The sequence below is a fragment of the Herbidospora solisilvae genome, assembly GCF_009901565.1.
Lineage (GTDB): Bacteria > Actinomycetota > Actinomycetes > Streptosporangiales > Streptosporangiaceae > Herbidospora > Herbidospora solisilvae.
Genome location: NZ_WXEW01000004.1, coordinates 676,918 through 734,246 on the forward strand (window position 1 = coordinate 676,918; position 57,329 = coordinate 734,246).

Annotated in this window: 51 protein-coding genes (2 of these 51 only partly in view); 21 read left to right on the forward strand and 30 right to left on the reverse strand. The window is 70.7% G+C overall.

Going from position 1 to position 57,329, the window contains the following annotated elements:
- Positions 1–464, forward strand: partial view of an SDR family oxidoreductase gene (locus GT755_RS16470; RefSeq protein WP_161480558.1) — the 3' portion only. The gene continues 298 nt to the left of window position 1, outside the view; the window shows 464 of its 762 coding nt (coding positions 299–762); its start codon lies off the left edge, out of view; its stop codon occupies positions 462–464.
- On the opposite strand, the gene GT755_RS16475 is transcribed toward GT755_RS16470, so the two are convergent.
- The 5 genes from GT755_RS16475 to GT755_RS16495 all read right to left on the reverse strand — a co-directional run bounded on the left by GT755_RS16475 (position 461) and on the right by GT755_RS16495 (position 4,983).
- Positions 461–1,273 carry an ATP-grasp domain-containing protein gene (locus GT755_RS16475; RefSeq protein WP_235966705.1) on the reverse strand — a complete coding sequence of 271 codons (813 nt, stop codon included), beginning with the start codon at positions 1,271–1,273 and terminating at the stop codon, positions 461–463. The two genes, GT755_RS16470 and GT755_RS16475, sit on opposite strands and share 4 nt — an antisense overlap.
- A 112-nt stretch (positions 1,274–1,385) precedes the next feature.
- On the reverse strand, positions 1,386–1,646 hold the full coding sequence (locus tag GT755_RS16480) for a hypothetical protein (RefSeq protein ID WP_030450923.1): 261 nt from the start codon (positions 1,644–1,646) through the stop codon (positions 1,386–1,388).
- Positions 1,647–1,692: 46 nt separating this feature from the next.
- Positions 1,693–1,950: a hypothetical protein gene (locus tag GT755_RS16485; RefSeq protein ID WP_030450924.1), complete on the reverse strand. Its 258-nt coding sequence runs from the start codon at positions 1,948–1,950 to the stop codon at positions 1,693–1,695.
- A gap of 170 nt (positions 1,951–2,120) precedes the next feature.
- Positions 2,121–3,608, reverse strand: a complete 1,488-nt coding sequence (locus tag GT755_RS16490; protein WP_161480560.1) for a glycoside hydrolase family 3 protein — start codon at positions 3,606–3,608, stop codon at positions 2,121–2,123.
- Positions 3,609–3,681: 73 nt separating this feature from the next.
- Positions 3,682–4,983, reverse strand: a complete 1,302-nt coding sequence (locus tag GT755_RS16495; protein WP_161480561.1) for an alkaline phosphatase D family protein — start codon at positions 4,981–4,983, stop codon at positions 3,682–3,684.
- A 64-nt stretch (positions 4,984–5,047) separates the two neighbouring features.
- Between GT755_RS16495 and GT755_RS16500 the strand changes: the two genes are divergently transcribed.
- Together GT755_RS16500 and GT755_RS16505 are read left to right on the forward strand one after the other, a co-directional pair.
- Positions 5,048–5,701: a TetR/AcrR family transcriptional regulator gene (locus tag GT755_RS16500; RefSeq protein WP_328794368.1), complete on the forward strand. Its 654-nt coding sequence runs from the start codon at positions 5,048–5,050 to the stop codon at positions 5,699–5,701.
- Positions 5,698–6,381, forward strand: a complete 684-nt coding sequence (locus tag GT755_RS16505) for a DNA alkylation repair protein (RefSeq protein WP_161480562.1) — start codon at positions 5,698–5,700, stop codon at positions 6,379–6,381. The genes GT755_RS16500 and GT755_RS16505 overlap by 4 nt, the downstream gene beginning before the upstream one ends.
- Positions 6,382–6,431: 50 nt before the next feature.
- On the opposite strand, the gene GT755_RS16510 is transcribed toward GT755_RS16505, so the two are convergent.
- The 5 genes from GT755_RS16510 to GT755_RS16530 form a co-directional block, all read right to left on the reverse strand.
- The gene (locus GT755_RS16510; RefSeq protein WP_328794369.1) at positions 6,432–7,844 is read right to left on the reverse strand and encodes a cellulose binding domain-containing protein; all 1,413 of its coding nucleotides are present in this window, start codon (positions 7,842–7,844) and stop codon (positions 6,432–6,434) included.
- A gap of 13 nt (positions 7,845–7,857) precedes the next feature.
- Entirely contained in the window at positions 7,858–9,129 is a 1,272-nt protein-coding gene (locus GT755_RS16515; protein ID WP_161480563.1) for a beta-N-acetylhexosaminidase, read from the reverse strand.
- A gap of 15 nt (positions 9,130–9,144) precedes the next feature.
- Entirely contained in the window at positions 9,145–9,966 is an 822-nt protein-coding gene (locus tag GT755_RS16520; protein ID WP_328794370.1) for a carbohydrate ABC transporter permease, read from the reverse strand.
- The gene (locus tag GT755_RS16525; RefSeq protein ID WP_328794371.1) at positions 9,963–10,919 is read right to left on the reverse strand and encodes a carbohydrate ABC transporter permease; all 957 of its coding nucleotides are present in this window, start codon (positions 10,917–10,919) and stop codon (positions 9,963–9,965) included. Before GT755_RS16525 ends, GT755_RS16520 begins: the two co-directional genes overlap by 4 nt.
- A 114-nt stretch (positions 10,920–11,033) precedes the next feature.
- On the reverse strand, positions 11,034–12,299 hold the full coding sequence (locus GT755_RS16530) for an extracellular solute-binding protein (RefSeq protein ID WP_161480564.1): 1,266 nt from the start codon (positions 12,297–12,299) through the stop codon (positions 11,034–11,036).
- Between the two features lie 136 nt (positions 12,300–12,435).
- Between GT755_RS16530 and GT755_RS16535 the strand changes: the two genes are divergently transcribed.
- Positions 12,436–13,170, forward strand: coding sequence for a GntR family transcriptional regulator (locus tag GT755_RS16535; RefSeq protein WP_246060191.1), 735 nt, complete (start codon positions 12,436–12,438; stop codon positions 13,168–13,170).
- Here GT755_RS16535 and GT755_RS16540 read toward each other — a convergent pair.
- Genes GT755_RS16540 through GT755_RS16550 form a run of 3 tightly spaced genes read right to left on the reverse strand, consistent with a single transcriptional unit; the run spans position 13,146 to position 16,782 of the window.
- Positions 13,146–13,994 (reverse strand): alpha/beta fold hydrolase, encoded by an 849-nt coding sequence (locus tag GT755_RS16540; RefSeq protein WP_161480565.1) that lies wholly within the window; start codon positions 13,992–13,994, stop codon positions 13,146–13,148. The genes GT755_RS16535 and GT755_RS16540 overlap by 25 nt on opposite strands.
- A 17-nt stretch (positions 13,995–14,011) precedes the next feature.
- Positions 14,012–15,403, reverse strand: coding sequence for an aminobutyraldehyde dehydrogenase (locus tag GT755_RS16545; protein WP_161480566.1), 1,392 nt, complete (start codon positions 15,401–15,403; stop codon positions 14,012–14,014).
- A gap of 11 nt (positions 15,404–15,414) precedes the next feature.
- Entirely contained in the window at positions 15,415–16,782 is a 1,368-nt protein-coding gene (locus GT755_RS16550) for an NAD(P)/FAD-dependent oxidoreductase (protein WP_328794372.1), read from the reverse strand.
- A 108-nt stretch (positions 16,783–16,890) separates the two neighbouring features.
- Here GT755_RS16550 and GT755_RS16555 point away from each other — a divergent pair, with 108 nt between their 5' ends.
- Positions 16,891–17,595, forward strand: a complete 705-nt coding sequence (locus GT755_RS16555) for a TetR/AcrR family transcriptional regulator (protein ID WP_161480567.1) — start codon at positions 16,891–16,893, stop codon at positions 17,593–17,595.
- Positions 17,596–17,724: 129 nt separating this feature from the next.
- Here GT755_RS16555 and GT755_RS16560 read toward each other — a convergent pair whose 3' ends face one another.
- From GT755_RS16560 to GT755_RS16570, 3 genes are read right to left on the reverse strand one after another with little or no spacing between them, the layout of a single operon-like run.
- The gene (locus tag GT755_RS16560; RefSeq protein ID WP_161480568.1) at positions 17,725–18,759 is read right to left on the reverse strand and encodes an ABC transporter ATP-binding protein; all 1,035 of its coding nucleotides are present in this window, start codon (positions 18,757–18,759) and stop codon (positions 17,725–17,727) included.
- Positions 18,756–19,535, reverse strand: coding sequence for an ABC transporter permease (locus tag GT755_RS16565; protein WP_328794373.1), 780 nt, complete (start codon positions 19,533–19,535; stop codon positions 18,756–18,758). Before GT755_RS16565 ends, GT755_RS16560 begins: the two co-directional genes overlap by 4 nt.
- Positions 19,528–20,349 carry an ABC transporter permease gene (locus GT755_RS16570; RefSeq protein ID WP_231515310.1) on the reverse strand — a complete coding sequence of 274 codons (822 nt, stop codon included), beginning with the start codon at positions 20,347–20,349 and terminating at the stop codon, positions 19,528–19,530. Before GT755_RS16570 ends, GT755_RS16565 begins: the two co-directional genes overlap by 8 nt.
- A gap of 155 nt (positions 20,350–20,504) precedes the next feature.
- On the opposite strand from GT755_RS16570, the gene GT755_RS16575 reads away from it, so the two are divergent.
- From GT755_RS16575 to GT755_RS16590, 4 genes are all read left to right on the forward strand, one after another.
- Positions 20,505–21,593 carry an aminoglycoside phosphotransferase gene (locus GT755_RS16575; protein ID WP_161480569.1) on the forward strand — a complete coding sequence of 363 codons (1,089 nt, stop codon included), beginning with the start codon at positions 20,505–20,507 and terminating at the stop codon, positions 21,591–21,593.
- Between the two features lie 12 nt (positions 21,594–21,605).
- On the forward strand, positions 21,606–22,547 hold the full coding sequence (locus GT755_RS16580; RefSeq protein ID WP_161480570.1) for an SIS domain-containing protein: 942 nt from the start codon (positions 21,606–21,608) through the stop codon (positions 22,545–22,547).
- 211 nt (positions 22,548–22,758) lie between these two features.
- On the forward strand, positions 22,759–23,577 hold the full coding sequence (locus GT755_RS16585; RefSeq protein ID WP_161480571.1) for an SAM-dependent methyltransferase: 819 nt from the start codon (positions 22,759–22,761) through the stop codon (positions 23,575–23,577).
- Between the two features lie 10 nt (positions 23,578–23,587).
- A complete protein-coding gene (locus tag GT755_RS16590; RefSeq protein WP_161480572.1) occupies positions 23,588–24,235 on the forward strand; it encodes a MerR family transcriptional regulator in 648 nt (215 codons plus the stop codon).
- On the opposite strand, the gene GT755_RS16595 is transcribed toward GT755_RS16590, so the two are convergent.
- Positions 24,203–24,877: a ThuA domain-containing protein gene (locus GT755_RS16595; protein WP_161480573.1), complete on the reverse strand. Its 675-nt coding sequence runs from the start codon at positions 24,875–24,877 to the stop codon at positions 24,203–24,205. The genes GT755_RS16590 and GT755_RS16595 overlap by 33 nt on opposite strands.
- Before the next feature lie 36 nt (positions 24,878–24,913).
- On the opposite strand from GT755_RS16595, the gene GT755_RS16600 reads away from it, so the two are divergent.
- On the forward strand, positions 24,914–28,033 hold the full coding sequence (locus tag GT755_RS16600; protein ID WP_161480574.1) for an NACHT domain-containing protein: 3,120 nt from the start codon (positions 24,914–24,916) through the stop codon (positions 28,031–28,033).
- Here GT755_RS16600 and GT755_RS16605 read toward each other — a convergent pair.
- Genes GT755_RS16605 through GT755_RS16615 form a run of 3 tightly spaced genes read right to left on the reverse strand, consistent with a single transcriptional unit; the run spans position 27,996 to position 30,259 of the window.
- Positions 27,996–29,204 carry an alpha/beta fold hydrolase gene (locus tag GT755_RS16605; RefSeq protein ID WP_161480575.1) on the reverse strand — a complete coding sequence of 403 codons (1,209 nt, stop codon included), beginning with the start codon at positions 29,202–29,204 and terminating at the stop codon, positions 27,996–27,998. The two genes, GT755_RS16600 and GT755_RS16605, sit on opposite strands and share 38 nt — an antisense overlap.
- A 4-nt stretch (positions 29,205–29,208) precedes the next feature.
- Positions 29,209–29,610 carry a hypothetical protein gene (locus GT755_RS16610; RefSeq protein ID WP_161480576.1) on the reverse strand — a complete coding sequence of 134 codons (402 nt, stop codon included), beginning with the start codon at positions 29,608–29,610 and terminating at the stop codon, positions 29,209–29,211.
- Between the two features lie 40 nt (positions 29,611–29,650).
- Positions 29,651–30,259 carry a LuxR C-terminal-related transcriptional regulator gene (locus GT755_RS16615; protein WP_161480577.1) on the reverse strand — a complete coding sequence of 203 codons (609 nt, stop codon included), beginning with the start codon at positions 30,257–30,259 and terminating at the stop codon, positions 29,651–29,653.
- 358 nt (positions 30,260–30,617) lie between these two features.
- On the opposite strand from GT755_RS16615, the gene GT755_RS16620 reads away from it, so the two are divergent.
- Positions 30,618–32,879 (forward strand): serine/threonine-protein kinase, encoded by a 2,262-nt coding sequence (locus GT755_RS16620; RefSeq protein WP_202610060.1) that lies wholly within the window; start codon positions 30,618–30,620, stop codon positions 32,877–32,879.
- 134 nt (positions 32,880–33,013) lie between these two features.
- Entirely contained in the window at positions 33,014–34,705 is a 1,692-nt protein-coding gene (locus tag GT755_RS16625; protein WP_161480579.1) for a CHAP domain-containing protein, read from the forward strand.
- On the opposite strand, the gene GT755_RS16630 is transcribed toward GT755_RS16625, so the two are convergent.
- The gene (locus tag GT755_RS16630) at positions 34,693–35,568 is read right to left on the reverse strand and encodes a hypothetical protein (protein ID WP_161480580.1); all 876 of its coding nucleotides are present in this window, start codon (positions 35,566–35,568) and stop codon (positions 34,693–34,695) included. The two genes, GT755_RS16625 and GT755_RS16630, sit on opposite strands and share 13 nt — an antisense overlap.
- A gap of 210 nt (positions 35,569–35,778) precedes the next feature.
- Between GT755_RS16630 and GT755_RS41570 the strand changes: the two genes are divergently transcribed.
- From GT755_RS41570 to GT755_RS16650, 4 genes are read left to right on the forward strand one after another with little or no spacing between them, the layout of a single operon-like run.
- Positions 35,779–38,376: an AAA family ATPase gene (locus GT755_RS41570; protein ID WP_268903326.1), complete on the forward strand. Its 2,598-nt coding sequence runs from the start codon at positions 35,779–35,781 to the stop codon at positions 38,374–38,376.
- Positions 38,377–38,424: 48 nt separating this feature from the next.
- Positions 38,425–39,741 (forward strand): alkyl sulfatase dimerization domain-containing protein, encoded by a 1,317-nt coding sequence (locus GT755_RS16640; protein WP_161480582.1) that lies wholly within the window; start codon positions 38,425–38,427, stop codon positions 39,739–39,741.
- Positions 39,742–39,765: 24 nt separating this feature from the next.
- A complete protein-coding gene (locus GT755_RS16645; protein ID WP_161480583.1) occupies positions 39,766–40,524 on the forward strand; it encodes a HipA family kinase in 759 nt (252 codons plus the stop codon).
- Positions 40,521–40,907, forward strand: a complete 387-nt coding sequence (locus tag GT755_RS16650) for a DUF3037 domain-containing protein (RefSeq protein ID WP_161480584.1) — start codon at positions 40,521–40,523, stop codon at positions 40,905–40,907. Before GT755_RS16645 ends, GT755_RS16650 begins: the two co-directional genes overlap by 4 nt.
- On the opposite strand, the gene GT755_RS16655 is transcribed toward GT755_RS16650, so the two are convergent.
- The 3 genes from GT755_RS16655 to ispG form a co-directional block, all read right to left on the reverse strand.
- Entirely contained in the window at positions 40,888–41,730 is an 843-nt protein-coding gene (locus tag GT755_RS16655; protein WP_161480663.1) for a GNAT family N-acetyltransferase, read from the reverse strand. The genes GT755_RS16650 and GT755_RS16655 overlap by 20 nt on opposite strands.
- 34 nt (positions 41,731–41,764) lie before the next feature.
- Complete coding sequence (locus GT755_RS16660) at positions 41,765–43,456, reverse strand: alpha/beta hydrolase (RefSeq protein ID WP_328794376.1); 1,692 nt, start codon at positions 43,454–43,456, stop codon at positions 41,765–41,767.
- A 90-nt stretch (positions 43,457–43,546) separates the two neighbouring features.
- Positions 43,547–44,710: a flavodoxin-dependent (E)-4-hydroxy-3-methylbut-2-enyl-diphosphate synthase gene (gene ispG, locus GT755_RS16665; protein WP_161480585.1), complete on the reverse strand. Its 1,164-nt coding sequence runs from the start codon at positions 44,708–44,710 to the stop codon at positions 43,547–43,549.
- Between the two features lie 271 nt (positions 44,711–44,981).
- On the opposite strand from ispG, the gene GT755_RS16670 reads away from it, so the two are divergent.
- The gene (locus tag GT755_RS16670; RefSeq protein WP_328794377.1) at positions 44,982–46,121 is read left to right on the forward strand and encodes a lytic polysaccharide monooxygenase auxiliary activity family 9 protein; all 1,140 of its coding nucleotides are present in this window, start codon (positions 44,982–44,984) and stop codon (positions 46,119–46,121) included.
- 54 nt (positions 46,122–46,175) lie between these two features.
- On the opposite strand, the gene dxr is transcribed toward GT755_RS16670, so the two are convergent.
- Positions 46,176–47,321 (reverse strand): 1-deoxy-D-xylulose-5-phosphate reductoisomerase, encoded by a 1,146-nt coding sequence (dxr, locus tag GT755_RS16675; RefSeq protein ID WP_161480666.1) that lies wholly within the window; start codon positions 47,319–47,321, stop codon positions 46,176–46,178.
- A gap of 190 nt (positions 47,322–47,511) precedes the next feature.
- Between dxr and GT755_RS16680 the strand changes: the two genes are divergently transcribed.
- Together GT755_RS16680 and GT755_RS16685 are read left to right on the forward strand one after the other, a co-directional pair.
- Positions 47,512–48,558 (forward strand): trypsin-like serine peptidase, encoded by a 1,047-nt coding sequence (locus tag GT755_RS16680; protein ID WP_161480586.1) that lies wholly within the window; start codon positions 47,512–47,514, stop codon positions 48,556–48,558.
- 51 nt (positions 48,559–48,609) lie between these two features.
- Entirely contained in the window at positions 48,610–49,572 is a 963-nt protein-coding gene (locus GT755_RS16685) for a trypsin-like serine peptidase (protein ID WP_161480587.1), read from the forward strand.
- On the opposite strand, the gene ppk2 is transcribed toward GT755_RS16685, so the two are convergent.
- Positions 49,569–50,492: a polyphosphate kinase 2 gene (ppk2, locus tag GT755_RS16690; protein ID WP_051759253.1), complete on the reverse strand. Its 924-nt coding sequence runs from the start codon at positions 50,490–50,492 to the stop codon at positions 49,569–49,571. The genes GT755_RS16685 and ppk2 overlap by 4 nt on opposite strands.
- Positions 50,493–50,558: 66 nt before the next feature.
- Positions 50,559–51,989, reverse strand: coding sequence for an aldehyde dehydrogenase family protein (locus GT755_RS16695; protein WP_161480588.1), 1,431 nt, complete (start codon positions 51,987–51,989; stop codon positions 50,559–50,561).
- Between the two features lie 193 nt (positions 51,990–52,182).
- On the opposite strand from GT755_RS16695, the gene GT755_RS16700 reads away from it, so the two are divergent.
- Positions 52,183–52,848 (forward strand): TetR/AcrR family transcriptional regulator, encoded by a 666-nt coding sequence (locus GT755_RS16700; RefSeq protein ID WP_235966706.1) that lies wholly within the window; start codon positions 52,183–52,185, stop codon positions 52,846–52,848.
- Here the strand turns inward: GT755_RS16700 and GT755_RS16705 are convergent.
- Positions 52,817–54,202, reverse strand: coding sequence for a PucR family transcriptional regulator (locus GT755_RS16705; RefSeq protein WP_328794378.1), 1,386 nt, complete (start codon positions 54,200–54,202; stop codon positions 52,817–52,819). The genes GT755_RS16700 and GT755_RS16705 overlap by 32 nt on opposite strands.
- Before the next feature lie 99 nt (positions 54,203–54,301).
- Between GT755_RS16705 and gabT the strand changes: the two genes are divergently transcribed.
- Complete coding sequence (gene gabT, locus GT755_RS16710) at positions 54,302–55,648, forward strand: 4-aminobutyrate--2-oxoglutarate transaminase (protein ID WP_161480589.1); 1,347 nt, start codon at positions 54,302–54,304, stop codon at positions 55,646–55,648.
- Between the two features lie 354 nt (positions 55,649–56,002).
- Here the strand turns inward: gabT and GT755_RS16715 are convergent, their stop codons facing one another.
- Together GT755_RS16715 and GT755_RS16720 are read right to left on the reverse strand one after the other, a co-directional pair.
- Positions 56,003–57,205 (reverse strand): saccharopine dehydrogenase family protein, encoded by a 1,203-nt coding sequence (locus GT755_RS16715; protein ID WP_030450972.1) that lies wholly within the window; start codon positions 57,203–57,205, stop codon positions 56,003–56,005.
- A gap of 84 nt (positions 57,206–57,289) precedes the next feature.
- Positions 57,290–57,329, reverse strand: the final stretch of a protein-coding gene (locus GT755_RS16720; RefSeq protein WP_161480590.1) for a type 2 periplasmic-binding domain-containing protein. 1,130 nt of this gene lie beyond the right edge of the window; 40 of the gene's 1,170 nt are visible here — the last part of the coding sequence; the start codon falls outside the window, past its right edge — the gene reads right to left on this strand; its stop codon occupies positions 57,290–57,292.

Sequence of the window (57,329 nt, forward strand, 5' to 3'; positions counted from 1 at the left end):
CCGAGTCGGCCTTCGACAAGCTCTGGAACATCAACGTCAAGGGCGTCTTCGCGCTGACGCAGCGGTTCCTGCCCCTGCTCAGGAAGGCCGCGACCCCCGACGACCCGGCCCGGGTCATCAACATCGGCTCGGTCGACGGCCTGCGCACCCCGGCGATGGAGAGCTACGCCTACTCGGCCACCAAGTCGGCCGTGCACATGCTGACCCGGCACCTGGCCGACCGCCTGGCGAAGGAGTCGATCACCGTCAACGCCATCGCCCCCGGGCCGTTCGACTCGAAGATGATGTCGTTCGTGCTCGACGACCCGCAGGCCCGCCGGATGGTCGCCGACAGCGTCCCGCTCGGCCGGATCGGCCGTCCCGACGACATGGCCGGGACGGCGATCTTCCTGGCCTCACGGGCCGGTTCCTACCTCACGGGGACCGTCATCCCCGTGGACGGCGGCATCACCGCCCACGGTTAGGCGAGCATCTCCTTCAGCGCGCGGGCGAAGAAACCCGGCGCGTCCAGCTCGGTGTCGAGGTAGAGGAACGGCTCGGTCAGCTCCAGCTCGATCAGCACCGGCTCACCGTTCGGCATCCGGACGAGGTCGATCCGGGCGTAGAGGAGCGGCTCGGCCACCTTGCCGAGGATCTCTTCGGCCAGGTCGAACTGGTCGTCGTCGGGGTCGCGGAGGGTCGCCTTGGCACCGGCGTCGTCGAGGTCGCCGATGCCGGCGATCAGCAGCGGGGTGCGCCGGACGGCGTGGCTGAACTGGCCGTTGAAGTAGTGGAGCGACATTTCGCCCTCGTGCTCGACGCTCTCGACGTAGGGCTGCACCATGATCGGGCGGCCCTGCGCCTCGAGGGAGGCGGCGAACGCCGCGGCCTCCTCGGCGGAGGCGGTGCGGATGGTGTCGCGGGCGCCGGCGGAGACGGTCGGCTTGACGACGTATTCCGGCCAGTCGGGCAGCGCGAGCGAGCTCCAGTGGGTCGGCACGGTCGGCACGCCCAGGTGCTTCAGGTAGGTCTTGTCGGTGTTCCACGCCAGCACCGACGCCGGGTTGAGCAGCCGGGTGTGCTGTTCGGCCCGCCAGGCCCAGTCGATGAACTCGTCGCGCCGGCCGACGTAGTCCCACGGTGAGCGGACCACGGCCGCGTCGAACTCCGACCAGTCGGCCTCGGGGTCGTCCCACCGGACGGGTGCGCCCTCGATCCCCTCGGCGAGCCACGCCGAGAGCACGGTCTCGCGTTCCGGATCAGGGCCGTCCCAGGTGACATACGCGGCCTTCATCGATGTTTCCCCTTGCATGTGCGGCAGACGTACAGAAACCCATCATGGCCGCAACGCGCGACGGCGCGCGCCGGGCCCGGAAGGAGAGCCCGGCGCGCGCCGGAGTCGACGACTAGTCGTCGAAGCGGTAGGCGAGGCCCGCCACGCTGTTGCGGGCGGTGACCGAGACACCGTTGATGGTGTTCGAGTTGGTCGAGGAACCGCCGCCGATGTTGGTGGCGGCCACGTTGCCGAACACGTTGCCCGACTGGGCGGAGCCGCGGTTCACGCTGCCGTTGCTGATCCAGGTGTCGGCGTGGGCGGGCGCGGCGATCAGGCTCGCGCCACAGGCGGCGGCGAGGACGGCACCGGTCATGGCAAGCTTCTTGAACATGATCTCTCCTTCGGGTGGGGTGAGTGCTGGGGACGTGACCGGCGGTCTACTTGAAGATGTAGACCACGGTCACGCTGCCGCCGGTGGCGGTAGCGGAGATGCCGTTGATGGTGTTGACGTTGGTCGAACGGCCGGAGCCGGCGTTGCGCGCCGCGACCCAGCCGAAGTTGTTGCCCGACTGAGCCGAACCGATGTTCGCGCTCCAGTTGTCGGACCACGTGTCGGCGTGGGCCGGGGTGGCGATGAGGCTCGCACCGGCGGCGGCCGCGAGCATCGCACTGGTCACGCAGATCTTCTTGATCACTACGGCTCCTTCTCGCGCTTTCCTTGACGGTCTGTTTGACTGGCCGGTCAAAGCACTGCCGAGCATATAGCTCTGCGTAGTCGATTGATAGCACTCTGTGATCAGAATTTTGGTCTGGAAATGGAAACGGCCCCGCGGCTGCGCCCGCGAGGCCGTTGCTTATGGGGATTTCACGGCAAACGGCCGGTCAACGTCTCGGCCGCCGCCTGGCCGCAGACCCGCGACGCGCCATGTGTCGCGATGTGCACGGAGCCCAGGTCGGTGCGTCCCGGCAGGCCCATCTCGACCACCACGCCGTCGGGCCGGGCGGCGAGCATGTGGCCGAGGGCGTCCATCTGCCAGGCGTGGCGGTGGGCGTCGCGCACGACCACGACCAGCGGCCGGTCGGCGGCCCGGTCGAGGAGGTCGGCGGGCACGCCGTCGGCCAGTTCGGCCTCGCCGAGGCGGGTGACCGTGGTGCCCGGGAGGAGCGCTCCCAACGGGTCGGCGACGCCCCACGGCTGGTGCTTGTCGATGGCCAGGTTGGTGTCCGGCGCGAGCTCGACGACGTGCGGGGCCGCGCTGAGCGGCAGGCGGGCGCCGTCGTGGTGGCTGACCCTGATCGCGCGGCGCGCGGCGGCCAGGCCGACCGGGACGCCGTTGAGCACGCGGTCGCCGGGCGTGAAGCGCCAGGCGGCCAGCTTGGCCACCCGGGCGCACGCCTCGTGCAGCCTGGCCTCCGGCAACTGCCCGTTCGCGACGGCGTCGGCGATCGACTCGCGGATGTGGTCGAAGGTCGCCTCGTCGGCGTGCTCGCCGCCGACGCAGACGGAGTCGGCCCCGGCCGCGACCGCGCGGGCGGCGGCGCCGCCGATGCCGTAGACCGCCGCGACAGCGGCCATCTCGATGGCGTCGGTGATCACCACGCCGTCGAAGCCGAGCTCGCCCCGCAGCAGGTCGGTGAGGATGCGCGAGCTCAGGGTGGCCGGCATCGTCTCGTCGTACGCCGGCACGACCAGATGCCCCGTCATGATCGCCCGCACGCCCTCCTGGATGGCGGCGCGGAACGGCCACAACTCCACCTCGTGGAGCTCCTCGCGGCTGACCTGGACGACCGGGAGGCCGTGGTGGGAGTCGACGGCGGTGTCGCCGTGTCCCGGGAAGTGCTTGGCGCAGGCCGCCACGCCGGCCGACTGCAACCCCCTGATCCACGCCGCCGTGTGGCGGGCGACCAGGCCCGGATCGGCGCCGAAGGAGCGCAGCCCGATCACCGGGTTGTCGGGGTTGGAGTTGACGTCGGCGGCGGGCGCGAAGTTGATCGTCACCCCGGCGGCGGCCAGGTCGTGTCCGACGTCTCTGGCCACCTCCTCGGTGAGATGCACGTCGTCGACCACGCCGAGGGCGTAGTTCCCGGGGCGGGAGCTGCCCGTACGGGCCTCCAGCCGGGTGACGTCGCCCGCCTCCTCGTCGATGCCGACCAGGAGCGCGGGGTTCTCCGCGCGCAGCGCGGCCGTGAGGGCCGCGAGCTGGTCCGGCGTGTCGACGTTCCGGGAGAACAAGACCACCCCGGCGAGTCCGTCGGCGAGACGCCGGCGGAGCCAGTCGGGGGGCGAGGTCCCGATGAAGCCGGGGAGGATGACCGAATCAGCCAGACGCAGCAGCTCCGTGCTTCGCGTCATGCGGCACCGCACTTGGGCATGCCCGAAATCTAATAGGAAAGTTTCCTATTCGCTAGAGGTCTTACCTGCAATTTCACAAGTCGATTCGTTCGAGCTTGTTACCGACGGCACGGAAGGAGGCTGCCGTGGAGACCGGGGCGCCGGGGCGGTCGACGTACGCGACGGCCCGGTAGTCGGCCGTGAACTCCTCCATCGAGACGTTGGCGACCAGGTAGCCGCGCCGTCCGTCGAAGAACGCGAGGTGCGGGTTGCGCTCCAGGACGTCGTCGCGCACGGCGGGCGGCGCGCTGCTGATCGCGGTCGCGACGAATTCCACGCCCCTGTCAAGGCGGGCCGCCCAGGCGTTGTGGACGTCGCCGCTCAGCACCACGAAGTTCTCCGGCGCGGCGTCGAGGACCTTCCGGCGGCTCTGCGGATAGGCGTCCCAGGCGTCGGTGCTCGGCGGGTTGCGGGGCGCGAAGAACAGCGCCTGGGCGAGCACGGTCCAGCGGGCGGTGGAGGCCTTGAGCCGGTCGAGCAGCCACGTCGTCTGGGCCGGGCCGAGGATGTCGCCCGCCACGCGGTACTGCCGCGCGTCGGCCACCAGCAGGTCGAGCACCTTGCCGAAGGGACGCCACCGGTAGTACTGCATCGTGTCGCCGGACGGCTTGACCCGATAGGGCAGATGCTCGGCGTTGGCCTGGTAGGCGGCCTTCCTCCGCTTCGGGTCGCCGGTGCGGCCCCCGTAGTTGTTCACCACCTCGTGGTCGTCGGGGATGGTGATCCACGGCGCGGCGGCGTGGGCGGCCTGCAGGTCGGGGTCGAGGCGGTAGAGGGCGTACCGCTCGCGGTAGGCGTTGAGGGTGGTGCAGGCGGCGGTCGAGTCCTTCAGCGGCCGCACATAACGGCCCGGCTCGGGGACCGCGGGTTTGCCGTACTCGTAGATGTAGTCGCCGAGATGAAGGATGACGTCGGGCTCGTCGGCGACCAGGTGCCGGTAGGCGGTGAAGTGGCCGTGCTCGTAGCGCTGGCAGCTCGCCACCGCGATGCGCAGCGGCGCCGTCGAGGCGGGGGCGGGCGCGGTCTTGGTACGGCCCACGCGCGAGGTGTGGCCGTCGGCGCGGAACCGGTAGAAGTAGACCGACGCCGGGCGTAAGCCGGTGACCTTGACGTGCACGCTGTGCGCGCCGGAGGGCTGCGCCCTGGCCGTGCCCGACGCCGTGAGCTTCGCGAACGTGTCGTCCTCGGCCACCTCCCACCGCACGTCGAACGTGCTCGCGGGCATGCCGCCGCCGTTCAGGGGGTCGGGGGCGAGCCGGGTCCAGATGATGACGCCGTCGGGCGCGGGCTCCCCCGAGGCGACGCCCAGTGTGAACGGGAATTTGATTTTCGCCATCCTCGATCATCGCCGATTCCGCGCTCTGAATGGCCCGTCGGCGCCAACAGCCCATAATGGGTGGGTGAACCAGCGCAAGAGCACCGCGACGGCGCGCAGAAACCATGGGGTGACCGCCTCGGAGCGCCGCGACCACCTGGTCAAACTGGCGGCTGAACTGTTCGCGCGCAAGGGCTTTCAGGCCACCACCGTCCGGAACATCGCCGACGAGGCCGGGATCCTGTCCGGCAGCCTCTACCACCACTTCGACTCCAAGGAGTCGATCGTCGACGAGGTCCTGCGTACCTTCCTCGACGACCTGACCGCGCGCTACCGGGTCATCCTCGACTCCGGGAAGGGCCCGGCCGAGGTGCTCGCCCAGATGGTCCGCACCGGCTTCGCCACGCTCGAACCCCACCGGGCCGCGATCACCGTCATGCAGAACGACTGGAACTACCTGCGCTCGCTGGAGCACCACCGCTTCGACTACCTCGTGAAGGCCGAAGAGGAGATCGAGCGCATGTGGATGGAGCAGATCAAGAAGGGCCAGGCCTCCGGTGAGCTGCGGGCCGACGTCGACCCCAAGCTGACCTACCGCATGCTCCGCGACTCGATCTGGGTGGCGGTGCGCTGGTTCCGTCCGGGCGGGCGGCTCAACACCACCGCGCTCGCCGACCACTACATCACGGTCCTGTTCGACGGCCTGGCGACCGGAGAGCGGACCAGCCAGCCGAAATGAGCCTCGTCGACGCGGTGCGGGCCGCTCTGGGCGACCTCGCCGACCCCGAGAAGGCGCCGGTGATGCGGGCTTACATGAAGTCCGAGATGCCGTTCCTGGGCGTGCAGAGCGGGCCGCGGCGGCTGGCGCTGAAGAAGGTGTTCGCCGACCACCGGCTCGACTCCGCGCCGGTGTGGCGCCGGGCCGTGCTCGAACTGTGGCGCGAGGCGAAGTACCGCGAGGAGCGCTACGCGGCGGTCGACCTGACGGGCTTCCGCTTCTACCGCCCGTGGCAGACCCTCTACACCCTGCCCATGTACGAGGAGATGATCGTCACCGGCGCCTGGTGGGACCTGGTCGACGAACTGGCCGTCCACCGGGTGGGCGGCCTGCTGCGCCAGTTCCCCGAGACGATGCGCCCGACGATGCTCGACTGGGCCCACAGTCCCGACCTGTGGAAACGCCGCACCGCGATCCTGTCGCAGAACACCTTCAAGGAACACACCGACAGCGCGCTCCTCTACGCCTGCATCGAGCCGAGCCTGTCCGACACCGACTTCTTCGCCCGCAAGGCCATCGGCTGGGCGCTGCGCGAATACGCCAAGACCGACCCGCGCGAGGTCGTGCGCTACGTCGAGCACCAGGGGCTCAGCGGGTTGTCGCGGCGCGAGGCCCTGAAGAACGTGCCCGGAGGCGGCTGAACGGCTCGCGCGCCCCGAATGCGCGCGAGCCGCCGGTCAGTCTGCGAGCGTCAGCTCGCCGGGACGGTGTCGACCCAGCTCGTGCCCGCGGTGCGGTAGTTGTTCACGCGCTGGATGACGGTGGCGGGCGCGACCACCTCGTTCTTGGCGTGGTAGAACCAGTCGACCTGCTGGATCCACTGACGCTGGGTGCTGCTGCCGACGAGGCCGCCGCTGATGAACCACAGGTTGAAGTTCACCGACTGCACGGTCTCGGGGTAGTAGTCGCCGCCGTGGGTGGCGAACAGCTGGCCGTCGATGTAGTACTTGATCTCGCCGCCGGAGACCTGGAGAACCAGGTCGTGCCAGCCCGCGTAGCTGATGCGGTTGGCGGTGTGGGTGTTGACCGCCAGCCACGGCTCGTTGCGGTAGGTCTCCCACGAGGTGGCGTACATGATGTTCGCGGGCTCGCCCCAGCCGCCGTTGGGCAGGTACTCGAAGTCCTGCTCGCTGTAGTTGGGGTCGAGGTCCTGGTTGAGCGGGGTGATCGTGAAGAAGGTCTGCACGATGTGGTCGCCGTCGGGGCCGGTCGTCGGGGTGTCGGTGAAGAAGACCCGCGCGGCGTAGGTGCCCTCCAGGAACTTGCGCTGGTGCAGCACCTCCGACTGCTGGGTGCCGGCCGAGGTGCCGTCGGTGACCGACTTGAGCTGGAGGGCCTTGTTGGCGCCGCTCACGGTCGGGAAGGTGATGTTGGACGCGGGCCAGGTCGCGCCGGGGATGCCGGGGCCGCCCTGGTTGGTGCGGATCGTCCAGTTGTGCGCGTTGATGTTCGGGTCGGTGTGCGAGGTGTAGCTGAAGTCGTCGAACACGACGCCGTTGTTGCCGCCGGGGTTGTTCGGCGAGCCCGACGGGCTGGGCGAGGGCGACGGGGACGGGCTGGGGTTGCCGCCGGCCGGGGCGTTGCCCCACAACAGGGCGCCCGACTGGTAGACGGTGATCTTGTTCCAGTCGGCGTACGAGGTCTGCGCGCCGAACGAGTAGTCGTCGCTCTGCGTGATGCGCTGCCAGTCGGCCCGGTAGAACCGCAGCTGCATGTCGCTGGTGGAGGCGCCCGGGGCGAGCGAGCCGCCGGTGAAGCCGATCTCCAGGTAGCGGTCGGCGGTGGCCGTGCCGGGCGAGATCGTGCCGAAGGTGCCGGTGATCGTCGAACAGCCGACGACCGCCCACGAGCAGGCGAAGCGGTACTGCTGCGACGCCGAGTCGGCCTTGAAGTAGTAGCGGATCTTGACGGTGTTGAGCGCCACGGCGGTGGTGCCGGTGTTGACCAGGTTCAGCCAGGGCTCGACCTGATCGGCCTGGGCCCCGGAGGCGCTGGTCTTGTACTGGACCTTGACGGCGGTCGCGGCCTCGGCCGGCAGCGCCACCAGTCCGATGGCGGCGAGGGCGGACATCAGTCCGCCGGCTAACCACTTCTTGCTGGACACATCGTTCCTTTCTTTATGGGATGAGCGGACCCACCGAGACGCCCTGTGCGGCCAGACGGGTCAGATGGGGGTCGAGACGGCGCAGGAAGTCGGAGTAGTCGCCCGCCGAACCCCAGGCGACCTCGGCGAAGGCCAGCAGCCGGGGGAAGGCCTGACGTTCGACGTCGGCCGGGGTCGGCATGTACTCGGTCCAGAGCTGGGCCTGGACGCCGATGATCCCCGGCGCCGACGGGGGCGTGAAGTGGTAGGTGTTCGACAACGACAGGACCCGGTCGGGGAAGAACGGACCGGCCTCCTGCTCGGGCGGGTAGTCGAGGTAGGTCCGCAGGTGGGGGGCCAGCACGACGTCGCGGCCCTCAAGGGCGGCCAGCTCGCCGCTCTCCTCATCGAGCCAGGTCATGGTGGTGGCGCCGGGGGGACCGTCGGGCTTCTCGTACCAATAGACGAGTTTCCGGTCCTTCTTCGCCAGGTGCTCGGCCATCCGGGCGGTGATCCAGGCCCGGCACGCGTGCGCGCCGGGCAGGCCGAGCTCGCGGATGCGCTCCTGGGCGCGCGGGGTCCGCTCCCACTCGGTGTTGCGGCACTCGTCGCCGCCGACGTGGACGTACTCGCCGGGGAACAGCTCGCACACCTCGTCGAGCACGTGGTGGAAGAAGGTGATGGTCTCCTCTTCCAGGTTGAGGGTGTGGTCGCTGATGCCCCAGTCGGCCCAGACCTCGTAGGTCCGGGACGGGTCGTTGCCCAGCTCCGGGTAGGCCGCCAGCGCCGCCTGCACGTGCCCCGGCAGGCCGATCTCCGGGACGACGCGGACGAACCGCTCCTGCGCGTACCGGACGATCTCCCGGATGTCCTCCTGGGTGTAGTGGTCGCCCGAAACCTCGGTGAGACGCGGGTAGCGCCGGATCTCCAGCCGCCAGCCCTGGTCGTCGGTGAGGTGCAGGTGCAGCACGTTCAGCTTCAGCTCGGCGATCAGGTCGATCAGCCGCAGGATGAACGCCTTCGGCATGAAGTGCCGCGCCACGTCGAGCATCACCCCGCGCCACCCGAACCGGGGCGCGTCCTCGATCACCCCCTCCGGGAGCCGCTCGCCGAGCTGGCGGAGCGTCTGCCGCCCGTAGTAGGCCCCGGCGGGCCCCCCGGACGCCAGCTCGATGCCGCCCTCGCCGACGGTCAGGCGGTAGCCCTCCTCCGGCAGGCCCGGGTCGGGTCGGTGCCGGACGAGATCCTCGGAGAACGTGACGGAGCCCCCGAGGACGGCCAGGTCACGTGGCCGCGGAATGATCACGTTGGGTTTCCTTTCTCAGCCCTTGACCGCGCCGGCGATGATCCCGGAGGTCACCCGGCGCTGGAGGATCAGGAAGATCAGCAGAACCGGCAGCATGAAGAGCGTGGCGGCGGCCATGGTGGCGCCCCAGTCGGTGCCGAAGACGTTGGAGAAGGACGAGAGCCAGACGGGCAGCGTGCGGTCGTCCTGGTTCTTGATGATGAGCGCGTTGGCGAACGCGAACTCGTTCCACGCGGTGATGAACCCGAACAGCGACGTCGACATCAGCCCCGGCGCCAGCAGCGGGAGCACGACCTTCCGGAACGCGGCGGCCCGGCCGGCGCCGTCCATCTGGGCGGCCTCCTCCAGCTCCTCCGGGATCGCCGCCAGGAACCCGCGCAGGGTGACGATCGTGAAGGGCAGCGTGCTCATGAAGTAGATGAGCGTCAGCATGGAGAGCTTGTCGAGCATGCCGGTGTCGCGGGCGATGATGAACATCGGGATCAGCAGCGCCTCCCACGGGGCCATCTGCGCGATGAACACCATGAGGATGAACGCCTTACGCCCCCGCCACCGCATCCGGGCGACCGCGAACGCGGCCAGCAGCGCCACGACCAGGCTGAGCAGGACCGCCCCGAGCGACACCAGCAGCGAGTTGCGCCAGAACAGCACGAAGCCCTCGGCGTTGACGGCGGTCTGGAAGTGTTCGAGCGTGGGGTGGAGCGGGAGGAACTGGGGGGTGTCGGCCTGGATGTCGCGGGTGGGCTTGAACGCGGTGACGACCATCCAGTAGACGGGGAACACCGAGACGACCAGCACCGACAGGGCGGCCAGCGTGATGGGCAGGCGCTTGATCACCGGTCGGCTCCCTCGTGCTTGTACATGCGGCGCAGGTGCGGGACCAGCACGACCAGGAGGATCAGCACGGTCAGGGTGGAGATGGCCGAGCCGAGGTCGTATTTGTGCAGCGACTGGGCGACCTGGTAGGCGTACACCGGCAGGGTCGTGGTCGCGCCGTCCGGGCCGCCCTGGCTGATCGCCCAGATCTGGGCGAAACACTTGAAGACCCAGATGATCTCCAGCGACGTGATCAGCCCGAACAGCGGCCGGAGCATGGGGAAGGTGACGTCGCGGAACACCTGCCAGGCGGTCGCGCCGTCGATGCGGGCCGCCTCGAACAGCTCCTGCGGGATGGTGGTCAGGCCGGCGTACAGGGTCAGCGCCGCGAACGGCACCGACTGCCAGACGACGAGCAGCACCATGATGGCGAACGTGGCGGTGCCGTCGGCGAACCACGTGTAGCCGTCGAACCGGGTGAGACCGACGCTGGTGAGCAGCCAGTTCACGACGCCGAGCTTCGACTGGAACAGCCACTGGAAGATCGTGGTCGCCGCCAGGACCGGCGTGGCCCAGGTCAGCACCAGCCCGAGCAGGACCGCGAGCCGCAGCCTCTTCCCTAGCCGGGCGACCATCAGGGCGATCAGCGTGGAGATGACCATGATCAGGACGACGTTGATCCCCGTCCAGGCCAGCGTCCGGCGCACCACCGCCCAGAACTCCGCCGAGCCCAGCGCCTCGTGGTAGTTCTCCAGCCCCACGAACGCGGCCCCGCCCCTGATGAGCTCACCGGTCCTGAAGTGCTGGAACGAGATGATCACACTGCGGATCAGCGGATAGAACAGCAGGTAGGCGGTGCCCGCGACGGTCGGGATCACCAGCAGGTACGGCCACAGGGCCGGGAGGCCGCGCCGCCGCCTCGGTGGAGGCGGCGCCGCCGCGGCGACGGGCCGCTCGGGAGCCTGCGTGACCACAGAAGTCCTTCCTTGTGTGTACGAACCGGGCTGTGGGGACGGGCCCGTCCGCGCGGCCCCGGGGATTGGGAGACGCGGCCGACGCGGACGGGTCCGGGACCGGATGGTGTTCCGTCAGGACTTGGTGTTGAGGATGTCGGCGATGACCTGGGAGGCCTTGGCCGCCTCGGCGGGGCCGTCGGTGCCGGTCAGGTAGGTCGTCATGTATTCCTTGATGACGTTCTTGGCCTCGACCGCCGCCCAGTTCGGCGAGTTCGGCGTCGCGTGGCCGTTGGCGGCGCCCTTGGCCATCGCGGCCGCGCCCTCGCTGGTCAGCACGCCGCCGAGCGAGACCCGGTTCGGCACGTAGGACATCTCCTTGGCCATCTGCGTCTGGAACTTCTCCCCGGCGAGGGCCTTGATGACCTCGTACGCGAGATCGGGGTTCTTCGACGCCTCGGGGATGATCAGGTCGCTGCCACCGGTGAAGACGGCGCCGGGCTTGTCGGCGGTCTTGCCGGGGATCGGGAAGAAGCCGAGCTTGCCGGCCAGGTCGGGGTTGGCCTTCTCGATGGCCACCGAACCGCCCGGCGACGAGATGAGCTGCGCCACGTTGCCCTTGGCGAACACGTCGGCCTGCGGCGGGTTGGCCTCGTCGGAGTCCTTCGGCCCCTCGCCCAGCGCCTGGAGCTTCTTGTAGAAGTCGATGCCGGCCAGCGCCTGCGGGCTGTCGAGGCCGCCCTTCCAGGTGCCGCCCTCGTTGACGGCCAGATCGCCGCCCTCGTCCCAGATGAACCCGGCCAGGGTGTACCAGTTCTGGCCCGGCAGGTAGATGCCCTGGTTGCCGTCGGCGTTGAGCTTGGTGGTCACGTCGATCCACTCGTCCCGCGTCGTGGGCGGGGCCGTCACGCCGGCCTTCTCGAACAGGTCCTTGTTGTAGATGACGACGCGGTTGGCGGCGTACCAGGGAATGCCGAACTGCTTCCCGTCGATCTTGCCCGGGTCGGCCAGACCGGGCAGCCAGTCGGCGCCCTGGAGCTCGGTCACCTTGTCGGTGAGGTCCTTCACGCCGCCGCTGGCGGCGTACTCGGCGACCTGGGTGTTGCCCACCTCGATGACGTCGGGGGCGTCGTTGCTCGCCAGGGCGCTGGTGACCTTCTGGCCGATGCCGTCCCACTCTTGGATCTGGATGTCGAGGGTGACCCCTTGGTGCGCGGCCTCGAAGTCGCGCTCGAAGGTGCTGAGCAGGGTGTCGGACATGCTGTCGCGCATGATCCAGACGGTGAGCGCGGTCGCGGCGGGCGCTTCCGGAGTGGTGCTTTCTGTGGGCGAAGAGCCGCAAGCGGTGAGCCCGGCGGCGAGCGCCAGAACCGCGGCCGCGGCGAGGAACCGGGGGGCCATGGGTACTCCCAGTGGTCAGATATTGGTAAGCAATCTGCCTGCTGGCGCTAGAGTGGTCTTAACCAGTAGACCCGTCAAGACCCGTTATTCAGTGTTTACATTCGACAACTGGTAAGACGCTGGTAAGGTCGGGGACGTGACTGTCAACATGCGGGCGGGGCTGAAGCGCGACCGGGTACGCGACTTCCTGCTCGACTACGTGGCCGACAAGAAACCCGGCGAGGCCATCCCGTCGGAACGCGACCTGTGCAAGGAACTGGGCGTCTCCCGCCCGACACTGCGCGCGGCCATAGACGACCTGGTGCGCTCGGGCGTCCTGGTCCGCGAACACGGCCGCGGCACCTTCACGGGCCCCCAGCGTGTCACCCAGGCGCTGTCGGCGACCCAGACTGGATCGTTCTACGCGCCGCCGGCCGAGGGAAAATGGCTGAGCGCGATCCTGGAGTTCGCCTCCTCCCCCGCCGGCCCCCAGCTGACCAGCCGCCTGCAACTGGCCCCCGCGACCCCAGTTCTCCGGGTGGTCAGGCTCCGGGTCGTCGACGACGCGCCGATGGCGATCGAACGCCTCCACCTGCCGCACGAGCTGGTGGCCGGGCTGCAACCGGCCGACATGGAGACGGGGTCGTTCTACAAGGTTCTGCGGGAACGGTTCGGGGTCGACGTGCGCAGCGCGGTGCAGACCATCGAGGCGACGGTCACCGACGAGACGGAGGCGGAACTGCTGGGGGTGCCGGAACACTTTCCGGCGCTGCTGGTGGAGCGCACGACACGTGACGTGAACGGGCGGATCGTGGAGTTCACGCGGTCGATCTACCGGGGGGACCGCTATCGGGTGACGTCGGAGCTCTACTTCGACGCCGAGTCGGGCTGAGCCAGCCACGACGAGACGGTCGCGACGAACGTGCGGGGGTCGTCGAGCCAGGGGTAGTGCCCGGCCCCCGGCTGCACGACGCACTCGGCGGCCGGGAACAGCGCGGCGAACGCCTCGACCTTGGCCGGGACGCTGTTGACGTCGTACTCCCCGCCGACGAGCAGCACCCGGGCCGCCAGTTCGCCGAGCGCCGCGCGGGTCCCGGCCGGGTCGTAGGCGCCGTCGGAACCGAAGATCCGGGCCGCCTCCGCGTTGCGCGCGGGTCCCTCGACCGCCGCCTTGGCCGCCGCGTCGTAGCGGCCGTGGAAGAACGGCGTGACCGCCCGGAAGTCGGCCTCGGCCCCGCCGACGAGCAGTTCCAGGGCCTCGATCGCCTCGGGATACCAGGGCTCGCCGGCACGCAGGCGGGCGACGGCGAGCCGTTCCTCCCCCGTGACGTCGAGACCGACGGCGAACAGGCTCGGGGTGACCAGCACCAGGCGGCCTACCGCGCCGGGGTGTGCGGCGGCGTACAGGACCGCGAGATTCGCGCCCGCGGAGTGGCCCAGCACGTCGATCCGGTCGAGGCCCAGGTGGAGTCGGAGCGCCTCCACGTCGGCGACCTGGCGATCGCATCGATACGTCGCGGGATCGGCCGGGGTCGCCGAGCCTCCGGTGCCGCGCGGATCGAGGATCACCAGCCGGCGGTGGGCCGGCAGGCCGCCGAGGTCGCCCAGGTAGGCGGCGTCCTGCATCGGCCCGCCGGGCAGCACGACCAGGGGGTCGCCCTGGCCCGTGACCCGGTAGGACAGGACGGTGCCGTCGAATGTAGCGAATGTAGGCATTCGACGAATTCTGCCATTCAGGCCGGGCGGAAGGAGTCCCTGGCCGCCGGGGCGGCGTGTTTGATCATCAGGTGTCTCGTCACCGAGTACTCCCCGACCGCCTCCTGGCTCATGTCCTTGCCGAACCCGCTCCCCTTCACCCCGCCATGCGGCGCCTCCGACGCGATCGGCAGGTGGTCGTTGACCCAGGTCACCCCCACGTCGAGCCGGTGCGACACCCGCAGCGCCCGCGCCACGTCGGTCGACCACACCGAGGACGCCAGACCGTAGGGCGTGTCGTTGGCCAGCCGCACCGCCTCGTCCTCCCCGTCGAACGGCAGCGCGACCAGGACCGGCCCGAACACCTCGCCCTGCACGATCTCGGAGGACTGGTCCGCGTCGGCGACGAGGGTCGGCGTGTAGTAGTAGCCGGGAGCGTCGAGCGGGTCGCCCCCACGGACGACCCGGCCCGACGCCCGCGCGACGAAGCCGTGCACCCTGTCCCGGTGCTCGGCGGAGATGAGCGGACCGATGTCGGTCCCCTCGGCCCAGGGATCGCCCGGCCGCACTTTCTCCAGCGCGGCCGCAAGGGCGTCCACGGCCTCGGCGTAGCGTGATCGCTCCACGTAGACCCTGGTCGCCGCTGTGCAGTCCTGTCCTGTGTTGTACGTGGCCCCCATGGTCACGCCGAAGGCCATGGCCTCCAGGTCGGCGTCGGCGAACACCAGGGCCGGAGCCTTGCCGCCGAGTTCGAGGTGGACGCGCTTGAGGCCGTCGACGGCGCCGCGCATCACGGCCTTGCCGGTCGCGGTCGAGCCGGTCACGCTCACCATGTCGACGCCCGGGTCGGTCACGAGGGCCTGGCCCACGTCGCCGCCGCCGGTCACCACGCCCAGCAGGCCCTCGGGGGCGCCCGCCTCGGCCATCAGCTCGGCCAGGCGCAGCGTGGTGCGCGGGGTGCGCGGGGCGGGCTTGATGACCACGCCGTTGCCGGCCGCGATCGCCGGGCCGATCTTCCAGACGGCCATGATGAACGGGAAGTTCCACGGCGCGATCGAGCCGACCACGCCGACGGGCCGCCGGATCAGCATCGACGTGTACCCGGCGCTGAGCACGCCCGCGCCCGTCCCGTCGAGCGAGCGGGCCGCGCCGGCGAAGAAGCGCAGGTTGTCGGCGGCGAAGGGGAGCTCGCCGTCGCGGAAGACGGCCGCGGGCTTGCCGGTCTCCTCGACCTCCAGGCGGGTCAGTTCGTCGGCGTCGCGTTCGACCAGGTCGGCCAGGCGCAGCAGCACCCGCGCCCGCTCCGAGGGGGTGGCCTCGCGCCACTGCTCGAAGGCCGCCCGCGCCCGCGCCACCTTCGCCGGGACGTCGGCGCTGTCGGGGATCTCCTCGATGACCTGGCCGGTCGCGGGGTTGATCAGAGTCGTCATGTGCACGTCTTCTAACTGTCGAAACCGATGCCGAAGCGGTCGAGCACGCGGAGCCACGGCCCGCGTCTGCCCTCGTTCGCGTCGGCGCGGGCCAGCGCCCGGCGGGTGAACTCGACCACCGGCCACCTGATGGGCTCGGGCGGGAACGGCACCGGGCGGCGGCGCACCATCTTCAGCCGGGTACGCCGGGTCTCCCGGCGCGCCAGCAGGTCGAGCCCGGCGAGAGCGCCGAAGCGCGAGGCGCCCACGCCGAGCCCGGTGTAACCGAGGGCGTAGGCCACCCGGCCGCCGAGTGCGGTGCCGAAGAACGGGGTGAAGCGGCTGGTCGAGTCGATCAGGCCGCCCCAGCGGTGGGTCGCCCGCACGCCTTCCAGCTGCGGGAAGGTCTCCAGCAGGTGGCGGGCGAGCAGGGCGTGGGATTCGGGGCGCTGGTCGGTGCCGCCGCCCGCGAAGTTGTAGACGGCGTCGTACCCGCCGAACAGGAGCCGGTCGTCGGCGGTCAGCCGGTAGTAGTGGAACTGGTTGCCGGAGTCGGTGATGCCCTGCGCCTCTGCCCAGCCGAGCGAGGCCCGCCGTTCCGCGTCGAGCGGCTCGGTGACCAGCACGTAGTCCCACACCGGCAGGACGTAGTTGCGCAGCCGCCGCAGCGGCGACGGGAACGCGTTGGTCGCGATGAGCACCTGGCGGGCGTCGAACACGCCCTGGGGCGTGGGGAGGCGTACCGACGAACCGGAGCGTTCCATGCCGGCCACCGGCGTGTGCTCGTAGATCCGCACGCCGAGGTTCTCGGCGACCCGGCGCAGACCCCAGGCCAGTTTCACCGGGTCGACGAGCCCGCCGGTGCCGCGCAGCCGCAGTCCGCCCAGGTAGGTCGGCGAGTGTACGTCGGCCCGCATGTCGTCGGCGTCCAGGAATGTGGCGTCTTCGCCATGGTCCCGATGGCGCTTTTCGGCGGCCCGCAATTCCGCCACGTGGTGGGGCGCGACGGCGACCGACGTCTTGCCGATCAGCCGCAGGTCGGCGTCGATGTCGTGGTCGGCCACGAAATCGGCGATGGCGGCCAGGTTCTCCCGGCCGATCGCCAGCAGCAGATCGATCTCCCCAGGCCAGCGGTGCGCGCCGTGCGTCAGGCCGTGGGTGATCGAGTCAGCGATGAAACCCCCGTTGCGGCCGGTGGCGCCGAACGCGATACGTTCGGCTTCGACCAGAACGACGTCGCACGCGGGGTTTTCTTGTTTGGCCAGCACAGCAGCCCAGAGGCCGGTGAAGCCGCCGCCCACGACCAGCAGGTCGGCCGTCGTGGCGCCCGTCAGCGGCGGGTACGCGGCCGGACCGGGCCGGTCGGTCCAGAAGACCCGCGGCAGTGCGTCCGTAATCACGATCCCCTCCGACCGATATTTGTTGAATCGTGATTCAAATACTTATCGAGCAACCACGTCAAGAGCTGCGACACTAGTTGTGAGATCCTCCATACGGGGCGGGGTGCGATGACTCAGCGCAAGAGCAGGGCAGACCGGCGGGTCGAGCTGATCGACGCGGCCAGGCGGGCGATGATCCAGCACGGTGCCGAGGGCGTCCATCTGAACCAGATCGCAGAAGAGGCGGGTCTCACGTCGGGCGCGGTGCTCTACCACTACCCCGATCTGCGCGACCTGCTGATCGAGGCCCACCACGCCGGCATGGAACGCTTCTACGAGCAGCGGGTCAAGAAGATCAGCGGCATCGCCGACCCGGCCCAGAAGCTCATCACGACGATCCGCTCGGGCCTGCCCGAGGGGCCCGACGACGCGGGCGTGCGCCTGCTGTGCGAACTGGGCGGCGCGGCCGGCCGCAACCGCGTCTACGGCACCCTGCTGACCACGCTCTACGACCGCCAGGTGGCGATGTACCAGACCATCCTGGAGATCGGCGCGGCCCAGGGCGTCTTCAAGCTGGCCGGCGACTCCGAGCAGATCGCCCGCAACCTGGTCGCCCTCGAAGACGCCTACGGCTACCGCATCATCGCCCGCCACCACTCGATCGGCCCCGACGAGGCCGTGGGCCTCATCCTCGACTTCGCCCGCATGTCGACCGGCCACCCGCTGAAGGAGACCCCGGCGGCCCGCCCGAAGACGACCCGGACTCCCCGCCCCAGAAACGGCGGCCCGGCCCGAGGCGCCACCACCACCCCGCCCCCCAAGGACGCCTCCTGAAACCGGTGGCACACCCTGCCGCGCCGCCGTGAACCGCCGCAGAACGTGACGTAAGGCGTGCACGGCCGGAAAAGAACCGCCGCGTCCCGGCACGAGCGGAACGCGGCGGTGGTGGAGCTGAAGCCGTCGTCAGTTCGCGATGAGGACCGCGTCCTCCGGACGCCACGTCACGCCCACGACGGTCCCGGGGGTGATGCGGGCCGAGCCCTGCGTCGCCGCCAGGACCTTGCGGCCCAGGCCCGTGACCTCGACCGCGATGTGGGAGACGCCGCCGTAGAAGCTCACGTCGACGACCACGCCCTGCACCATGCCGGGGGTGGGCTCGGTCAGCCGCACCCGCTCCGGGCGGATCGCCAGGGCCGCCGAGCCGTCGGCCGTGGTCGCCTTGGACGGCAGCGGGCCGAGGCCCTCGGCCGAGAAGACGCCGCCGCGGATCGCGCCGGTGAACAGGTTGTTCGCGCCGATGAAGTCGGCCACGAAGTAGGTGCGGGGGCGGTCGTAGAGGGTCACGGGGGCGTCGACCTGCTCGACCCGGCCCTGGTCCATGACCGCGATGCGGTCGGCCAGCGACATGGCCTCCTCCTGGTCGTGGGTGACCACGACGAAGGTGATGCCGACCTCGTGCTGGAGGCGCTTGAGTTCGAGTTGCATCTCGGCGCGGACCTTCTTGTCCAGGGCCGAGAGGGGCTCGTCCAGGAGCAGCAGGCGGGGGCGCTTCACGATGGCGCGGGCCAGCGCCACACGCTGCTGCTGGCCGCCCGAGAGCTGGGCCGGACGCCGGTTCGCCATCGGCTCCAGGCCGACCTTCTCCAGCACCTCGCCCACCCGGGCCTTGATCTCGGCCCTGGGAAGGTTCTCGCGCTCCAGCCCGTACGCGACGTTCTTGGCCACCGTCATGTGGGGGAACAGCGCGTAGGACTGGAACATCAGGTTGACCGGGCGCTTGTGCGGGGCCAGTTTGAGCAGGTCGGCGCCATCGAGGCGGACGCCACCGCGGTCGGGCGTCTCGAACCCGGCCAGGATGCGCAGCAGCGTCGTCTTGCCGCAGCCCGACGGGCCGAGCAGCGCGAAGAACTCCCCCTGCTGGATGTCGATCGAGACGTCCGAGAGGGCCGTGACATTCCCGAACTTCCGGGATACCCCCTCGATGGAAAGCAGTGTCATTTGAGGGACTCCGTGATTCGGGTCATGCGCTGGACGGCGAGCACCGCGACGACGCTGACGGTCAGCAGGAGGGTGGCCAGGGCGTTGATGTCGGGGGTCACGCCGAACCTGACCATCGAGTAGATCACGATGGGCAGCGTCGGGTCGGTCGGGCCGGCCGAGAAGAAGGCCAGCACGAACTCGTCGAGCGAGAACGTGAACGCCAGCAGGGCGCCGGCCGCGATGCCGGGGGCCAGGCCGGGCAGGGTGATGCGGAAGAACGTCTGGAGCGGGCTCGCGCCGAGGTCGGTCGAGGCCTCCTCCAGCGAGGTGTCCATCGAGGCCAGCCGCACCCTGACGACCACGGCGACGAGCGGGATGCCGAAGGTCAGGTGGGCCAGCAGGATCGACGTCAGGCCCAGCGTGAAGTCGATCGCGGTGTAGAAGATGAGCAGGCCGATGGCCAGCATCAGCTCCGGCAGGATGGCCGGCATCGTGGCGATGGCCTCGATCACCTTCGAGCGGGTGTGCCGGGCCAGGCCGACGGCGAGGAGTGTGCCGACGACCGTCGAGACCAGGCAGGTGCCGACCGCGACGATGAGGGTGTTGCCGAGCCCCTGGAGGATGGTCTCGTCCCCGGCGAGCTTGCCGTACCAGTCGAGGCTGAAGCCCTTGAAGACGTAGGGGTTGTCGCCCGCGTTGAACGACATGAAGACCACGACCGCGATGGGCACGTAGAAGAACAGGTAGACCAGCCACAGGGGCAGGAAGACGATACGCGACGGCTTCTTACGCACTGCGCGTCCTCCGCGAGACGACCGCCTGGGCCAGCAGCAGGATCACCGTGACCACGACCATGACCAGCGCGATCGTGGCGCCGAAGGGCCAGTCGCGGGCCTTGAGGAACTGGTCGCGGATCAGGTTGCCCACCATGATCGCCTTTCCGCCGCCGAGGATCTCCGGCACGACGAAGTTCCCGAAGCTGGGCACGAACACGAGCACGGCCCCGATCAGCGCGGACGGCAGCGTCAACGGCAGCGTGACGCTGAAGAACGTGCGGACCGGAGAGGCGCCCAGGTTGGCGCTGGCCTCCCGCAGGCGCGGGTCGAGCCGCTCGACCGCCGAGTAGATCGGCAGGATCATCAGCGACAGATAGCCGTAGAGCAGGCCGACGACCACGGTGCCCCGGTTGTAGAGCAGTTCGAGCGGTTTGTCGATCAGGCCGATGCCGGTGAGCGCCTCGTTGACCAGGCCGGGACCGCTGAGCAGGATCGTCCAGGCGTACATGCGGATCAGGAAGTTCGTCCAGAACGGCAACATGATGGCCAGCAGCGCGATCGTCTTCCACTTCGGCGGAAGCTGCGCGATGGCGTAGGCCGTCGGATAGCCGATCAGCAGCGCCAGCACCGTCACCAGGCCCGCGACGACCAGGCTGTCCTGGATCACGTTCAGGTAGAGCGGCTGGAACAGCCTGCTGAAGTTGGCGGTGGTGAACTCGTAGACCACCCCGCCGAAGCGACCGCGCTGGAAGAACATGGTGCTGAGCATGAGCAGCATCGGCACCACGGCCAGCAGCGTCAACATGATCAGCCCAGGTCCGAGGAAGATCAACCGCGCGAGGTTCGAACCTCGCCCACGCGACATACCGGGCCCCCCTTCTGATGTTTGGCGAGTGTTGCAGGAGACATCAAATTAGACAAGACTGTGCCGCGCGGGGTGAGCTCTGAGTTTGTGCTTCCAGTTGAACCGACATTCAGGAGATCGCGGTGGAGTCCGCAGACTGGGCGTTGCCGGGGAACGTCGTGCTGCGCCTCGGCGAGGAGCTTGAGGCGGGTCCCGGGGTGACCGAGCAGGTCCTCAGGAACCTGGGCGCCGCGCCGGCGCCCTTCAGGGTGCGCGAGATGCGCCCGCTGCCGGACTTCCCGGCGGGAGAACGCGCGATCACCGTCGACCAGACCCACCGGTCGGTGGTGGTGGGCGAGAAGGTGATCGTGAAGTGGTTCCCCCGTCCGTCGGAGGGCCCGCATCCCGGCCTGGAGATGCTGACCCATCTGGCGGACACGGGGTTCACGCGCACGGCCGAGCCGTACGCGGCGATCTTCTGCGGGGCGGCGCTGGCCGGGCTGGCCACGGCGTACCTGCCGGGGGCGCGCGACGGCTGGGAGTGGTGCGCCGAGCAGGCCGCCGCCGGACGGACCGCCTTCGCGGCCGAGATCGGCGCCCTGGCCGCCGACCTCCACCTGGCCATGGCCACGCCGTCGGAGGTCGTGCCCGAGCCGGTGCGCCTGATGCCGGCCACCGACGGCTGGGCGGAGCGGGCCGGGCGCGCGCTCGACGAGGCGCTGGCCCTGACGACCGACGAGACCGACGGGCGCTGGCTCGCCGACCACGTCGCCGACCTGCGGCGGGAGCTCGCGCCGTTGCAGGTGGCCGGGGAGACGCAGGTGATGCGCGTCCACGGGGATCTGCACGTGGGCCAGATCCTCGAATGGGAGGGCGGCTTCTCGCTGATCGACTTCGACGGCAACCCGACCGTGCCGGACGCCTCCCCCTACCAGCCCGCCGCCCGCGACCTGGCCCAGCTCGTGATCAGCGTCGAGAACGCCGGGCAGGTCGCGATCAAGCGGCGCGGTGCCGATCCCCAGGCGGTCTCGGCCTGGGTGTGGGGCGCGCGGGAGGGGCTGGAGAACGCGTACACGAGACGGCTTGAGGAGGCCGGGCGGGGCGACCTGCTCGACCGTTCGCTGCTGCGGCCGTTCGAGGCCGAACAGCTCTGCCGGGAGCTCATCTACGCGGGCCGGTTCCTGGAGCGCTGGCGCTACGCCCCCATGGGCGTGCTGCGGACCTGGTTCTGAGAGGCTGACGAGATGGACGCCGGCAAGTTCCTCGACGACCTGCTGAAGAAGCCCGAGTCGCTCGACCGGCTGGCCACCGCGCTCGACGCGGGCGGCCTGTTCGACGGCCTGCCCGCCGACCCTCGGCGGGTGCTGTTCCTGGGCATGGGCAGTTCCCGGTACGCCGCCCGCGTCGCCGCCCTGCGCCTGCGCGCCCTCGGGATCGACGCCGCCGCCGACTACGCCTCGACGACCCTGGGCTACCCGCCCGACCCGGCGACCCTGGTCGTGGCGATCTCCGCCACCGGCGGCAGCCGCGAGACCCTCGCCGCGGTGGCCCGCCACCAGGGCGTGTCGTTCGTGACCGCGCTGACCAACAAGGACGGGTCGCCGATCACCGAGGGCGCCGACCACGTCGTCCCGATGCTGGCCGGCCCGGAGGAGGGCGGGGTGGCGTGCCGGACCTTCCAGCACACCCTCGCCCTGCTGCTCGCCCTGACCGACCGCACCATGGACGGTTCCCTGGTCAGACGGGCCGCCGAGGCGACGCAGGATCTGCTCGACCGGCGGGCCGACTGGCTGCCGGGGGTGCTGGAGCTGCTCGACGGCCCCCACGGCGTCTACACGATCGCCCCCGCCGAGCGCCTGTCGTCGGCCGACCAGTCGGCGCTGATGGTGCGCGAGGGGCCGCGCCGCCAGGCCACCGCGTGCGAGACCGGCGACTGGGCCCATGTCGACGTCTACCTCACCAAGACCTACGACTACCGCGCCCTGCTGTTCCCCGGTTCCCCCTATGACGACCAGGCGATGGAGTGGGTCAGGGAGCGCGGCTCGACGGTCGTCGCCGTCGGCGGCGAGGTGGCCGGGCAGGCCGGGAGCGTGCGTTACCGGCATGACGACGATCCCGGCGTCGCGCTCCTCACGGAGACGCTCGTGGCCGAGCTGGTCGCCGCGTCGTGGTGGGCGCACGGGTAGGAAAGCTACCGGTGTTCCGGCCCCGCCCGGACCCTAAGTGGCTCAATAGTGACATTCCACACCAATTCATAGGGGCCCACCGGGGCGGGGCGCGATCCGTCCCGGCGGGCCCAAATCACGCTAATCCCGGACGATTTCCCACTCAAGTGCCGGTTGACGTGATGCGATATTTCGCCATACCAGTGAGTCTGATGCGGTTTAGGATCGCGGCGTGACCCTCGAAAAGGCACCCCCCGGCGTCGACCCCCTCACGCCGAGTGTGGCCCGGATGTACGACTACTTCCTGGGCGGCAAGGACCATTTCGCGGTCGACCGCGAGGCCGCGGAGGCGATCAACGCCATCTCCCCCGACGCGAGGGACCTGGCGCGGGCCAACCGCCGGTTCCTCGGCCGGGCCGTCCGCCACCTGGTCGACCAGGGCGTGCGGCAGTTCCTCGACGTCGGCGCGGGCCTGCCCACCCGCGACAACGTGCACGAGGTGGCCCTGCGGCACGCGCCCGACTGCAGGGTCGTGTACGTCGACAACGACCCCATGGTGCTGGTGCACGCCCGCGCGATCCTCGCCGACAACCCGCACACCATCGTGGCCGAGGGCGACCTGCGCGAGCCCGACTGGATCGTCGGCCACCCCGGCGTGCGCGCCCACCTCGACTTCTCCCGGCCGGTCGCGGTGCTGATGGTCGCGGTGCTCCACTTCGTCACCGACGACGAGGAGGCCCGGCGGCACGTCGCCGGGTTCCGCGACGCCCTGGCCCCCGGAAGCCACCTGGTGATCTCCCACATGAGCCCCGGCACGGCCGGCGGCGACGACCTGGCGGCGGGCCGCGAGATCTACGCGAGGAGCACGGCCGGCGGCCTCGCCTTCCGCACCCACGACGAGGTCCTGTCGCTGTTCGACGGCTTCACCCTCGTCGAGCCGGGGCTGGTCGAGGTCGCCGACTGGCGCCCCGACGACCCGGCGGCCCGGACGCCGGCGACGCCGTCCAGCGGCGCGATCGGGCTCGCCGGAGTGGGCCGCTTGGATAGCTAACATATCCAGCGTGCGGATCTCCCAGCTCAGCGAAACGACCGGCGTGCCCATCCCGACCATCAAGTACTACCTGCGGGAAGGGCTCCTGCCGCCGGGCGAACAGGTCTCCGCGACCCGTTCGGTGTACGGCGCCCCGCATGTGCGGCGGCTCCGCCTGATCAGAGCCCTCCTCGAAGTGGGCAAACTGCCCATCTCCGCCATCAGGGCCGTGATCGAGGCCGTGGAGGACGAGACGATGGGCGTGCACGAGATGCTCGGCACCGCCCACTACGCGCTGTCCCCGAAGACCGAACCCGAGGACACCGAGGAGTGGGAGGCCGCGCGGGCCATGGTCGACGAGCTCATCCGCGAACGCGGCTGGCGGGTCGAACCGGCCGCCCCCGGCCGGGCCGAACTCGCCCAGACCATCGTGACCCTCCGCCGCCTCGGCCAGGAGGTCACCCTGCCCGACCTGCGCCCCTACGCCGCCGCGGTCGGCGGCCTGGTGCGCGACCACGAGATGGCCCGCATCCCCTTCGACGGCCCCCGCGAGACGGCGGTCGAAGCCCACGTGATCGGCACCGTGCTCTACGGCCGGGTCCTGGACGTCGTGCGCCGGCTGGCCGAGGAGTCGGAGTCGGCCCGGCTACTCGCAGATGCCGACGGGCTGGCGAAGTAGCCACTGGGCCGCACGGCACAGCAGGGTGCGGTGGACCGGCGAGTCGTAGGAACGCGTGTCGTGGCCGAGGGCGTCGTACACGAGCCGCCCCCTTCTGACGTTCCGCGCCCACAGGACGGGCTGGCCCATCGACGTGGCCAGCGGCGTGACGTCGGGGAGGACGTCGAGGTCGCTGTAGACCTCGTCGACGACGTCGAAGTCGCGCAGCCCGTCGGTGATGACGTGGTCGCGATTGACGTGGACGGTGGTCCAGCCGATCGGCGGGTGGTGCGACTTGCCCCACTTCCACGAGGCGCCCAGCACCCGCGGCCAGCCCTGCCAGTCGTCGAAGCAGATGGAGGCGGTGTGCATGGCGAGCAGGCCGCCGCCCTTGTTCAGGTGGTCGAGCAGGACCGCGCGGGCGTCCTGGCCGAGCGACAGGTGCCACTGGTCGCGCTGGTCCTCGAAGTGACCACGCTGGTTACACCAGCGCATGGCGTTGAGGGTGATGAGGTCGACCTGCGGGGGTTCGGAGAGGGCGCCCGCGATGTCGTCGGTGATCTCCGACTCGACGCCCGCTTCGAGGAGGACCTCGGCCAACGTCCGGGACGTGGCCGCGAAGTCGTGGGCCACACCTCCGGAAAGAATGAGATTTCGCGCCATACCCGCAACTGCATCACACGTCCCTAGGATCGGGGAATGGCCAAGCGGGTGACCTACGCCGACGCGGTTGAGTTACTGGGCGGCGATTCGAAGGTGATCAGAGCCCTCGACAACGCGCTGGGGGTGGCCCTGTTCGCGGGCGGCCCACTGACACTCAGCCTGTTCGACGCCAAGACGGAGGCCGTCCGGCTGGCCAACCAACTGCTGGGGAGCCTGCGCGACAAGCTGGGCCGGGCACCCCGCGCGACCCGGACCGAACGACTGGTCGCCGCCCACGAGATCATCATCACGACGGCCTTCTTCGAGGCCTTGGACGAGGTCGTCGAACCGCACTTCCCGCTGGAACGACTGCGGATCGACGGTCCGGCACTCGACGATGTCAGGCAACTACGTTCCTTCCTGATCGAACGTGACCCGACGACCCCGACGTCGATGCATTTGGACGATCTGCGGATGACCTACGGGCTCGCGTCGATCGGGCTGCAGACGTTCATCGAGAACGACCCGGGCATCGTCGCCCGCGACCGCTGGGACGCCCTGATGCGGGAGCTGCCCGACGCCGCGACGCGCCGTTACGAGGACCTCTATCACCGGCTCGCCTCCGACTTCCCCGAGTTCGCCTTCTGGGCCGAGATGCGGGCCCACGAGTCGACCCAGACGGCGCTGGCCGGGCTGGAGAAGATGCTGATGGAGGTGACGGCCGGGCGGACGCCGTCGGCGAAGGTGCGGAGCATCCACGCGCTCAACGCCGGGGCGCTGATCCGGCCGATCACCCGAAGCGACGAGCAGGTCGGCGACCTGCGCATCCCCAGCCTGGGCGAGGGCTACGTCGTGCCGCTCTTCCGGCGGGTGGGCGACCCGAGCGGCAGCGACCTGAGCCTGGAGTCGACGTGGGAGCAGGAGGAGGTCCGCGGCGACCTGGGCCGGTTGCTGGCCGGGCACCTCACCTCGTTCGAGGCGTTGCGGGCACCCATGCTCGTGCTCGGCCAGCCCGGCGCGGGCAAGTCGGTGCTGACGCAGATGCTCGCGGCCCGGCTGCCACCGAGCGACTTCCTGCCGATCCGGGTGCCGCTGCGGCAGGTGCCCGCCGACGCGGGCATCCAGGAGCAGATCGAGGCGGGCGTCCACGTGACGACCGGCGAGACGATCTCGTGGCCCGAGCTGGCCCGGTCGGCGGAGGGCGCTTTGCCGGTGGTGCTGCTCGACGGCCTCGACGAACTGCTCCAGGCGACCGGCGTCAACCGGGCCGACTACCTGCGGCAGGCCATGGAGTTCCAGGACCGCGAAGCGTCGCTGGGCCGTCCGCTCGCGGTGATCGTGACGACCCGGACCGCCGTCGCCGACCGGTGCCGGGTGCCCCGGGAGTCGGTGGCGCTCCGGCTGGAGCCCTTCTCGGACGAGCAGGTCGGAACGTGGGTGGATTCGTGGAACCGCGGCACGGGCGCGAACCTGTCGCTCCAGAACGTGCTCCGCTATCCGGATCTGGCCCGCCAACCGCTGCTGCTGCTGATGCTCGCCCTCTACGACGCCGACGGCGCCGCCCTCACCGGCCGGCTGCGCCAGTCTGAGCTGTACGAACGTCTCCTGCGACGGTTCGCCGCGCGGGAGATCCGCAAACACGAGCAGGACCTCGACGACCAAGGCCTGGCCGAATCGGTCGAGTTCGAGTTGCTGCGGTTGTCGGTCGCCGCGTTCGCGATGTTCAACCGGGGCCAGCAGTGGGTCACCCACGACGACCTGAACCGCGACCTGTCCGCGCTCATGCCGCAGGGCACGGTCGCGACGACCGGGTTCCAGCGGTCACTGACCGCCGCGCAGAAAGTGCTCGGGCGGTTCTTCTTCGTCCACCAGGCACAGGCACAGCAGGACACCGGCGCCTTCAGCACCTACGAGTTCCTGCACGCCACTTTCGGCGAATACCTCATCGCCCGCCTGATCAGAAGTCAGGTCACGGAGGAGGCCGAGCAGGAGGGACGCCGCAGGGCCTTCCAGCAGAGGTCACACACGATTCTGGCGGATCTCCTGTCGTTTGCCGTCCTCGCCGTCCGGGCGCCGATTCTGCGTTTTCTCGGCGAGATGCGCACGGACGATCCCCGTGAACGGCTTCTCCTTCTGCGCCTGTTCCGGGACGCCTATTTCGACGGCTCGGTGACGGTCGGCGACTACCGGCCGAGCCCTGTCTCCGCGGCGCAGAACGTGGCCCGCCGCACGGCCAACCTCGTGTTGCTCCTCATCGTCCTTTGCGGGCCGACTCGGACCGGGGAGTTGTTCGGGGCGCAACCGGAGCGCATCCACCAGTGGCAGAACCTCGTCGATCTGTGGCGGGCGGGCATGGCAGGAGAGGAGTGGCAGGCACTCAACGACTGGCTCAACCTCGCCCGGACGTGGGAGGAGGGAAACGAACGCGAGATCACCGTGATGGCGGGCCTACCGCTTTTCGGTGCGACCACAGCCGACGAGATCGCCAGATGGACCCATCAGATATCTCCGGACAACCAAGAGGCGGCCTGGTTGGTGCGACCGGCACGGACATCTCTGGACACCGGAAGCGGACGCCACCCGATAAACGCCCTCGCGAACACGGTGATCCGCCACAAGCCGGAGCTTGCGACGTACTTCGTGAGCACTTCCACCCAATCCGCGAACTCGCTAATGGGTGCGCTGCTCGACGCGTGGCTCAGCGCCTTTCCAGACGAACGTCAATTTCACATTCCCGCCCTGGACGATCCTTGGATGAATCGTCGTCTGGTGCAACTCGCTCACGGAGAGCGCCATCGCCTGCCTGTCGACTTCATCGCCACGATCTGCGACAGATACTCGATTTTCGGCTACTCGGCTGAGCTTCTCGACTGTGCGCTGTACGTGATCGCCCACGACAGAAGGCATCTCGACCTCGTCGACCAGGTGCTACGACAACGTCAGGCCACGCCGTCGGGCACCTTGCTGGCCGCCGTGACGTTGATGGAGCTCGACGTCGACCCTTCGGAGGTTCCCGTGGTGGCCTTCGACTGGGTTCGCCGGATGACTCCCGAGGACTTCGAGGAGATCGCGCAGTCCGACCCGCACCTGTTCGCCCGTGCCCGCCGCGTCATCCGCGCCGAAGGCGGTCGCTACCGCCTCATCTGGCCGGGACCAAGCCCATCACCCTCTGGATGACCGTCTCCCCCGACACCCGCAACCCGTCGTGCTCGAACTCGTTCGTCACCCACGTCGTCACGTTCGCGACCTCGCGGGCCGTCTGTGCCGACAGGCCCTCGTCCACGTACATGTCGTCGTAGTACACGACCGCGCCGACCGGGACCTCGTTCGCCGCCAGGCGGGCCGGGTCGTAGAGGGCAGGCCAGGTCATCCGGGCCAGGCATGCGGCCGTCTCCCGGAACGGGCGCAGCGCCCGGATCTCGTCGAACATCCAGGGATAGATCATCTCCCCGGTCAGGGGCAGGTCGGGGGCCAGGCGGGCCGCCGACCAGTTCGTGGGGGCGCCCTGGGAGTAGATGGACTCGTGCATGACGGCGTACAGGGGATTGCCGGCGAAGGACGTCTCGGCCATCACCTGGTAGAGGAACTCGTCGGACAGTTCGCCGCCGACCCATGCCTCGGTCAGGAGCCAGTGCAGGGACTCGGCGCCGCTCGCGGTGCCCAGTTCCATGCCGAGGAACTTGAGGCGGTGGGGGGTGAGGCGGTCGCCGTCCGGGAGGCGGACGTCGTTGGCCGCCAGGTGGGCGAGCAGGCCGTCGAGGGCGGGCCGGTCGTCGGGGTAGCGGGTGAAGTAGCGGCGGAGTTTGTCTTCGACGCGGCGGTAGGTGCGGCTGTAGACCTCGTCGGCGTCGGCGTGCAGGCCCGCAAGGCCGCCCGTCACGTAGCAGGCCGACAGGGAGCCGGGGGCCTTGGACAGGTAGGTCAGCGTCACGAAGCCGCCGTACGACTGGCCCAGGGTCGACCACCGTTCGACGCCCAGTGCGCGCCGGATGTGCTCGGCGTCGTCCACGATCGCGTCGGCGCGGAAGTGGCGCAGGTAGGCGGCCAGTTCGGGGCCGTCGGGGGCGGGGAGGGACTTCGCCGTCACAGGGGTGCTGCGGCCGGTCCCGCGCTGGTCGAGCAGGAGCACACGGTGGGTCCGCAGCGCGTGTTCGAGCCAGGCGTCTCCCGGCATCGGGCGGGGGGCCTTGCCGCCGGGGCCGCCCTGGAGGAACAGCAACCACGGCAGGTCGTCGGCGGCGCGCCGGGAGTCGGCCGCCTCCCGGGCGAACACCTCGATCGAGCCTCGGGAGGGGTCGGAGTGGTCCAGCGGGACGGTGAAGAGGTGGTCTGTCAGGGAAACGGTCACCGCGTCACGATAGCGACTCGGCCTCGGCGGCCGCCGCGTCGGCTTCGGCGGGCCGGCCGGCCGCGCGGAGCACCCGCGACAGGGTCGCCAGGGAGACGATCAGCGACGGGCCGCCGAGGCCGCGGGCCAGGGTGACGGCCTCTTCGGCCAGGGGCAACGCCATCGCGGGGCGGCGGATCAGGGTGTCGGCGCCCGACCGGAGGGCGCGTACCAGCGTGCCCTCGTGTTCCTCGGCGTCGTGTTCGCAGAGCAGCCGGGCCGCGCGGACCGCGCCGTCGACCGAGGCGGGGGAACGGGCGACCCGGGCGTGCGCGAGGAGAGCGTCGACGACCTCCGGGCCGGCCGCTCTTCGGGCTATCGCCGCGAGGTGCAGGCGGATCTGCTCCTCGTACTCGTTCGGTTCCACTCGGCCCAGCGTCTTCCCGACGCCGAGCCACACGCAACCCTCAGAGCCTTTGGAGTCCCAGGTCTTCTGTCACGCGGCGGAGGTCGCGGGGGTTGCCGAAACCCAGTTTCACCTGGATGCGGACGACGAGTTGGTCGACGGAGAGCTCCTCGATGTTCATCGCCTTGGCCGTCTCGGGATGGGTGCATCCCTTCGCGATGAGCCGCAGCGCCTCGGTCTCGCGCGGCGACAACGCGGGGCGCAGGCAGAGGGTCGAGGTGGCCGACGCGAGCTGGCCGCGCAGCACCAGGGCCAGGCCCTGGCCGAGCGCGAAGCCGCCGGAGGCGACCTGGAGGACGGCCTGGCGGAACTCGTCGGGCGTGGTGTTCCTGGGGAGATAGCCGGACGCGCCGGCCTGGAGGGCCTCGACGACGTCGGCGGGATCGCCCCCGGCGGCGGTCACGAGGACGCGGGCCCGGGCCGTCCACCCCTCGATCGCGGCGATGGCCGGGCGGCGGTCGTCGCCGTAGAGGGCCAGGAGGACGACATCGATCTCGGCGTCGGCGGGCGGGGCGGCGACGATCGACCCCACCTCGGGCATCCGGGCCAGCAGGCGGCGGATCCCGGCCTGCGCGTGCGGGTGATCGTCGGCAACGGCGACTCTGATCATGGTGTCCCACCCCCAAAATTAGATTCTGGACACGCGATACGGTCCTGGACAAGGGGATATCCGGACGAACTTTTTCGCTAATTGCGCACGTCCGCGATACGGACCGGGCATACCGGTCACCTCTGTCTTCCAGTATCCCCAACGGACATCCATGCTCGGACCGAGTTCGCCAAGGTCGCGCCAACTTCGCAGGTCAGCGGCTCGCGACTGTCGGTTACGCCCTATGCCCAACCGGTTTGCAGCGACAAGGTGACATTTCTAGTCCGGTGACAAGCTGACGATGCGGTGAGACCTTCGTATGAGTACGCGGCGTTAGGTGACATTTCGCGCCGGGTGCCCGATGGAGGGGGCTTCGCAGTTGAGCACGTGGACGGTCCCGGGCTACCGGGAGGTACGCGAACTCGGCGCCGGGGGTGGCGGCCGGGTCGTGCTGGCGACCTACGAGACGACCGGAGCTTACGTCGCCATCAAGTATCTGAGCGAGACGCTGCGACGTGACCCCGGCTTCCTGGCCAGCTTCCAGCGTGAGGCCCGGCTCATGGTCGAGCTGGAGAACCCGAACGTGGTGCGGCTGTACGAATACGTGCAGTCGCCCCAAGGTGATGCGGCCATCGTGATGGAGCTGGTCGACGGGGTGTCGCTGCGGAGCATCCTGGCCGAGCACGGCAACACCTCGCCCGAGGCGGCGCTGGTCGTGCTGAAGGGGTCGCTGCTGGGCCTGTCGGCGGCGCACGCCCACGGGGTGGTGCACCGCGACTACAAGCCCGAGAACGTGCTCGTCCAGGCCGACGGCACCAGCAAGCTGGCCGACTTCGGCATCGCCAGCCACGTCGGCGAGGCGGGGCAGGCGACGGGCACGCCGTCGTACATGGCCCCGGAGCAGTGGGCCGGGAACCCGGCCAGCCCGGCGACCGACGTCTACGCGGCGACCTGCGTGTTCTTCGAGTGCCTGACCGGCCACCGGCCCTACCACTCACTCGACGTGGGCACCCTGCGGCGGCAGCACCAGGGGGCGCCGATCCCGACGATGGAGGTGCCCGGCTCGGTCCGGGCGCTGGTCGGGCGGGGCATGGCCAAAGACCCGATGGCCCGGCCGCCGACCGCCGACCAGTTCGTCGCCGACCTGGAGCTCGCGGCGCTGGCGGCCTACGGCCGCGACTGGGAGGAGCGCGGCCGGCGGCACCTGGCCGAGCTGGCCACGCTCATGGCGCTGATGTTCCCGCTGGCCAAGCCCTCGTCGCCGACGCCGCAGGTGAACACCTCGCTGGCGCGCACGATCCTGAGCCAGCGGCTGACCCGGTTCGCGCCTCGCTTCGCCATCGCCGGGTCGCTGGTGGCGGCGGTGGTGATCGCGATCGTGGTGGCGGCCAACGGCCAGACCCCGGTCGCGGGCGGCACCACGTTACGCCCGCCCACGCAGACGCCGGCGCAGGAGCCGACCCAGGAGCCGCCGCCGGTCGTACCGGAGGAGGAGACCACAGCCCCGGCCACCCCGGACGAGCAGCCGACGACGGAGGAGCCGTCGGAGGAGGCCACCACCGAGCAGCCGTCGACGGTCCAGCCGCCGGGCGCCGTCACGCCGACGGTCACCGCGACCGCCACGGCCACCGCGACCCCGGCCGCTCCCCCGCCGCTCAAGGTCTCCGGCCTGAACATCCAGTCATTCGACGGGCAGTCGGCCACGGTCCGGATCGTGACCAACACCCCGGCGCAGGTCACCATGACGGTCCGGTTCGCCCAGGGGACCGAGAAGGACGCGCTCGACACGCTCCCGCCGCAGGTGGTCCCGCTCGCGGGCGCGACCGCCTACGCCCCCGTCGTGCAGCAGGCCTTCACCCCGCCCGCGTGCGGTACGACCTCCTACCGGCGCATCACCGTCGAGACCTCGCCGTCGGCGGGCAGGACGGCGTCCAGGACCGTCTCGGTCAAGGGCGGCCCGTGCCCGCCGCCGACGGTCGAGAACGTCACGATCACCGGCTGGGACGGCAAGGCCGCCGGGGTGCGGCTCAAGGCCGACGGCACCGGCCGGGTCAAGGTGCTGGCCCGGTTCGGCCGCGACGGCGAGCTGACCAAGTCGTCGAGCACGACCCTGTCCGGGCACCGGGAGTACTCCTTCACCGCCCGCACCGACCTGGGCGAGCCGGCCTGCGGCCAGACCTCGACGTACGTCGTCCAGATCACCACCGAACCGGCGGCGGGCAACGGCCCCCAGACCAGCCGCAAGCAGGTCACCGGGCCCGACTGCGCGCCGCCCGCGGTGAGCCTGCAGGGATGGGACGGGTCGCTCGCGACCGTGAAGGTGACCTCGGGGAGCACCGCGCCGATCACGCTGACGGTGACCTTCACCCGGACGGTCCGGGTCGGCGAACGGCAGACCAGCCCGATCGTGACGAGCTCGACGGCCGAGGTGAGCGGCGCGAAGGACTACACCCGCACCTTCCAGACCGGCTACAAGCAGGCTCCGTGCGGGGCCCGGGACATCCGGCAGGTGAGCGTGACGGCCTCTCCGGGAGGAGACACGGCCACCCGCGAGGTCACGCTCGACTCTCCGGCCTGTCCGGTGGAGGAGGAGCCGGAAACCCCGACGCCGTCGGACTCCGGGCCTGGCCGGATCACCTGACCTGGGACTATCCCGTATGTCCTGTTTGGTCATGTTTGAGTAAAGTGAGTTGACCTGCCCCTTAAAGGTCCATGAACATCCCATTCACGCAGATTGACCCCGAAGCGTAATGGATGTCACATATGACCCCAGAGATGCAGAAGCTCATCACGTTGCTGAGGAAGGAGATCGGATACCAAGAGCAGTCCGGCGGCTACACCAAGTTCGGGGACTGGTACAACGCCGTCGAGACGGACGCTGACTACTCGTACCAGCCATGGTGCGACATGTTCCTTTCGTGGGGGGCGAACAAGCTCGGCTACAGCGACTGGTTCGGAGAGTTCTCCTACACGGTCGCGCACGCGCAGTGGTTTCAGGCGCAGGGGGCCTGGGGCCGTGAACCGGAACCGGGTGCGGTCGTCTTCTTCGACTGGGACGGCGGAGGAAGCGTCGACGGTATCGATCACGTGGGACTCGTGACCGAGGTGAACGGATCGCAGTTCACCTCGATCGAGGGCAACACCAGCAACATGGTCAAGGAACGAACCCACGACGAGGGGACGGTCGTCGGGTTCGGCTATCCGGAGAAGATCCTGGAGAAGACCACCGGCTCCTCCGAGACGAGCACCGACACGGGCCGGGACAGCGGCTCCGACACCCAGACCGGCACCGGAACCGACGGCCGACCCGGCACCGCGCCGGGCACCGGCCACCACCCCCGGCCGTGGGACAGGCCGGACACCAGGTCCGGCGGCGGCTCCGAGGACAAACCAGGCGTCGGCCACGAAGGCCGCCCCGGAACCGACACCGGCTCAGGCCCAGGACAGCGACCCGGCCCGGACACGAACCCGGGCACCGGCCCGAACACCGAGTCGGGGTCCGACAGCGGTGCGGGCACCAACCACGGATCCGACACCAAGCCAGGCCCCAGCCACGGAAGCAACACAGGCACGAGCCCTGGAACCGACACCGGCCCGGACACGAACCCGGGCGCCGGCCCGAACACCGAATCCGGCACCGACAGTGGGTCGGGCACCCACCAGGGCATCGACAACGGTGTTGGCACGAGCCCTGGAACCGACACCGACAGGGGCACGAACCACGGAACCCCCACCGGTACGGAAACGAACCCGGGCACCGGCCCGGCCACCGAATCCGGCACCGACAACGGAACCGGCAACGGATCGGATGCCAAGACCGGGACCGATAAGGGCGCCAGCACCGCGACCGGGGCCGACAACGGCTCCAGTGCCACGAACGGGACCACATCCGGCGCCGACTCCCACGGTCCCGGATCGCACACCATGCCCAAGATCGGGATCGGCGTGAGGCCCGCCGACCGCCCGGACACCCGCTCCGGTGGCGGTTCCGAGGACGGGCCCGGGTTCAGGACGGGACCTCACGTCTGGTCGGGTATCGGCGTCGACGGCACTCCTGGGATCTCCTCCGACTCCGGCTCGCGTGCCGGTGTCGGCCCCGGCGGGTGTACCGGCAGCGACGAGAACGGCTGTCCGGACCGTGGTCCGCTGGTCTGGGCCGACACCCCCGCCTTCGTCCAGCAGGCACAGAAAGCCACCGAGGCTCCCCGGGGTCCCAGCCCCAAGGTGATCCTCCTCAAGGAGATGGCGGCGGAGACGTCGCTCGTCCACATCGAACCGGCCCCGGAGATCAGCACGCTCCCGGTCGCCGCGAGCCGGCCGGCGCCCTCCTCCGTCCCGCACGCCCTGAGCGCGCAGGGGCTAGTGGCGCCGCTGCTGGTGGTGCTGCTGGCGATGGCCTTCCTGGTCAGCCACCGGCGCCCGGCGTCGTCGGCGCCGAAGGACTACCGGGGGCGTCACCGCCGGTAGAGCTCCGGGTTCCCGAGGCGCGCGGCCCTGAGCCGCGCCCGGTGCAGGCCGGTGTCTCCGTACGCCGACCCGAGTGACCACACCCGTGCCACCCAGAGGTCGTGCCCACGCGGTCCGTGCCGCAGGATCGTGTGGGCCGCCTCGGCGGCGGCCTCCCCCGCGGCGGCCTTGGCCGCGCTGACCGCGCGCACGACCTCCCCTTCGGGCAGCGAAGGGTCGCCGGCGACGACCGCGGCCTCGTCCACGAGGGAACCGGCGCACTCGGCCGCGCCGGACGGCAGGTCCGCGACCGCGCACAGGTGCCGGGCCAGCCCGACGAGCTGGGCGGCCACCGCGACGGTCGCGATGCGCAGGGCCGGCAGGGCAGCGACCCGCGTGCCCAGCGGGATGCCGGGACGCTCGGTCGACACGCTGAACAGGCGGCGGGCCGGGTCGAGGCCGGGGCGGGGCGTCAGCCGTACCGAGGAGGGCGGGAGCGCCTCCAGCACACCGCCGGGGCGTTCGACGATCAGCAGGCCGGCGGCGTCGGCGTCGGGGGCGTACACGGTGTCGCCGATGCGGGCCGAGACCCGCAGCTCGCCGCGGGCGAGCGGCCCCAGGAAACGTTCCGGCAGCAGCAGCGCGCCGAGCACGCACGTCTCCACCAGCGGGCCGGGCAGCGCCACGCGGCCGGTCTCGGCGAACGCGGGCACCGTGTCGGCGAACCGCAACCCGAGCCCGCCCGAAACCGGCGATACCAAACACCCGAGGAATCCGGTCGCGGCGAGCGCGTCCCAGCGGGGCGGCCGCGGGTCCACGGGCGGCGACAGGAGGGCGGCCCGGACCAGGGCGGCCAGGCCCAGCTGCTGATCGGTGTAAGCCACGATCTGACATGTACGTTCCGGTGCATCCGTTGGCCATGTCACTAATCGCCGAATCTGACGGTGAGGCCGCCGGTCTGGTCACGACCGCCGTGGCAATCTACGATTTCTGCACACATCGGGTGAACGTTCAACCGGATCAACGCGTCAGGTCTGTGACGCACGTGAAGGGGGTGACGTCCCGTCGACAGGGGCCTCGGCCGTGTCCGGCTCCTGCGTGAGCTGGAATCGGCTCTCCGGGAAACGCCGCGCACCATCCTGGTCACCGGTGCCGCGGGACTCGGCAAAACCCATTTGCTGGGTGAGCTGACCTCCCAGGCGGCGGGCTTCCGCGTGCTCCGAGGTCGGGCCCGCGAGCTCGACGAGGGCCTGGCCTACGCGCCGCTCGTCGACGCCCTGGAGTCGCTGGGCCGCGAGCCGAAGGCCCAGCAGCGGTTGTGGGAGCTCTACGACGCCATCGACCGCGCCGCGCTCGGTCGTCAGGCGGGCCGTTCGGTGGCCGCGCCGGGAGCGCTGGCCGCGCAGCTCATCGCCGATCTGCCGGGACGGACCCTGCTGGCCGTCGACGACGTCCACCACGCCGACGCCGACACGCTGCGGCTGCTCAAGACGCTGCCGCGCACCTGCCCCGGCCTCGCGATCGTGATGACCGCGCGGCGGCCCCCGTCGCTCGAGGTCGACCTGGCGGTACGCCTCGACCCCCTCTCCCGCGCCGAGGTCAAGAACCTGATCACGTCGCTGCTCGACCGGACGCCGAGCGACAGCATGGTCGACCGGGTGCTGGCCGAGAGCCAGGGCAACCCGTGGTTCGTCCAGGAGGCGGTGCTCGCGCTCGTCCAAGGGGGCGCGGTGCGCTCCCCCGACCCGGGAGCCCGCCGGGGCGCGATCCTGAGCCGCATCTTCCAGCGCGACAAGGCCGGCCGCGACCTCGCGCGGGTGCTGGCCACGCTGGGCCGCACCCGCGACACCACCGCGATCGACACCCCGGGCACCCTGGAGGAGGTCGCCGAGCTGGCCGGGCTCGACAAACGCGCCGCCGAACGCGCGCTGGTCGCGCTCGTGCGCGACGAGGTGCTGGTCGACACCGGCGACGGCTACGCGTTCGCCCACCCGCTGGTCGCGGAGGCGCTGCACGCCGACCTCAACGCGGGCGAGCGCCGCCGCCTGCACGCCCGCATCGCCGCGATGCTCCAGCGGCAGGGCCTCAGCGGGGCCCGCCGGGTGCTCGAATGGGCCACCCACATGGCCGAGGGCGGCGCTCCGCACGAGGCGCGGGCGGCGATGTTGCGGGCCGCCGAGGTGACCCGCTGGACCGCCCCGCTGTCGGCCGCCCACTGGTTCGGCCGGGCCGCCGAGATCAGCGAGGACAAGGGCGAACTGCTGGCGTTACAGGCGCTGTCGTACTGGAAGGGCTCCCGCCCGGCGCTGGCGCTCAACTCCGCGCAGCGGGCGCTGGCGCTGCTGCCGCCGGGCCGCCGCCACACCCGCACCTCGTATGTGGCCGTCGGCGCCGCCCACGCGATGGGCTGGTACGACGTCGCCCTCGCCATCCTGGCCAAGCAGCTCCCCCGCGTCGACGACCCGACCGCGCTCCTGGCCCAGCGGGCGCTGCTGCTCGGCGAGCTGCGCCGCCCGCCCGACGACGCCGCGCGCCTGGCCTGGGCGGGCCTGCCGAGCTGCCCGCCGGAGGACCGCGTCATCACCGCCGGCGCGCTGGCCATGTGGGCGCTGGTCGAGGGCGACTGGCAGCAGACCGAACGGGCGGTGTCGTTCCTGCTGACGTTCGCCGCCGCGATGCCGCCCGGCGCGCGGCTGGCCGCGCTGGAGTCGGCCGCCCACGTGCTGGCCACGGGCGGCGAGCTGGCCCGGCCGCTGAAGCTGCTGGAGGAGGCCGAGCACATCCACCGCGGCCTCGGCTGGCACGACATCGCCGGGCAGAACGCCCGCACCACGGCCGTGGTGCGCCGCCTGAGCGGCGAGTGGGAGAAGGCCCTGGCCGACATCCGCGCCTCGGCCGGGCCGCTGACCGAGGCGGGCCTGCTGGAGAACCACGCGCTGCTGCGCAACGTCGAGGCCGACATCCTGCTCGACCAGGGCCGCTACGACGAGGCGCGGGCGATCCTGGCCGACCCGCCGCCGGCGAGCGCGACGCAGACGGGCCTGCGCCACATGTACAACGCGCGGCTCCTGCTCGGCACCGGCGACCGCGCCGCGTCCCTGCGGTCGATCGAGCTGGCCAAGGCGACCGGGGTGCCCGAGGTGCTCCACCGGGTGCTGGCGGTGGAGGTGATCTGGCACGCCATCGCCGGGGAGACGGTGGGGGCCCGTCCCGCCGCCGAGCGGCTCGACGACGTCGCCCGCAACGGCACCCCGCGCGCCAAGATGGCCGCCGACCTGGCCATGGCGTGGGCGTTCGGCGACGCCGGCCGCGCCCACGCCGCGCTGGAGAAAGCCCGCGGCCTCCCCTACGAGGAGGCCCGCGCCCGTCTCCTGATCGGCCTGTACGCCGACCCGGCGCAGCTCGCCAAGGCCCACACCCTGTTCACCGCCCTCGGCGCGGCCCCCTGGCGCGACCGCACGCTCCAGCACATGCGCGAGGCCGGCATCGCCCCCGCCCCCACCGCCACGCTCACCCCCGCCGAACGCCGTGTCATCGAGCTGGTCGCCGAGGGCCGGTCGAACCCGCAGATCGCCGACGAGCTCCACTACAGCCGCAAGACCGTCGAGGTCTACCTGAGCCGCGTCTACGCCAAGACCGGCCTGCGCTCCCGCCTCGAAGTGGCCCTCGCCGTGGAGCGCGGGGAGCTGTAGGGAGTTCCCTACTGCGACAACCGAAGTCAGCACGGCACCATCGGCTCCATGGGGATCCTGGAGTACGCCGACAAGGTGTGGCGCGGAGCGGTCAGGGCGCACGAGGTGCCGCTCGCCGAACTCCGGGCCGACGGCGTGCAGGAGGTCACCGAGGGCGTGGCCATGTGGCCGGCCTTCGGCAACGTGTACGCGGTCAAGGGGGAGGCCGGGCTGGCGCTGTTCGACACGGGCAACGCCATCGACGCCCCCGCGATGCACCAGGCCATCCGGGCCTGGTCGGACGAGCCGGTTCGCTACGCCGTCTTTTCTCATGGGCACTTCGACCATGTGGGGGGAATGGAGTGCTTCGACGACGAAGAGGGGACGCGGCCCATCGTCGTCGCACATGAGGGCGTGGCGAACCGGTTCGCCCGTTACGCCCGCACCGCCGGCTACAACTCGGTCATCAACCAGCGGCAGTTCGGGTTCGGGCAGATGCAGTGGCCGGCCACCTACCGGGTGCCCGACCTGACCTACCAGGACCGGCTCACCCTGACACTCGGGGACGTCACCTTCGAGCTGCACCACGCGCGCGGCGAGACCGACGACGCGACGTGGGCGCACATCCCCGAACGCAACATCCTGCTGACCGGCGACCTGTTCGTCTGGGTGACCCCCAGCGCCGGGAACCCGCAACGGGTGCAGCGCTATCCCGACGAGTGGGCCGTCGCGCTGCGGACGATGGCCACGCTCGACGCGGAGATCCTGCTGCCCGGCCACGGCCTGCCGATCACCGGCTCCCTGCGGGTGCGCCGGGCCCTGATCGACACCGCCGACTACCTCGACAGTCTGGTCGAGCAGACGCTCGACCTGATGAACGCGGGGGCGCGCCTCGACGAGATCCTGCACACCGTGAAGCCACCGCTGGAGTTGTCGCAGCGCCCCTACCTGCAGCCCTACTACGACGAGCCCGAGTTCATCGTGCGCAACATCTGGCGCCTGCACGGCGGCTGGCACGACGGCAACCCGGCGAGCCTCAAGCCCGCCCCGGACGCCGTCTTCGCCAGGGCCATCGCCGACCTGGCGGCGGGCGCCGGGACCGTGGCGGGGCGCGCGGTGGTCGCCGCGGCGGAGGGCGACCTTCGGCTGGCCTGCCAGCTGGCCGAACTCGCCGTCCAGGCGGAGCCCGACGACCACAAGATCCACGAGATAAGGGCGCGGGTGTACGCCCTCCGCGTCCAGCAGGAGCCCGGCGCGATGGCCCGGGGGGTCTACGCCTGGGCCGCGGCCGAGTCGCGCAGCAAGGTGACCGGCTGCGACCTGCTCGACGTGTACCACGAGGTGTCCGACGGCCGGATGTGGTGGATCCCGGCCCACGACCGGTGACCACAGCCGGGTAACCTGTCCGGCGTGCTGGAACGGATCACGGCGACGCGTTACGTCACGCCGCTGCGCGAGGGCGGCTCGCTGCCCGGTGTGATGGAGGCCGACGACCTCGGCACCTACGTCGTCAAGTTCCGGGGCGCCGGGCAGGGCCGCCGGGTGCTGGTGGCCGAGGTGATCTGCGCCGAGCTGGCCCGGGGCCTGGGCTTCCCCACTCCCGACCTGAAGGTGGTCGGCCTCGACCCGCAGCTCGGCCGCCGCGAACCCGACGAGGAGATCCAGGACCTGCTGAACGCCAGCGCGGGCGACAACCTGGCCATCGACTTCCTCCCGGGCGCGCTCGGCTTCGACCCGCCGGTCTGGAACCCCGACCCGGAGTTCGCCGGGAGGCTGATCTGGTTCGACGGCCTGATCCACAACGTCGACCGGTCGTGGCGCAACCCCAACCTGCTGGTCTGGCACGACACGATCTGGCTGATCGACCACGGCGCGGCCCTGTGGTTCCACCACAACTGGCCCCGCGCCGACCCGCTGCGGCCCTTCGACGCGAGCGACCACGTGATGACCAGGTTCGCGACCGAGGTGATCCCGCTTCCCGTGCCGGAGGACCTGCTGCGCCACGCCGTGGACCAGGTCCCCGGCGAGTGGCTCGGCGACGACTCCCGCGACGCCTACGTCGACCACCTGCTGACGAGAGCCGCCTCGACGGCCTGGCATCCCGACCTGACCGCGGCACCCAAGACTCCCGTGCGGACCAACACGATCGGCGGCTTCTGGCGCTCATGACCCGCGACGTCTACGAGTACGCGCTCATCCAGGTCGTCCCGGACATCGAGCGCGGCGAACTGATCAACGCCGGCGTGATCGTCTACTGCCAGCCCCGCGGCTACCTGTGCGCCCGCACCGACCTCGACGCCGCCCGCCTCCAAGCGCTCTGCCCGTCGGCGAACCTGCCCGGGGTGCTGCACTCGCTCATGGCCTACGAACTGAGCTGCTCCGCCGAAGACGGGCCGCTGCGGGAGGAGTCGCTGGGCAGCCGGTTCCGCTGGCTGACCGCGCCGCGTTCGACGATCGTGCGCACCGGGCCGGTGCACGCGGGCCTGACCGAGGATCCGGAGGCCGCCCTGAACCGGCTGCTCGACCGGCTCGTCAGAACAGCACCGAGGTGAAGGTGTCGACCTCGGCGAAGCCCACCCGGCGGTAGGCCGCGCGGGCGGGCGTGTTGTAGTCGTTCACGTAGAGGGTCACCACGGGCGCGAAGTACTTCAGGGCCTGTTCGACCACGGTCGCCATGCCCGACGAGGCGTGGCCTCGGCCCCGGTAGAGGGGGTCGACCCAGACGCCCTGGATCTGGCAGGCCTGCGGCGTGACCGCGCCGATCTCGGCCTTGAAGACCACCCGGCCGTCGTCGATGCGGGCGTAGGAGCGGCCGATGCGGATCAGTTCGGCCACCCGCGACCGGTAGAGCGCGCCGCCGTCGCCGTTGTCGGGCGAGACGCCCACCTCTTCGGTGAACATGGCCACGCACGCGGGCAGGACGGTGCCGAACTCCTCGGGCCGCACCCGCTTGACCAGCGGATCGGGCGCGACGAGCGGGGCCGCACTGATCGACATGACCGGCTGGGCCCAGCGGATCGCCCGCGCCGGGCCCCAATGGGGCTCCAGCCTCTCCCACAGGTGTTCGACGGCCACGGAGGGCCCGACGATCGAGGAGCAGCGGCGGCCCTGCTTGCGGGCCCGGTCGGCGAAGGCGTGGACGGCCTCGCGTGAGGCGTTGACCGGCACCAGGTTCGCGCCGGCGTAACAGAGGGAGGTCAGCCCGCCGCGCGGGCCGAACCCCCACATCTGGCCGCCCAACCGGGAGGGACTCAGGCCGACCGACCTGACCCGGGAGGCGACGAAGACGTTGGCGACCGGATCTGCGTCGAGGATCCGGAGCACCTCGTCGCGATCGTTGTCGTCCAGCACGCGCGACGCCGACGTACGCAGCATCACCCGCCCAGCCTACGCCAGACCCCCCGATTGGTCAGCGACCGAGGAGGACTTGGGTCAGCCTCTCGTGGGCCGGTTTCCCTCCCGTGGAGGCCATCCGGGTCGCCGCCCGCGCCCCGGCCGACGCGCAGCTGAGGTCGGGCTCGCTGCCCATGCGGCGCCGCTCGGGCAGCAGGCCGTCCTTGAGGTAGGCCGACACCCGCCGGTCGACGCACGCGTTGCCGCCGAAGCTGACCCCGTGGTTGCCGCCCCCGACCAGCATCAACCGGGCCGACGGGAACCGGTTGCGGACGGTCAGCGCGCCCCGCAGCGGGGTGGCGGCGTCGTAGCGCGACTGGAGGATCAGGATCGGCGGGAGGCTCCGGCCGCCCCCGACGGTGACGGGGGTGCCCCCGGCCTGCGGCCAGAAGGCGCAGGGCAGGTTGTAGACCGTGTTGCTCCAGGTCATGAACGGCGAGTGGGCGTAGATCCGGCGGGCGTCGGCGCGCCAGCGGCTCCAGTCGCGGGGCCAGACGGCGTCGCGGCACTGGGTGGCCAGGTAGACGGCGTAGCCGTTCTCGTCGGCGGCGTCGGTCTCGCCGTGCTGGCGGTAGGCGTTCACCAGGGCGGTGACGTCGCCCTTGCGGACGTAGTCGGAGAAGGCGCGGGCGAAGGTGGGCCAGACCGCGTCGCTGTAGCCGCCCACGGTGAAGGTGTCGTCGAGCTCGCTCGGGCCCACGATGCCGCCGGCGGGGCGTTCGGCCAGGCGCCTGCGCATGCCGTACCAGGCGAAGGAGACCTCCTCCTCGGTGTCGCCGAGGCGGAAGGCGGCGTTGTGGTCGGACACCCACTCGAGGAAGTCGCGGTGGCGGTCGTCGAAGGCGACGTTCTGGTCGAGGTTGGCGTCGTACCAGACCTTGGTCGGGTCGACCACGCTGTCGAGCACCATCCGGCGGACCCGGTCGGGGAACAGGGTGGCGTACACCGAGCCCAGGTAGGTGCCGTAGGAGTAGCCGAGCCAGCTGATCTTCTCCTCGCCGAGGGCGCGGCGCAGCGCCTCGACGTCGCGGGCCGCGTTCTCGGTGGTCATGTACGGCAGCAGCCACGCGAACTTGTTGCCGCACGCGCCGGCGTAGGCCTCGGCGCGGCCCAGCAGCACCCGCTCGGCGGCCTCGTCGGCCGGCACGTTGTCGGGGCGCGGCGGCGCGTAGAAGCGCTTGGGGTCGACGCAGGTCAGCGCGGGCCTGCTGGCGCCGACGCCGCGTGGGTCGAAGCCGATCACGTCGTAGCGGGCGGCCACCTCGGGCGGCAGCGAGGCGGCGACGTGGCGGGCCAGCGTGAGCCCGGAGGCGCCCGGCCCGCCAGGGTTGACCAGCAGCGGCCCAAGGTGGTTGCCGTCGCGCGGCGCGCTGCCCTTGAAGCGGTTGAGCGCGATGGTGATCTGCTGCCCGCCGGGCTGCGCCGGGTCGAGCGGCACCCGGACGTTCGCGCACTCGGGGGTGGCGGCCCGGCGGGCCGCCACCGCCTGGCCCAGGCCGCGGCCGTTCCCGGTGAGTTCCTTGAGGATCTCGGCGAGGGTGGCGGGCGGAGCACTCTTGGGGCCGGCCGTGGGGCACGCCCCCCAGACGATCCGCTGCGCCGGCACGACCTGCGCGGCATCGGCCCCCTCGGGCTCTGCCACCAACCCCGTCACCATCCCGGCGGACAGGATCGTGACCCCGGAGACCACTCCGACGACTCGCTTCACGCGCTCTCTCCTCTGCTCACACGACAGAGGCCAGCTTCCCGTAAGTGACGGGGCGATCACACGGAGTCGCCGGGGTGGATTACCGAATCATTAGCGGACGATGACCTGCGGCCCAGGGGCGTCGTCGTCGAGGTCGACGTCGACACCCATCTCCTCGGCCAGGCGCAGCGCCTCTTCGATCAGGGTCTCGACGATCTGCGACTCGGGCACGGTCTTGACGACCTCGCCCTTGACGAAGATCTGGCCCTTGCCGTTGCCGGAGGCGACGCCGAGGTCGGCCTCGCGGGCCTCGCCGGGGCCGTTGACGACGCAGCCCATGACGGCCACCCGCAGCGGCACCTTCAGCCCGTCGAGCCCGGCGGTGACCTGGTCGGCGAGGGTGTAGACGTCGACCTGGGCCCGGCCGCAGGAGGGGCAGGAGACGATCTCGAGGCCGCGCTGCTTGAGGTTGAGCGACTCGAGGATCTGGTTGCCGACCTTGACCTCTTCGACCGGGGGCGCCGACAGCGAGACCCGGATGGTGTCGCCGATGCCCTCGGCCAGCAGGGCGCCGAACGCGACCGCCGACTTGATCGTGCCCTGGAAGGCCGGCCCGGCCTCGGTGACGCCCAGGTGGAGCGGGTAGTCGCACTTCTCGGCCAGCAGCCGGTAGGCCTTGATCATGACCACCGGGTCGTTGTGCTTGACGGAGATCTTGATGTCGCGGAAGTCGTGCTCCTCGAACAGGGAGCACTCCCACAACGCCGACTCGACGAGCGCCTCGGGGGTGGCCTTGCCGTACTTGGCCAGCAGGCGGGGGTCGAGGGAGCCGGCGTTCACGCCGATGCGGATCGGCACGCCGTGGTCCTTGGCCGCGCGGGCGATCTCGCCGACCTTGTCGTCGAACTTCTTGATGTTGCCCGGGTTGACCCGGACCGCCGCGCAGCCGGCCTCGATGGCGGCGAAGACGTACTTGGGCTGGAAGTGGATGTCGGCGATGACCGGGATCTGGGACTTCCTGGCGATCGCCGGGAGGGCGTCGGCGTCGTCCTGCGAGGGGACGGCGACGCGGACGATCTGGCAACCCGACGCGGTGAGCTCGGCGATCTGCTGAAGCGTGGCGTTGACGTCGGCGGTGAGCGTGGTGGTCATGGACTGCACGGAGATCGGGGCGTCACCCCCGACCGGCACCGAGCCCACCATGATCTGACGCGAACGGCGCCGGGGGGAGATCGGCTTGACCGGCAGGGAGGGAATCCCGAGATCAACAGACATTTCAGCACCTTGCGCTAAGAGTCGTCCTTGACGTCCATCAGTCTAGGCAGGCGCCGGATCACCCAAACCCGCGCGGCCACCCGCTGCCCCAGCTTCTGATGAATCATTCATCCCCCACCTGGGCAAAAGCCGCGAACGACCGCAGTGACCTGGGCATCCCGGAAACCCCCGGTTTACATTCCGAATCGCGTGAGCGCTCCCGCAGCAGTGCGGCGTTTGGCCGCCCCGTAACGAGGCTGGCAGCAGCCACGGCCAGGTGAAAGGGACATCCGTGGTCGGACCACGTAGTAGAACGCTCAGATTCAGGATCACCGCCATCGCCACCGCAGTGGTCGCGATGGCGGCCACGGCGGTGACCGTGCTGGTCGCCAGCCCCGCCCAGGCACATGGCGCGATGATGATGCCGGGCAGCCGTACGTACCTGTGCTGGAAGGACGGCCTGAACTCAAGCGGCGCCATCCAGCCCAACAACCCGGCGTGCGCCGCGGCCGTCGCCCAGAGCGGCACGAACTCGCTCTACAACTGGTTCGCGACGCTGCGCTCGGATGGCGCGGGCCGGATGTCCGGGTTCATCCCCGACGGCTCCCTCTGCTCCGGCGGCGCGGTCGTCTACAACTTCAGCGGCTTCGACCTGGCCCGCAACGACTGGCCGGTGACCCACCTGACCTCGGGTGCGAACATCCAGATCCGGTACAACAAGTGGGCCGCCCACCCGGGCACGTTCCGCCTCTACATCACCAAGAACACCTGGTCGCCCACCCGGCCGCTGGCCTGGAGCGACCTGGAGTCGACGCCGTTCGACTCCTCGACGAACCCGCCGAGCGTCGGCAACCCGGGCAACGAGAACGCCTACTACTACTGGAACGCCAACCTGCCGTCGGGCAAGAGCGGCCGTCACATCATCTACTCGGTGTGGCAGCGCTCCGACAGCAACGAGACGTTCTACGGCTGCTCCGACGTCGTCTTCGACGGCGGCAACGGCCAGGTGACCGGCATCGGCCCGGGCGGCCAGAACCCGGACCCGAGCCCGACCCCCACGCCGAACCCGACGCCCACCCCCACGCCGACGCCCACTCCCACGCCCACGCCGACCCCCACGCCCAACCCGGGCGGCGCCTGCACCGCCACCTACGCCATCTCCAGCTTCTGGCCGGGCGGATTCCAGGGAACGGTGACGGTCAAGGCCGGCAACTCCGCGATCCAGGGGTGGACGGTCAAGTGGACCTACGCCAACGGCCAGTCGATCAGTCAGATCTGGGGTGCGGCACAGACCACCTCAGGCGGACAGGTGACGGCCACACCGGTGGACTACAACCGCAACCTGGCCGCGAACGCCACCGCGACGTTCGGCTTCCTGGCCAGCCAGTCGGGCACCAACCCGGTCCCGACCCTGACCTGCACCTCTCCGTGATCTGAGACGACCTGAAGGGCCCGGGGCGCCGACCGCCCCGGGCCTTTCGGCTGCTCAGGCGGTCAGTTCGGCCGCCCGCGTCCGCGCCCAGGCGTCGGCGGCCAGGACCTCCTCGATCGACTCGGCCCGGCCGACGGTGTGCTCCCCGACCACCTCGGCCACCGTGTCGACGATCGCGAGGAACGGCAGCGCGCCCTTCATGAACGCCTCGACGCACACCTCGTTGGCCGCGTTGTAGACCGCCGGGGCCGTGCCCCCCTGCTCCCCCACGTGACGGGCCAGCGGCACCGACGGGAACGCCTCCACGTCGAGGGGCTCGAAGGTCCACGTGTGGGCGCGCGTCCAGTCGACCGGCGACGCCACGTGGGGCAGCCTCCCGGGATGGCCCAGCGCCAGCGCGATCGGCAGCCGCATGTCGGGCGGGCTCGCCTGGGCCACCGTCGAGCCGTCGACGAACTCGACCATCGAGTGGATCACCGACTGCGGGTGGACGACCACCTCGATCCGGTCGAACCCGATGTCGAACAGCAGGTGGGCCTCGATGACCTCCAGGCCCTTGTTCACCAGCGTCGCCGAGTTGATCGTGATGACCGGCCCCATGTTCCAGGTCGGGTGGTTCAGCGCCATCTCGGGGGTCACGTCGGCCAGGTCGGCCCGCCGCCGCCCCCGGAACGGCCCGCCGCTGGCGGTCACGACCAGCTTGCGCACGGCCTCGGGCCGGTAACCGGTCGGACCGGACGCCCACAGGCACTGCGCCAGCGCCGAGTGCTCGGAGTCGACCGGCAGCAGCTGGCCCGGCGCGGCCAGCCGCTTGACCAGCGGCCCGCCGATGATCAGCGACTCCTTGTTGGCCAGCGCGAGCGTGGTGCCGGCCTTCAGCGTCTCGAGCGTCGAGGTCAGCCCCAGGGCCCCGGTGATCCCGTTGAGCACGATGTCGCACGGCCGCCCGGCCAGCTCGGCCACCCCCTCGGGGCCCGCGAGCACCTCGGGCGCGGCCCCCAGGGCCGAGAGCGCCTCGCGCACGGCGGGCAGCGCGGCCGGGTCGGCCACGGCCACCACGGGGGCGCCGGTCTCGGCCGCCTGCCGGGCCAGCAGGTCGGGACGGCCCCCGCCGGCGGCCAGCCCGGCCACCCGGAACCCGTCGCGGGCGAGGACGTCGAGGGCCTGGGTGCCGATCGAACCCGTCGAGCCGAGCACCATGATCGAACGTGGGGGGATTTCCGGTCGGTTCACCGCACCATTGTGCGCCACGCCCCGGTACGCCTGAGCCTCGGGTTATTCCACGCTATCTATGCCCGTATCCCGCTATATCCATATGTACATAAAGGAGAAAGAGGGACAGCGGGGTCGCTAATTTCGCGCGTCAGGACATCCGATAACGGAGGTACGCATGCATGGCTCGGCGCCCCGCCGCCTGACCCGTTTGGCCCCCTTAGTCACCGTGCCGGTCGTGGCCGCGCTGCTGCCCGCGACGGCCGCCGTCGCCCAGGGCGCCGAGCCCAAGCCGGTGGTCGTGGCGGCCGCCGACAGCAAGAGCGAGCAGCGCGCGGTGGAGAACTTCTGGACCGAGGCCAAGATGGAGGCCGCCAAGCCGCTCGACGCCCCGGCGGCCAGCGTCCAGCGCTTCGCGAGCGGGGCGGCCGCGTTCCTCGACCTGCCGGACGCCAAGCCCGCCTCGGTCCGGCCGACCCTCACCGCCGAGGCCGCCGCCGGGGAGCCGGCCGCCGCCTCGGCCACCTCCGACGGCGCCCCCTGGAAGGGCGGCGGGGCCGTGGTGACGACCTCGGGCCGGGTCTTCTTCACCGTCGCCTCCGGCTCCGGCGCCGGGAAGAACGCCTCCTGCTCGGGCAACGCCGTGACCAGCGCCAACAAGAGCGTCGTCATCACCGCCGGGCACTGCGTGCGGCTGGGTGGAGCGTTCCACAAGAACTGGGTCTTCGTGCCCGCCTACGACAACGGCCAGCGCCCCTACGGCACCTGGGTGGCCACCACCCTGCTGACCACGCCGCAGTGGAGCCGCAGCGAGGACATGAACCACGACGTGGCGGCGGCCGTGGTGGCCCCGCTCGACGGGGAGTACCTGACCGACGTGGTCGGCGGCCAGGGCATCGCCTTCAACCAGCCCCGGGGCCGCCAGATGTACGCCTTCGGCTTCCCCGCCGCGGCCCCCTACAACGGCTCGACGCTCACCTACTGCAGCGGGCGGGTCTTCGACGACTTCCTGCTCTCCGACGACCTCGGCCTGAACTGCGACATGACCGGCGGGTCGTCCGGCGGCCCCTGGTTCTCCAGCTTCAACGAGAAGACCGGCGCCGGGCTGCTCAACTCGGTGAACAGCTTCAAGTACAACTTCGCCAGTTTCTGGATGTTCGGTCCCTACTTCGGCGGCGAGGCCCAGGCGCTCTACAACACCGCCCAGCGAACCGGGCTCACCTGATTTACCAAAAGTAGTCATACGAACACGGATAGTGGTCCAGAATCTGGGGCCATGACCCCCGTCCTGACCGCGCTGACGCTTGCCCTCGCCTCCCTGCACCCGGCCGCCGTGCCGCCGCCCGACGTCGTCCACCACTGGGCGGCGGCCGCGCCGGCCGGCTACTGGACCGCGGAGCGCATGGCCAAGGCGCTGCCCATCGGGCTGCTGGAAGTCGTCCACACGCTCGCCACGGGCCTGGGCCCGAAGAGCACGCCGAGCCCCAGTGTGACGGGGCCGGAGAGGCGGCGGCACGGCCGTCCGGAGGCGCCCGCGAAGGTGCGGCAGCGGGGTCCGGTGTCCTCGGCGCGGTGGCAGTCCGGCGGCCTGGTGGGGCGGGCGGCCGGACGGGTCTTCCTGACCATGGACGGCGTCGACTTCGTCTGCTCGGCCGCCTCGATCCGGTCGGCCAACCGCGACGTGGTGGTCACCGCCGGGCACTGCGTCAAGGACGGCACCGGCGTGTGGGCCCGCAACTGGGTGTTCGTGCCCGGCTACGACGAGGGCGCCCGCCCGCTGGGCACGTTCTCGGCCCGTCGCATGTTCGTCGCCGGGCCCTGGTCACGCGCCGCCGACGACAGCTACGACGTGGGCATGGTCGCCCTCAACGCGCAGCTCGGCCGCCACGTCAACGACGTCGCGGGCGCACTGGAGATCGGCTTCGGGGTCAAGCGCGGCCAGCAGACCCACGGTTTCGGCTACCCGGCCGACCCGCCCTACGACGGCGAGCGGCTGATGTACTGCGCGGGCGCGGCCCGCCCCGACCCCCACAGCCAGACCCACGACCAGGGGCTCCGGTGCGACCTGACGGCGGGGGCGAGCGGCGGCCCGTGGCTGACCGGCTTCGACGCCGCCACGGGGCGCGGCACGGTGACGTCGGTCAGCAGCTTCAAGTACAGCGACGACAACTCGATGATGTACGGCCCCTACTTCGGCAGCGCCGCCAAGCAGGTGTTCGACATGGCCGAGAAGGCCTAGAGGCTGAACTCGGCCGTGTCGTCGGAGAGGTCCTCGTCGACGATGTCGGCGGCCTTCCGGACGATGAGGGGGTCGGGGGTGCCGACGATCGTGGTGTCCTTGTCGTCGTAGTCGAACAGGCTCAGCACGTAACGCATCGCCTCGACGCGCCCGCGCTTCTTGTCGTTGGACTTGATGACCGTCCAGGGGGCGTCGTCGGTGTCGGTGCTGACGAACATGCGCTCCTTGGCCTGGGTGTACTCGTCCCACTTGTCGAGGGAGGCGATGTCCATCGGCGAGAGCTTCCACTGGCGCACGGGGTCGACCTGGCGGATCACGAACCGGGTGCGCTGCTCGGCGCGGGACACCGAGAACCAGAGTTTCACCAGCTTGATGCCGTCGCGGACGAGAAGCTTCTCGACCAGCGGGGCCTGGATCATGAACTCCTCGTACTGCTCGTCGGTGCAGAAGCCCATGACCCGTTCGACGCCGGCGCGGTTGTACCACGACCGGTCGAACAGGACGATCTCGCCGGCGGCCGGCATGTGGTTGATGTAGCGCTGGAAGTACCAGGAGGTGCGCTCGCGTTCGCTGGGCTTCTCCAGCGCGACCACGGTGGCGCCACGCGGGTTCAGGTGCTCCATGAAGCGCTTGATCGTGCCGCCCTTGCCGGCCGCGTCGCGGCCCTCGAACAGGATGACCAGGCGGCCTCCGGTGTCCTTGAGCCAGTACTGGAGCTTGAGCAGCTCGATCTGGAGCAGGCGTTTCTCGCGCTCGTAGCTGGGGCGCTCGAGGCGCTGGTCGTAGGGGTAGTGCTCACGCCAGGTGTCGACCGGGCTGCCGTCCGAACGCAGCAGCACCGGATCGTCGTCGCCGTCTTCGTCATTGACCCACAACCCCGGGGTGCGGCCCAGGAGGTCCACGACATCGTCCGCCTTCATGGCCGAAGCCTTTACCTAATCAAGGAGACCCAATCCCCTATGCCCGTTTTTGTCACCCAAAATTCGTCAGAGCGTCAGGCCCGTAAGGACCATCACCTTCTCGTACGTGTAGTCGTCCATTGCCGAACGCAGGCCTTCCCGGCCGACGCCGGAGTCCTTCACGCCGCCGTAGGGCATCTGGTCGGCCCGGTACGACGGCACGTCGCCGATGATCACACCGCCCACCTCCAGCTCCCGGTTGGCCTTGAAGGCCAGGTCGAGGCTGCGGGTGAAGACGCCCGCCTGGAGGCCGTACGCCGAGTCGTTGACCTCGGCGAAGGCCGCGTCGGGGCCGTTGACCCGCTGGACGACCAGGACCGGCCCGAAGACCTCCTCGCGCACGACCTTGGCGTCCTTGCGCACGTTGGCGAGCACGGTCGGGGCGTAGGTGGCGCCGTCGCGGGCGCCGCCCGCCAGGACCTTCGCGCCGGCGGCGACCGCCTCGTTCACCCAGGCCTCGACGCGCTCGGCGGCCTCGGCCGAGACGAGCGGCCCGACCTGGGTCTTCTCGTCGGCGGGGTCGCCGGTGACCAGGGCGTTCACGGCCTCGACGAGCCTGCCCTCGAAGGCGTCGGCGACGAGTTCGTCGACGATCACCCGCTGGACGGCGATGCAGCTCTGCCCGGCCTGGTAGTTGGAGAACAGCGCGATCCGGGTCGCGGCCCAGTCGAGGTCGGCGTCGGCCAGCACCACGGCCGCCGCGTTGCCGCCGAGTTCGAGGGTGACGTGCTTGCGGGGGACCTGGTCCATGATCGCGTACCCGACGGGGCTGGAGCCGGTGAAGGACACCACCGGCAGGCGCGGGTCGTCGACCAGCGCGGCGGCCCGGTCGTTGGGCACCGGCAGGATCGAGAACATGCCCTCGGGCAGGTCGGTCTCGGCCAGGATCTCGCCCAGCACCAGCGCCGACAGCGGCGTCTTGGGAGCCGGCTTGACGATCACCGGCGCGCCGACCGCGATGGCCGGGGCGACCTTGTGGGCGACCAGGTTGAGCGGGAAGTTGAACGGTGAGATCGCCAGGATCGGCCCGCGCGGCACCCGGGAGACGTAGGCCATGCGGCCGGTTGCGGCCGCCTCGGTGTCGAGGCGCACCACCTCGCCGCTGAACCGGCGGGTCTCCTCGGCGGCGAAGCGGAAGGTGGAGACCGCCCGGCTCACCTCTCCCCTGGCCCAGAACATCGGCTTGCCGTTCTCACCGCTGATCAGCCGGGCCAGTTCGTCGGCCCGCTCGGCGATCCGCCGCGACACGTGGGCGAGCGCCTCGGCCCGCACGTGGATCGGCAGCGCCGCGGCCTGGCGCGCCACGGCGTGGGCGGCGGCCACCGCCTCCTCGACCTGCTCGGGGGTCGGGACGGACGTCACCCCGACGGTCCGGCCGTCGTGGGAGTTGGTGACGGTCAGCTCGGCCTCTCCCGTCGCGGGACGGCCGGCGATCCAGAAAGGCATGGCAACGCTCATGCAACCGACGCTATGCCACTATCGTGTAACGGGCCTTACTCCGCATCGCACAATCGGCTGCAATCTTCTGGCCATTGCGGACAAGTCCCCATGCTCCAACCCCATGTCACGGTTGCGCCGCAATTTCGGGATGTTTTCCATTGCGGTGCGGTTTGAACGCTGAGTGGCGTGGTTAAGTCAAGGTTCGGGTCCGATGCGAGGGCCCCTTGATGAGAAGGGCTCGTCGCTCATGGCCACGCCGGTCCCGCTCGGATTGCAGGGCGCGTACGCTCTCGGCCAGCGGAGTACCTACGACGAGCTGCGCACCAAACTCCTCGACGTCGCCAGCGAACTGCTGATCAGCGCGGGGCCCGAAAGCCTGACCGTGCGGCGCATCGCCGCCGAGGCCGGGTGCGCCACGACCGTCATCTACACGATGTTCGGCAGCAAAGAGGGCCTGGCCGAGGCGCTCTACCTCGAAGGCTTCGAACGTTTCCGCCGCCGCCTGGCCGCCGTGCCCGCGCGCACCGACCCGTTCGAATACCTCCAGTCGCTCGGCCCGGCCTACCGCGAGGCGGCGCTGGCCGAACCCGGCTACTACAGCCTCATGTTCGAGCGGGCCATCCCGGGCTTCGTCCCGTCGGAGCGGGCCCGGACCCTCGCCCGCGCGGCGCTGAACCTGTTCGACCGGGTGATCGCCGACTGCATCTCGGCCGGCTACCTGACGCCGACCCAGCCCCGCAAGATCGCCGACGCGCTGTGGGCCGCCGCCCAGGGAGCGATATCACTGGAACGTGCCGGTCATCTGCCCGACGCCCAGACCTACACCGTGGTCACCAACGCCACGATCAACCAGTTCGTGGTGGCGAGGGAACACTGAGGGCGATCCACAGTTCAGCTCGCGTGGCCGGGTCGTCGAGGTCGCGGCCGAGGAGTTCGGCGGCCTTCTTCATGCGGTAGCGCAGGGTGTGCCGGTGCACGCCCAGGCGTTGCGCGGCGGCGTCCCAGTGGCCGTTGCAGGCCAGGTAGGCCTGGAGGGACTCCCGCAGGTCACCTCGCTGCTCGTCGAGCGGGGCCAGCAACACGTCGGCGTAGGCGCGCACCGCGCCCGCGTCGAGCAGGCCGAGCAGCCCCTGGCCGGCCAGGTCGGCGAAGCTCAGCTTGCCCCGCCCGGCCCGGTAGGCCCGGACCGCCTGGTCGACGGCCGTCGCGACGCGGCTCAGCGGGCCGGGGAGGCTGATGCCCACCGGTCCGTCGAGAGCGTCCCGCAGGGCCGGCGCCTCCGGCTCGGCGCAGATCACGACGGTCAGGTCGCCGTGGGGGGCGTGGAAGGCCCTGATCGGGCCGCTCTCGGCCACTGCAAGGACCACCACGGGATCGTCCGGCAGGGTCACCCCCACGTCGGCCAGGACCTCGCGGGCCGTCTCGGTCTCCCCCGCGATCAGCAGCCGGAGCACCGCCGAGCGCAGCCGTTCGGGCGCGGCGCCCTGTTCGAGCGCCAGGGTCAGCAGCGAGGCCGCCGCGTTGACGATCGTGTGGGCGATCGGCGTGAACGGATGCCCCGCGCCGACCGCGAAGAAGCCGCGCCCGCCGAGCGGCTGGACCACGACGTTCTCCTCGGGCCCCGCCAGCGCCACGGCCGCCGCGCCGCTCCTGAGCCGGGCGAACTCGCTGCGCAGCCCGGCGGCGCGCTCCTCCGCCTCGGGCGGGGTGGCGTGCCGGACCGTGCCGGTCTCGTCGAGCAGCACCACCCAGCCGCCGAGCTCCCTGGCCAGCCGGTCGGCCACCGAGGCCGCGCCGTCGCCCCGCAGGGCGGCCCTGGTCAGGCGGCCCTGGGCCTCGAAGGCCCCGGTGATCTCCTCGTAGTGTTCGGCGGCCAGCAGGTCGCTGACGGTCTTCCCGATGGCGATGAAGGGCGTCTCCCTGGCCACCTCGACCAGCGGCAACCCGGCGTCGGCCGCCGCCGCGACCAGCTCGTCGGGCACCCGCGCGTGGCTGAGGCCGATGCCGAACCCCAGGCCCGCGACGCCGCGGTCCACGAGCCGGGTGATGTACGGTCGCCACGAGGCCGTCCGCATCCCGGTGGTGAGCACCAGCTCGTCGCCCTCCAGGAACGGCGTTGGGTCCTCCAGCTCGCTCACCGCGACCCAGCGCACCGGGCGGTCGAGCGCGGCCCGTCCGGCCAGCACCCGCAGCCCGGCCATGCCGGTGACCCTGCGCAGGGACGGCGCCACCTATCGGCCCCCTTATTGTCCATTCCGGCACGTGGCGAACCCCGATTCTGCCACGTCGGAGCATCGAGACTTCGCACCGGGGGACGTAACGTCGACCACATGACCACTACAGCCCACGGCGGCCCGGGGCTTCCCCAGGAGCGCCGCCTCGTCACCGAGATCCCCGGCCCCAAGTCGCGCGAGATGTTCACGCGCAAGCAGTCGGCGGTGCCCGCCGGCGTGGGCACCACTCTGCCGGTCTTCGTGACGAAGGCCGGTGGCGGCGTGCTGGTCGACGCCGACGGCAACTCCCTGATCGACTTCGGTTCGGGCATCGCCGTCACCAACGTCGGCAACGCCGCCCCCAAGGTGGTCGAGCGGGTCCGCAACCAGGTGGCCGACTTCACCCACACCTGCTTCATGATCACGCCGTACGAGTCGTACGTCGCCGTCTGCGAGAAGCTGAACGCGATCACCCCGGGTGACCACGAGAAGCGCACGTTCCTGGTCAACAGCGGCGCCGAGGCGGTGGAGAACGCCGTCAAGGTGGCCCGCCTGGCGACCGGCCGCCCGGCGGTGGTCGCCTTCGACCACGGCTACCACGGCCGCACCCTGCTGACCATGACGCTGACGGCGAAGAACATGCCGTACAAGCAGGGCTTCGGGCCCTACGCCCCCGAGGTCTACCGCATGCCGCTCGCCTACCCCTTCCGGTGGCCGGGCGAGAACGTGGCCGAGGAGGCCGCCGCGCAGGCGATCGACCAGATCACCAAGCAGATCGGCGCCGAGAACGTGGCCGCGGTGATCATCGAGCCGATCGCCGGCGAGGGCGGCTTCATCGTGCCGGCCAAGGGCTTCCTGCCGCGGATCGCGGAGTTCTGCAAGGCCAACGGCATCGTCTTCATCGCCGACGAGATCCAGACCGGCTTCGCCCGCACCGGCCAGATGTTCGCCTGCGAGGACGAGGGCATCGTGCCCGACATCATCACCACGGCCAAGGGCATCGCGGGCGGCCTCCCGCTGGCCGCCGTGACCGGCCGGGCCGAGCTCATGGACGCCGTGCACGCCGGCGGCCTGGGCGGCACCTACGGCGGCAACCCGCTGGCCTGCGAGGCGGCTCTGGGCGTGCTGGAGACGATCGAGGAGGAGGGCCTGGTCGAGCGGGCCCGCGCGATCGGCGAGGTGATGCTGCCGCGCCTGCGCGGCCTCCAGGAGCGGTTCGGGATCATCGGGGACGTCCGGGGCCGGGGCGCGATGACGGCGATCGAGCTGGTCGTCCCGGGGACGAAGGACCCGAACCCGGCCGCGGCGTCGGAGATCGCCAAGCGCTGCCACGCCGAGGGGCTCGTGGTGCTGACCGCCGGCACCTACGGCAATGTGCTCCGGTTCCTCCCGCCGTTGGTGATTCCGGACCACCTGCTGGAGGAGGGTTTGACCATCCTCGAGAAAACCGTCAGCGAGGTGTGATTCACCCCAAAAAGGGCACCCGGCTTGTTGCCGAGTGCCCTTTTTGTTGTTGTTCGACCCGTCGGATGTCAGTCATTTAACCCTGACTTGGCGTCGTGCTGGTCGATCACACCAGGTAGTCGCGTTATAACGGTTCCGACACATGACCGAGGAGGCGGACAGGTTTGCTGACGTTCGACCCGGCAGGTCTCACCTCGCTCCAGCGCGACGGAGACGCCTGTGTGGTCTGCCACAAGAAATGGCCTCGCCCCCGCGTCCGAGTCGGCCGGTTGCCCGACGACACCACCGTCCACGCGTGTGACGAGTGCGCCGAAGCCCTGTTGCCGGTCGTGCCCAGACGCCGTGAGCGACAGCTCACTGCTCGCGGAGCGCCCAAGGAGAGCCGTAGTCGTTGAGCAGGTCGAGGAACGGCACCGCGTCGAAGGCCTCCGGGCCGAGCACGCCCTTGCCCTTCCACACCCCGTTGGCGAGCAGTTCCAGCGCGACGACCGGGTGCACCGCGGTCTGCCACACGACGGCCTGACAACCGTACTCACGCATCGACCACTCGTTGTCGACCACGTGGTAGAGGTAGACCTCGCGCGCCCGGCCGTCCTTGCCGACGCCCTTGACCCAGGTGCCGGCGCAGGTCTTGCCGCGCATGCGGTCGCCGAGGGTCGAGGGGTCGGGCAGCGAGGCGGCCACGACGTCGCGGGGTGACACGTCCAGGCCCTTCACCTTCACGGTGCCGGGCGAGTCGAGGCCGAGCTTGCGCAGCGTCTTCAGGACCTCGATGAACTCGTTGCCGAGGCCGTACTTGAAGGTCACGCGGCGGGTGTCGACCCACCGGGGCACCAGCAGCACCTCTTCGTGCTCGACGTTCACGCACTCCACCGGGCCGATGCCCTCGGGGAAGTCGAACACCTCCGGCTCGCTGAACGGCTCGGTGGTGTGCCAGCGGCCGTCCTCCCAGACGATCGGGGGGTTCAGGCACTCCTCGATGGTGGTCCAGATGGAGAAGGTCGGGGCGAAGTCGTAGCCGTCGACGCGCAGGTTGGAGCCGTCACGGATGCCGATCTCCTCGATGGTCTCGAAGAGGTGGTCGGCGGCGTAGCGGGCGAACACGTCGGCCAGGCCGGGCTCGACGCCCATGCCCACGAGGGCGAGCTGGTCGCGCTCCTCCCACTTGCCGGCGAGGGCGAACTGGTCGTCGCCGAGCTTCACGCCGGGCACTTCGTAGGGGCGCTGGGGGTGGCGGGCGCTGAGCGACATCGCCATGTCGAGGTAGGTCACTCCGGCGTTCAGCGCGGCCGTGAACAGCGGCATGTCGAAGCGCGGGTCGACGGCGTTGAACAGCACGTCGCACTCGTGGGCCCGCAGGGCCGCCTCGACCTCGGCCGCGTTCGAGGCGTCGAGTCCGATCGCCGAGAAACGGGGGTCTTCGATCCGGGCACATGCGGAAACGGCCCGGTTCACGTCGTAATCGGCAACAACGATGTGGTCGTAGAAACTGCGCCGGGAGGCGATGGCCACCATGGCCGAACCCACGCCACCAGCGCCGACAAGGAGGATCCGCATGGAGAGCAGGCTAACAGCTGACTGACTGACCATTCAATAAGATGGGCGAATTCGACTGGTCCACCAATCAGCGAACTGACGGCCCTACTCCTCCTTGAGGGAGTCCCAGGCCTTGATCCAGTCT

Excerpts from the sequence above, each read along its gene's own strand:
- GT755_RS16490 (WP_161480560.1), bottom strand. The coding sequence starts at position 3,608 with ATGACGCGAAGCACGGAGCTGCTGCGTCTGGCTGATTCGGTCATCCTC.
- GT755_RS16640 (WP_161480582.1), top strand. The coding sequence starts at position 38,425 with ATGGGGATCCTGGAGTACGCCGACAAGGTGTGGCGCGGAGCGGTCAGG.
- GT755_RS16655 (WP_161480663.1), bottom strand. The coding sequence starts at position 41,730 with ATGCTGCGTACGTCGGCGTCGCGCGTGCTGGACGACAACGATCGCGAC.
- GT755_RS16555 (WP_161480567.1), top strand. The coding sequence starts at position 16,891 with ATGACTCAGCGCAAGAGCAGGGCAGACCGGCGGGTCGAGCTGATCGAC.
- GT755_RS16480 (WP_030450923.1), bottom strand. The coding sequence starts at position 1,646 with ATGTTCAAGAAGCTTGCCATGACCGGTGCCGTCCTCGCCGCCGCCTGT.
- GT755_RS16560 (WP_161480568.1), bottom strand. The coding sequence starts at position 18,759 with ATGACACTGCTTTCCATCGAGGGGGTATCCCGGAAGTTCGGGAATGTC.
- ispG (WP_161480585.1), bottom strand. The coding sequence starts at position 44,710 with ATGTCTGTTGATCTCGGGATTCCCTCCCTGCCGGTCAAGCCGATCTCC.
- GT755_RS16685 (WP_161480587.1), top strand. The coding sequence starts at position 48,610 with ATGACCCCCGTCCTGACCGCGCTGACGCTTGCCCTCGCCTCCCTGCAC.
- GT755_RS16530 (WP_161480564.1), bottom strand. The coding sequence starts at position 12,299 with ATGGCCCCCCGGTTCCTCGCCGCGGCCGCGGTTCTGGCGCTCGCCGCC.
- GT755_RS16495 (WP_161480561.1), bottom strand. The coding sequence starts at position 4,983 with ATGGCGAAAATCAAATTCCCGTTCACACTGGGCGTCGCCTCGGGGGAG.
- ppk2 (WP_051759253.1), bottom strand. The coding sequence starts at position 50,492 with ATGAAGGCGGACGATGTCGTGGACCTCCTGGGCCGCACCCCGGGGTTG.
- GT755_RS16595 (WP_161480573.1), bottom strand. The coding sequence starts at position 24,877 with ATGGCGCGAAATCTCATTCTTTCCGGAGGTGTGGCCCACGACTTCGCG.
- GT755_RS16625 (WP_161480579.1), top strand. The coding sequence starts at position 33,014 with ATGCAGAAGCTCATCACGTTGCTGAGGAAGGAGATCGGATACCAAGAG.
- GT755_RS16505 (WP_161480562.1), top strand. The coding sequence starts at position 5,698 with ATGAGCCTCGTCGACGCGGTGCGGGCCGCTCTGGGCGACCTCGCCGAC.
- GT755_RS16700 (WP_235966706.1), top strand. The coding sequence starts at position 52,183 with ATGCGAGGGCCCCTTGATGAGAAGGGCTCGTCGCTCATGGCCACGCCG.
- GT755_RS16695 (WP_161480588.1), bottom strand. The coding sequence starts at position 51,989 with ATGAGCGTTGCCATGCCTTTCTGGATCGCCGGCCGTCCCGCGACGGGA.
- dxr (WP_161480666.1), bottom strand. The coding sequence starts at position 47,321 with ATGGTGCTCGGCTCGACGGGTTCGATCGGCACCCAGGCCCTCGACGTC.
- GT755_RS16475 (WP_235966705.1), bottom strand. The coding sequence starts at position 1,273 with ATGAAGGCCGCGTATGTCACCTGGGACGGCCCTGATCCGGAACGCGAG.
- GT755_RS16650 (WP_161480584.1), top strand. The coding sequence starts at position 40,521 with ATGACCCGCGACGTCTACGAGTACGCGCTCATCCAGGTCGTCCCGGAC.
- gabT (WP_161480589.1), top strand. The coding sequence starts at position 54,302 with ATGACCACTACAGCCCACGGCGGCCCGGGGCTTCCCCAGGAGCGCCGC.
- GT755_RS16600 (WP_161480574.1), top strand. The coding sequence starts at position 24,914 with ATGGCCAAGCGGGTGACCTACGCCGACGCGGTTGAGTTACTGGGCGGC.
- GT755_RS16615 (WP_161480577.1), bottom strand. The coding sequence starts at position 30,259 with ATGATCAGAGTCGCCGTTGCCGACGATCACCCGCACGCGCAGGCCGGG.
- GT755_RS16580 (WP_161480570.1), top strand. The coding sequence starts at position 21,606 with ATGGACGCCGGCAAGTTCCTCGACGACCTGCTGAAGAAGCCCGAGTCG.
- GT755_RS16545 (WP_161480566.1), bottom strand. The coding sequence starts at position 15,403 with ATGACGACTCTGATCAACCCCGCGACCGGCCAGGTCATCGAGGAGATC.
- GT755_RS16680 (WP_161480586.1), top strand. The coding sequence starts at position 47,512 with ATGCATGGCTCGGCGCCCCGCCGCCTGACCCGTTTGGCCCCCTTAGTC.
- GT755_RS16715 (WP_030450972.1), bottom strand. The coding sequence starts at position 57,205 with ATGCGGATCCTCCTTGTCGGCGCTGGTGGCGTGGGTTCGGCCATGGTG.
- GT755_RS16540 (WP_161480565.1), bottom strand. The coding sequence starts at position 13,994 with ATGCCTACATTCGCTACATTCGACGGCACCGTCCTGTCCTACCGGGTC.